The sequence below is a fragment of the Pseudomonas sp. LBUM1647 genome (genome assembly GCF_059716175.1).
Map to the genome: position 1 here is coordinate 6,758,203 of NZ_CP166809.1, position 57,671 is coordinate 6,815,873.

A 57,671-nucleotide genomic window follows, 5' to 3' on the forward strand; every position below is an offset into this window, starting at 1 on the left:
GTGAGCGTGTCTGGTTCGTCGCCGCCGATTACCGGGAAAGTCCGGCACTGGCGGTATTCAATGCCGAGTTCTGTCTGGTGTCGTTGAAAGTCATCTGCGACGACCTGCTCGGCCATCCACTGCCCGTGCTCGCTGCTCGCTTTGAACATAGCGCGCCAGACTATCAAGCGACCTACACCGAGCACTTCGACTGCCCTCTGCACTTCGAGGCGCGGGACAACGCCTTCGCCTTTGATAAACGCTGGCTCGATCAACCCTTGCCACTGGCCGACGTCATCACCCATCAGGCCATGGCCGAACGCTGCCGCAAGCAGAACACCGAGTTCACAGGTCGCCAGGCGTGGCTGGGACGGATTCGCCAGTTGCTCAGCGCACAGCTGAATGCGGCGCCGGGGCTCGAGGGGCTGGCCGAGCAGATGAAGTGTTCGGCGCGCACATTGCGTCGGCATTTAAAAGACTTGGGGTGCAGCTATCAGGAGTTACTTGATGAGCTGCGGTTTGAGCAGGCCAAGCAGATGCTCTGCGAGGATCAGCTGCCGATCTACCGGATTGCCGAGGCGCTGGGATTTAGCGAGACGGCGAGTTTCCGGCATGCGTTTGTGCGCTGGAGTGGAGTGGCGCCCAGCCAGTTCCGACCCTGAAGATCAAAAGATCGCAGCCTTCGGCAGCTCCTACGGGGTATGCGTTCTTTGTAGGAGCTGCCGAAGGCTGCGATCTTTTCGGTTATCCACGCCCAACGCTGGAGCACCGCCGCGCCAACAAGGGGCGAATTCCGGTCAATTCTTTTGGCCATATCGATCCCCTTTTGGCCTTTCCTGCCGTTCTCTCAAACGCCGCGCGCCGCAAGACTGTGTTCAACCGAATCAGCCTGCGGAGAACAAGAAATGCTGACGATTTACTCGGACGATCACCACCTGCACCACGGCCGTTGCGAATTGATGGACGGGCAACTGATGCCCTGCTTCGAAATGCCTTCGCGAGCCGACCATGTTCTGCAGCGCGTGCAGTACCGCGACCTCGGCCCGGTCGAAGCGCCCCAGGATTTCGGCCTCGACCCGATCGCGCGCGTCCACAGCCGCGACTACCTCGACTTCTTCAAAGGTGCCTGGGCGCGCTGGACCGAATTCGGTACCGACGGCGACTTGCTGCCCTACACCTGGCCGGCCCGCACCCTGCGTCGGATCATCCCCACCAGCCTGCACGGCCAACTCGGCTATTACAGCTTCGACGGCGGCGCACCGATTACCGCCGGCACCTGGCAAGCGGCGTACAGCGCGGCGCAAGTCGCGTTGACCGCTCAAGCCGTGATTCAACGCGGCGCCCGCAGTGCCTTCGCTTTGTGCCGTCCACCGGGACATCACGCCGCCAGCGATTTGATGGGCGGTTATTGCTACCTCAACAACGCCGCCATCGCCGCTCAGGCCTTCCTCGACCAGGGCCACAAGAAGGTCGCGATCCTCGACGTCGACTACCACCACGGCAACGGTACTCAATCGATTTTCTATGAGCGCAGCGACGTGCTGTTCACCTCGATCCACGGTCACCCGGAAGCCGAGTTCCCCTTCTTCCTCGGCTATGACGATGAGCTCGGCGAGGGGGCCGGCGAAGGTTTCAACTTCAACTACCCTTTGCCGGCTGGCAGCGGCTGGGGCAGTTGGAGCGCCGCGCTGGAACAAGCCTGCAAAGAGATCGAAAAGTACGGCGCCGATATCGTCGTCGTATCCCTGGGCGTCGATACGTTCAAGGACGATCCGATCTCCCAGTTCAAGCTCGACTGCCCGGATTACCTGACCATGGGCGCGCGCATCGCCGGCCTCGGCAAGCCGACGCTGTTCGTGATGGAAGGCGGCTACGCGGTAGAAGAAATCGGCATCAATGCCGTGAACGTTCTCGAAGGTTTTGAAAGCGCCCAATGAGGAAATTAGAACAATGAAAAGTCTCAAGCGTTTTATCGCTCCCGCACTCTTCACCACAGTGCTGTGCGCCACGGTGCTCAGTGGCGCCGTTCATGCTGAAGAGCGAACGTTGCGCGTCTACAACTGGTTCGACTACATCACCCCCAAAGCGCTGGAAGACTTCAAGGCCCAGAACACCCAGACCAAACTGGTCTACGACATCTTCGACACCAACGAAGCGCTGGAGGCCAAGTTGCTGACCGGCAACTCCGGTTATGACGTGGTCGTGCCGTCCAACGTGTTCCTCGCCAAGCAAATCGAAGCCGGCGTTTTCCAGCCTCTGGATCGCAGCAAACTGCCGAACTGGAACCACCTCGATCCCAAGCTGATGAAGCTGATCGAAGCCAACGATCCGGGCAACAAATTTGCCGTGCCGTACATGTACGGGACCATCCTGATCGGCTTCAACCCGGACAAGATCAAGGCTGCACTGGGTGACAACGCACCGGTGGACAGCTGGGACCTGATCTTCAAGGAAGAGAACATCAGCAAGCTCAAACAGTGCGGCGTCGCCCTGCTCGACTCGCCGTCGGAGATCCTGCCACTGGCCTTGCAACATTTGGGTCTGGACCCCAACAGCAAGAAACCGGCGGACTACGAAAAGGCTGAAGCGCTGTTGATGAAGATCCGTCCGTATGTCACCTACTTCCATTCTTCGAAGTACATGGCCGACATCGCCAACGGTGACATCTGCGTCGCGGTCGGTTACTCCGGCAGCTTCTCCCAGGCCGCCAACCGCGCCAAGGAAGCCAAGAACGGCGTGATCGTCGACATGCGCCTGCCGAAAGAAGGCGCGCCGATCTGGTTCGACATGCTCTCCATCCCGAAAGGCGCGAAGAACCCGGAAGACGCCTACACCTTCATCAACTACTTGTTGCAACCGCAGGTGATTGCACCGGTCAGCGACTTCGTCGGCTACCCGAACCCGAATAAGGACGCCACAGAAATGGTCGACCCGGCGATCCGCAACAACCCGAATCTGTACCCGACCGAAACGGCGATGAGCACGCTTTACACCCTGCAACCGCTGCCCCGTGACGCCGAACGGGCTCGGACCCGGGCCTGGACCAAGATCAAGTCCGGGACCTGAACAACCCATCGTTTACGCGCCATTGAAGACCCGCCCCGTGCGGGTCTTTTTTTACCTGACGATATTTAAGTACCGCCCGACCGATCCCGCACCCCGCTACTTTCCGAACCTGACCGGCGCGTTTGCGCGCACGTCCCAGTCCCTCAGAAAGGAATGCACATGTCCTCTACCGAAACGAATGCTGTCGGAGCTGATCCGGCATCCAGCAACCCAAGTGATCTGCTCACCCAACTGCTCACCCAACTGGTCACCGGCCCCTCGATCAGGGAAGTCGCCACCCGTATTCTTCAACACGACCTGAAAGGGCTTTATCCACAATTGGAAATCGATCCCGGGATGGCGATGGTCGTCACACCGAGCTGGAAAATCATCGCCGGGACGGTCCAGCCCGGGTCATTGAGATTCGAGTCATTGACGGACGCGCTATTACGACACTCCGGCTCAGGCGAGTCAGTGACCTACCTCGACGGTGAACACTTCCTGAGCCTTGATCCCAACGCGATCACACCCATCCACCTTCCGGTCAAGATCGATGCGATCGGGCGCCTGATCAATAAGCTGTCCCCCCTTCTGTTGGTGGCTTACCAGGAACAACAACTTGAATACTGGGACCAACCCACCATTGGCACAACCTTGCGTTGGCAGGTGTTGTCGCAGTCATTGCGGCAGATCTGGAATGTAGAAAAAGCTGAGGGCTGGGATGTGCACCAGCTGGCCATTGCGCGCAGTGTCTTCAATTATCCCGATGCGACGTTGCGAGGCCCCCACGACACCTACAAGACCCGGGTCTGCCTGATCGACTTCGACCGGCTCGATGGCACAGTGTCCAGCCACCTCAATCGTACGGATTTGACAGTCGTGATCGGCACCTTCGGGACACGCACGATCATTCTGACCCACTCCATCGCTACGGGCTTCCTGGCCTATGAATCGCTGGAGAAACTGGGCGAGATCCTGCCCAGTTACGTTGAAAAACTGCCCCCCGGGGCCACGCTTCAATGGCGCTTGTTCGAACCCTCCGGGAATTTTTTTGATCATCAGGCCACCGCACTGATTGCTCTCCAGGCTGATGCTATTGCCAGCCTGGAATTTGCAAAACGGGCCAGCAGGCCGGCAATCACTACCCACTCCCGTCCCGTAGCAGAGGTGACCGGTACGACTCAGGCCAAGCAGGATTCGCACTTCGAAAAGGTGCAGCGTCTGATCCCCGAATGGCTGAACAACGCTTCGCCATTCGATCTGAGTTGCTACAGCCGACACCTGTTTGATCTGGCGCTGCTACAACTGCGAAACAGCGGCAAATCCTTCGACGACGATATTGCTCCGATCAAGATGTTCGCGCTGGATGCGCTTCGAGCCCACATACTCAAAAGCCACAGTGACGTTGCCCTCATGAAGCTTGAGAACGTCGAGATCGTTATTGTCAGTCAAGTGGTGTGGGGAGCATTCACGGCCCCCGGCATGAGCGAGACCACACGCCTGGACCTTGCCGAACTGGCGCTCGAAAACCTCATCGCCCTCCCGCTGGGTAACCAGTCGGTTCAGTACAAAGACGGCACAGCGGTGCCGGACTGGATGACACCCGACTATCTAAAGACGGCCATCAGCGCCGTCGATATCGGTGCGACCTACCCAGCGTGGGTCAAGGGCAAGCTACTGGATGACCCGCTGGAATCACTCCGGCGTCAACGCCTCTACGCCAGTAACCTGCGTATCCAGCTGGCGCTGCAAGCGTTGCAAAGCAAAATCCGTGGCGAACACGGCCTCGACGAGCGGGGCTATCGCTACGTTGTGGCGGTGATGAATGAGCTGAACACCGATCGGTGGGTGGAGGGGCAAGAGATCGTCATTCGCCCTCTGGCGTTCATCCCCAGCCAGCGGGATAGCAAAACCCCTGACGAAGTCACCAACATGTATGTGATCGGGCCGCGGGACATGGACAAGGGGCCTTGCATCCTCTATCGCCCACTGCTTGAGCGACCGTTGACGCAGTACCCCACGGCAGCCAACCTGCTGTATGCGATCAAACACTCCAAAGGGCTGCGCGAATCAACCCTGGCATGGTTGCCGGACAATGTACGGTTCAACTATTCGCAGTATGTCTTCCCGGGGGAACTGCCTTCGGTCTGGACGGTGTCACAACTGCTGGTAAACCCAACCATTTCCTTGCAGATGAGCGGACCCGTGTTGCTCGGTCAGAGTGTGATCGAGCACAACCGTCTGGCGACACTGTTCAAGGCCAACGCCAACGCGCTGATCATGAAGGGTGAGCGAGACTCGGTGTCCAATGCCGAAAGCCGCTGGGCCAGTTTCAAACAACACGCCTGGATGATATTCAGCGCCGTGTTGCCGTTTCTCGGTCGCACCGCCGGCACGGCTGCGTGGATCTGGCAGATTCTGGACGACCTGCAAGAAGGCATCGACGCTCGGGAAAACCAGGATACGACGGCACAATGGTCCGCCCTGACCGACTTGTTCCTGACCCTGGGCATGGTGTTGGCTCACCACGCGGTCACCCGACGCCGACCCACGCGAGACCGCGTATCGCAGACCGAAGTGCCCATCGTTATCGATGCAGTCAAGGACAAGCCTGCACACACGACGACCAGCGTGCAGCTGCCTGATGTGCCCACCGATTACCTGCCAGACAAACACCAGACCTCACTTCATCCCACGACCGTACTCAATAGCAGCAGCCGGGGGCTGGGGCCAACCCTGGACCGGTACAAAATCCCCAAACCGCAAGGACTCGGGGCGGCCAGTACCGAAGGCTTGCACAAACACCTCTATGAACATCAGTCCAAATACTATGCCCCGGTTAGCGAACGATGGTTCGAGGTCTTCATGAACGACGATGGAGTCGTTCAGATCATTGATACCCGCCAGGAACCGTCCATCACCGGGCCGTTGTTGATCAACAATTCCAAAGGCGAATGGTTCATTGATATCAGGCTGCGACTGCGTGGCGGCGGCATGAGAAGCCGGCTCACGGCATTACAACGAGCGAACGCAACAAAAATCTCCAACGCCAAGTTCCATATCGCAGTATTCGATGCACAGATGGAGTCCAAAAAAAAAGCCATTACCGACGCCTACATGGCCATGAAACAAGCACCGGCAGAGACCGTTGACGCCGCCCGACAAACGCTCCTCGACAAACTGGATGCTCGAAACGACGAATATGACGCCACTATCGAACGCATCAAATCACTCAGCGTGGTCGAGGACGTGCGCAACTACCGCGAGATGATGATCGAAATGCTGGGCACCCAGCTGTTTTTCAACCAAACCTGGATCGACCAGAAATACCCGACATTCGTCGAGGCCCTGCGTCTGACCATGGAACATCTCGATGCCAAAGAAAACAGCGGCCCTCCTCCTCCCGCCGGCACGTTTGAAACCATGTCAGACCTGACCCAGGGCATTATTCAGAAGGTTGAGTTCGCTCAGTCCCGCTTCCAGGAATTGACGCGTCTGGGCAAAGACGCCGAGCAGTTGTCCCTTGAGTATCAAAAAAAACTACCAAAATTCGACCTCCAGGACCTCAGGTCCCTTCAGGTTACCCTCGCCCGCGAGCTGTGCCTCAAGCCTGGCGAAACGCCCGAACTGTCCGCAGCCAAGGCTTCCATCGAGCAGATTGTCGAAGATGCCGACCTGGCGGTGAATAGTGCGTTGGAGTTGATACGCGATGAACAGGTGCTGAATACGGGTGACCGGATCGAGGCCTTGAACAGCCTGGTCGACCAGTTCGCCGCTATCGAACAGCGCCTGCAGAGCTTCGCCGGGACGTACCCGGAGCAGATTGTCAAAGAACAACTTGAGCGACTGCAGGGCCGCGTTGACGAGTTCAATCAGCAGACCGTCGGGCATCTGGCGGACCTGCTGCGCGAGCAACGACTCCTGGAGCCTGCACCCGGCCCGTCACGCCCCTCATCGGCGTCAAACAAGAGAGTCATCAAGACGCGCTTCAAAGGCACCGTGATCGGCCATACCCGCAAAACCGCGCCCGGCCACCCGGCCCTCGTGGATGTCACCGCACCGATGACCGGCAAGGTGATCGCCACCTTCCACGAAAAGACCCCAGGGGTCTGGGTCGAGCGGGTGACAAGGAAACCGGCCCCCAGAGAGCGCCTGCCTGACCCGGGGACACGTATAACGGCAGGAAAAGCACTGCTGGATACTCTGCCCACCTTTACTCAACGTACCGAAGCTGACTCAAAACAGCCCTGGCAGCTCCCGGTGGAAATAGAGGAAGCGTTCCACCAGCAGGCCTCCCGACTTGAAGATGCCACCAAGGCGATCAACGCAGCGCTCATCCAAAGCAATGCCACGCAGGATCATACGAGCGACGCACGACCGGTATTGACACAACTGGCCACACAAACCACCCGGCTCTATGCCGAAGGCCATCGCCTGCGGCTTGAGATGACCAAACGACAACTGCCTACCGCCGCACGCGTCGAGTGGTTACACAGCAAAGGTGAAATCGACATCGTACGCGTGGGAGACCGACGTCGACTCAAAGGGTCACGCCGGGATTATCTTCAGGAATACGAAGTGCGTGAGGCCACCACCGCCCGCGTGCTGTGGTACGCCCACTTCCACTACGCCCAGCTCAAGGATGACCTCCAGTCCTTTACCGCCGCTCACCTGAAAACCCGCGAGCAACGGTTGCTTGGCCGTGTCGATATAGGGGCGAGCACCAGCAACCAGGAAGCGATCGAGATCTATCGCAGCGAGATCAGCCCTCAGCTGGCCCGATCACTGTTCTTCTCTCAGGCACCCGCCTCCACCTGACACTCGAGCCCCGGTGACCCGTAAAAGGGCTGTTCTGCCGACCGGCCTTTTTACCGATGCCAGGCACTGCGCAAACGCGCAAGCGCTGATTCGATGGCCGCCTCGGGCACCGCCGCAAAGCCCAGCACCAACCCGGCGCGTTGATCCACAGTGTTTCTCGAATCCGGTAGCCAGTAACTGCTCAAGCCGTTGATCTCGACATCGACGCTGGCGGCCGCTTCAATCAGTTCGCGTTCGCGGGCCTGAGTGTCGACCGCCACCGTCAAGTGCAGCCCTGCCGCCACACTCGGCAGGCTGCCAACCCCGGGAATATCCGAGGGCCAGTTGGCCAGAAGCGTATTGCGGCGACTCAACGCGGCGCGGCGCATGCGGCGGATGTGCCGCTGGAAATGCCCGGCCGCCATGAACTCGGCCATGACGGCCTGGGTGCTCACCTCGGAATGCCGAACATCGACCGCGCGACGCTGGGCGAAAGCGTCTACCAATGCCGGTGGCAGCACCAGATAGCCCAGGCGCAATGCCGGGAAAGCCACTTTGCCGAACGTGCCGACGTAGAGCACCCGCCCGTGACGATCAAGCGCAGCCAGCGGTGCCAGTGGCGCGCCGCTGTAACGATACTCACCATCGTAATCATCCTCGACGATCCAACCCTCGGTTCGTTCGGCCCAGGCCAACAACTCCAACCGCCGCGCCAGACTCATCACCACCCCGGTCGGGTACTGATGCGACGGCGTGACATAGGCCAGTCGACAATCGTTGAGCCCGTTCAATTCGGTGCAATCGATACCGTCGCTATCCACCGCCACCCCGTGCAATCGCGCACCGGCCACGGCGAACGCATGACCCGCCGCCCGATACCCCGGATTCTCGATCGCCACGCCATCGCCCGGCTCTACCAGCAGCTGTGCACAAAGGCTAATCCCCTGCTGTGCGCCACTGGTGATCACTATTTGCTCAGCCGTGCACTGCATCCCCCGGGAACTGCGCAAATACGCGGCAATCAGGCCGCGTAATCGCGCATCGCCCGCTGGATCGCCGTAACACAACTGCTGGAGATCCGGTTTACGCCAGAAAGCCGCATTCAGCTTGGCCCAGACCTCGAAAGGGAACAGGTCGAACGCCGGAACACCGACCCGAAACGCACGAGGCGGACCACTCGGCGGCAAGGCCAAATGGTTCTTTTCCACGCGTCCTAGCGCACCGCTGTGGATAACTTTTCTGGATGAAACCACAGGTAAAGCCAGCCAATTTGTGGATAAGGCTGTGGGTAACCCTGTTGACAACCCTGTGGATACTTTTGTGGATAGTTTTTTCACTGGCAGCACTGATTGAGGCAATTGTGCGACATACGTCCCGTCACCCACGCGCCCTTCAATAAAGCCCTCGGCGTAGAGCTGATCGTAGGCCCGGACCACGCTGTTTCGGGAAATCGACAACGCCGCCGCCAGATCGCGACTGGCCGGTAATCGCGTACCACTGGCCAGCCGACCGTCGAGCACTCGTATTCGTAGCGCTTGATAGAGCTGACGACTCAAACCCTGGCGGCGATCGAGTTCGATACCCGCCGGGTTGAATGACAAGGACAGTGGCTCGCTGGTCATGGCAATGGACCTATGAAATTGGTCGTTAATGGCTCTTACAACAGACCAATAGCCTGCCTAGGATGCAGGCATTCGCCAAGGAAAATCTCCATGTACACGCCAAGCAGCTTTGCCATAGATGATTTACATGAACTGCACCAGCAGATACTCGGCACCCGCCTTGCCATGGTGGTCACCCACGGAGAGCAAGGTTTGCAAGCCAGTCATCTGCCGCTGCTGTTCAACCCAGACCACGGCCCGAATGGCACCCTTTACGGCCACTTCGCCCGGGCCAATCCGCAATGGCGGGAATTGCAAAACGGCGCCGAAGCCCTGGTGATTTTTGCCGGTGCCGACGCTTACGTCAGCCCGGGGTTTTACCCAAGCAAAGCCGAGCACGGCAAAGTCGTGCCGACCTGGAACTACGTCGCCGTGCATGCGTACGGCACGGCCGAAGTGTTCACCGACGCCGATCGCCTGCGCACGCTGGTCAGCGCGCTGACTGATCGTCATGAAGCGGGTCGCGCCAGTCCATGGAAAGTCGCCGATGCCCCCGCGGACTACATTGATGGGATGCTCAAGGCCATCGTCGGTTTTGCCTTGCCGATCCAGCGCCTGGAAGGCAAACGCAAGCTCAGCCAGAACCGCAGCTCAGCAGACATCGCCGGTGTGCGCGAGGGGCTTGCCGCCAGCCCTGATGTGCATGACCAGGCCCTAGCCCACTTGATGCGTTAAGGAATGAACATGAGTCAGATCGACATCCGCCAGGTCACCGCCGACGACCACGCCGCCTGGTTGCCCTTGTGGCAAGCGTACCTGCGCTTCTACAACACCGAACTGCCTGAGGCCGTCACCCAAAGCACTTGGCAGCGTCTACTCGACCCGAGCGAACCGACCCATGCCGCGCTGGCCTGGGCCGACGGCAAAGCGGTGGGCATGGTGCACTTCATCTACCATCGTTCGAACTGGAGCATCGAAAACTCCTGCTACCTGCAAGACCTGTTAGTAACGCCTGAAACCCGCGGCACTGGCGTCGGCCGACAGTTGATCGAATTCGTTTACGCGACAGCCAAAGAGGACGGTTGCTGCAAGGTCCACTGGCTGACCCACGAAACCAACGCCACTGCGATTCAGCTTTATGAGCGCATCGCCGAACGACCCGGTTTCATCCAGTTTCGCAAAGCCATTTAAAGTTCAAGGAGAGCAACATGTCGACTTCACTTGCCGACTGGAAAGGCGTCCCGGCACCGTCGGTTCAAACCCTCGAAGGGCGTTTTATCCGCTTGGAAAAGCTCGACCCGGCGCGTCATGCCGACGGTTTGTGGGAGGCTCTGCAAGGACCGGGTGCCGACCCGAAACTCTGGGACTATTTGCCTTACGGTCCTTTCCCGGAGCGCAGCGCGTTCAACGATTGGCTGAACAATCATGCGGCCAATAGCGACCCATACTTCTTCAGCGTGATCGACCGTATCAGCGGCGATGTGCAAGGCATCCTCAGTTTGATGTCGATTGTTCCTTCACAAGGCCGGATCGAGATCGGCCATGTCACTTTCGGTGCGCCGATGCAGCGCTCGCCGAAAAGCACCGAGGCGGTTTATCTGCTCGCCAAAGAGTCGTTTGCCTTGGGTTACCGGCGCCTGGAGTGGAAGTGCAACAACGGCAACGCCCGCTCCAAATACGCAGCAGAACGACTGGGGTTCAGCTTTGAAGGTGTGTTTCGTCAGCACATGGTGGTCAAGGGTCAGAACCGGGACACGGCGTGGTATTCGATTCTGGACTCGGAATGGCCGGCGATCGGGGCGGGGTTTGAGCGCTGGCTGTCCGATGAGAACCAGACGGATTCGGGGCAGGTGAAAACGTTGGCGGAGTGCCGCGGGTAAAGTTTCAACAGCAAAAGATCGCAGCCTTCGGCAGCTCCTACATTGGAATGCGATCCCATGTAGGAGCTGCCGAAGGCTGCGATCTTTTGATCTTTCTATGCCAATTTTTGGACCAACACCGCAATATGCTCCGGCCCGATCCCGCAGCATCCACCCAAATGACTGGCGCCGCGTTCTTTCCAATCCGCCGCCCACTGCAAATAACCCGGCGGATCGAGGTCTTCGCGCAGTGGGTCCAGACCGTCGTTGGCTGTGGCCTCTTTCGGTTGCGGCGGGAAGGCATTGGCGTACGCGCCGATGTGAATCTTCACCCCTAAACGCTCGAAGGTTTCCCGCGCGGCATCAATCGCAGCACCGATCACTTCCGGCTGGCTGCAGTTGAACAGCAACGTCTCGACGCCCAGCTCAGCCGCCACGGCGGCGGCTTCAGCCACCGGCTCACCCGAACGCAGGCGCGGCACCTCATCCGTGTCCTCATCCTTCAGGGTAAACGACAGCCAGAACGGCTTGCCGTCCGTTGGCAGACCGGCGTGGATCGCTCGCGCTTCAACGATCGAGCTCTGGGTTTCCGCCAGCCACAGATCGACATGAGGTGCCAGACCCTTCACCAGCGGCGCCAACAATTCAGCCGCCCGAGCAGCATCGAAAAGGTCCGGACGATAGGACCCAAACAGCGGCGGCAATGAACCGGCCACGCGAACCGCTTTGCCCGAAGCCTCGACAGCGCGCCGAGCCAGCTCACCGGCCAACGCCGCGAGCGCCTGCCCTTCTGCTGCAAAACGCTCTTCGCCAATGTGAAACGGCACCACCGCGTAACTGTTGCTGGTAATCACGTTCGCACCGCTTTCGATATAAGCCGAGTGCACCGCCTCTACCGCTTGCGGCGCTTCGCTCAAGGCCAGCGCCGACCACTCGGGCTGCCTGAACGGCGCGCCTCGGCGCTGCAACTCACGACCCATGCCGCCATCCAGAATTACTGTGCTTGCTGCGCCCATATGCTTTTCACTCATAAGCTTATGAAAATAACTCACTACCAGAGTCGTTCTTATAACTATTTAATACGCACCATCCGGTTAATAACAACCTCTTTTTTATCAGGGATCGACTGTGAAATTCCAACCACTACTGGCCCTGGGCCTGACGATTCTGGCTGCCTCAACCCAAGCCTTTGGCGGCGCCACGCTGGATCGCGTCGAAAAAAAGAAAGAGCTCGTGGGCGTGTTGATGGAAAGCTATCCACCCTTCTCGTTCCTCAATGATCAGAACCAGCTCGATGGATTCGACGTCGACGTGGCCAAGGCCGTGGCAGACAAACTGGGCGTCAAACTGCGCCTCGAAACCCCGTCCTGGGACGTGATCGCTGCCGGCCGCTGGAGTGGGCGCTACGACATCTGCATCTGCTCCATGACCCCGAGCAAGGCCCGCGCCGAGGTCTTCGACTTCCCGGTCGAGTACTACGCCTCGCCAGCGGTGATCGTGGTCAACGCCAAGGACAACAGCATCCACAACGCCAAAGACCTGAGTGGCAAGAAGGTCGGCCTCACCAGTGCCTCCAGCTACGAAAGCTACCTGAACAAGAACCTGGTGATCGAAGGCGCCGAAGACACTCAATTGCAGTACCCGTTCGAGGACGTGCAGATCGCGCCGTATGACACTGACAACGTGGCATTCCAGGACCTTGGCCTGGGCGCTGGAGTTCGACTGGATGCGATCCTCACCAACCTTGTCACCGCCCAACCGCGCCTGACCGAAGACAAACGCTTCAAGCTCGCCGGCGAGCCGCTGTACTCGGAGCCAAACTCGGTGGCCATTGAAAAAGGCGACGCCCAGTGGGACGCCAAAGTGCGTGACGTCTTCGCTCTGCTGAAACAGGACGGTACGTTGAGCAAGCTGTCGCAAAAATGGATCGGCGCCGACATCAGTAAATGACTTCTTTCCCAAAACCTCCCCAGCCGCCGCAACCGGTGGCTGAGTCGCGGCTGCAACGGATCTTCGGTTTCCGCACGCGGCTGTACCTGACCTGGGCAGCGATGCTCGGGTTGTTCGCCAGCTTCTTCCTGAGTTTCGACCTGAAGTTCTCAATCATCCTCGACAAACTGCCGAACCTGATCGGCCTGCACCTGGCGCCCAACGGCTTCCTGCAGGGCGCGGCGCTGACGCTGTTTCTGTGCCTGTGCTCGATCGTAACCTCCTCGCTGCTGGGCTTCATCACCGCCCTGGCGCGGCTGTCGAAAAGCGCCGTGGCCTTCGGGATTGCGAGCTTCTATGCTTCGTTTTTTCGTGGCACACCGCTGCTTATCCAGATCCTGCTGATCTACCTCGGCCTGCCACAACTTGGCATCGTGCCCGGTGCCATCGCCGCCGGCATCATTGCCCTGTCGCTCAACTACGGCGCCTACCTGAGCGAAATCTTCCGCGCCGGCATCCTCGGCGTCCCCCACGGCCAACGCGAAGCATCCCTGGCCCTGGGCATGCGCGAAACCGTGATCTTTTGGCGAGTCACCCTGCCCCAGGCCATGCGCACCATCATCCCGCCAACCACCAACCAATTCATCTCAATGCTCAAAGACTCGTCGCTGATCTCGGTGATGGGAGTTTGGGAGGTTATGTTTCTGGCGCAATCGTATGGACGGTCGAGCTATCGCTACATCGAAATGCTGACGACGGCGGCGGTGATTTATTGGGTGATGTCGATCGGGCTGGAGCTGATTCAGGCGCGGATGGAGCGGCATTATGGGAAGGCGTATTTGAGCCGTAGTTAGCGAAAGGAAGATGAGTTTCCGAGTTGCGATAGCCGACCATGTCTCGATTTGTTGTAAGAAAAAGCGTCAGTCCGAACGGGTAAAAACAGCCTTCCTCAGGAGGCTGGCAATTTTCTACACAACCTTCTGATAACCCCCGCAAGCCTGCGGGAAGCAGCTGACATCGGTACCTATAGCCTGCCTCTTAGAGTTTGGCCTCCTATCAACAGAGGCCGAATTCGATGTCCGTTCAACATAAATACCGACCAAAACACCTGGCGCTGGCCGTTGCGCTTGCGCTGGGTGGCGCTGAAATTTCGCTTGCCCAGCAAGTATCCATCGATGACACCATTCGTTCGGGTGCAACGCCGGAGCAGCTCATAGCGGCGCTGGACGCATTTATAAATGACCCCACCACCAACAAGATTCCCATCAACAAAGCGGCGGATGGTGTTGATCGGACATTCGGCGATGGAGATGATCTGGTCATTGTGTCTGGCCGCGGAGTCCTTTCCGGATTGATTGACGGTGGTGACGGTGTCAACTTCCTGCAACTCGATACCGCGAGCGGTGGCACGTTAGGCGAGAGTCGTCGTTTTGAAGGCCTGGAGCTCAAACGAAGCACTTGGACCATGAATGGTTCCGGTGATTTCAATACCGGTGTCTTGATACGTTCAAAAGCAACGCTAATAAATAATGGGCATATCCAGGGTGGGGCGTTGACCCAAGGAACGCTTGTCAACAACGGAAAGATTGGCGGCGACGCGACCGTGCAATCAGGAGGTTTCCTGCATAACCCAGGAACTATCGAAGGCGACGTCGTTATCAATGAAAAAGGTGCTTTTGCGGGCAACGGTTTAACGGGTTCTCTGAAGGTAAACGGAAATCTTTCTGTCGACGGTTTGCACGGAGCACCGAATATCGAAGGTGACTTGAATCTCTCCAAAACTGCCGAGCTAACCTACGAGGTCAATGCCGACCGCAAAAGTGAAATGATATTAGTCGGTGGCACGGCCAGCCTTGGCGGCGCCACACTGAACATCGTTGCAGCACCGGGTGACTACCCGCTAATCAGCGAAAAAAACATTCTTGCTGCCAGTAAAGTCGAAGGGGAATTTGGGAAAGTCATCAATAACCTTGCCTTTTTATCGCCCAAGCTCGACTACGAAGAAAAGAGAGTCAACCTGATCCTCGTCCGTAACGATGTGGCGATCGAGAGTGTCGCAACCACGGATAACGGGAAGGAAGTAGCCCAAAGCATTGAAGAGCCAACGGACATACCTCAAGGACCCTCCGTCGCTGAAGCCCCGAATCCACCTGCAGACTCCGACACATCCGTTCCGGTCTCCACACCGACAACTACCCCTGAAGTTCCATCGACAGCCGCAACGCCACCCACCACCGACAAGCCCGTCACAGCCTCAACTCCACCCCCAGCTACCAATCCCGTCGCCACAGCGCCAAAGGCATCCAGCCCCACAAACGCTGCAGTCGCAGCCCTGCTCAGCGCTGACAAACAAACGGCATCTGTTGCCATCGAACAGCTGGCCGGCGGCAACAACGCCAACCTTGCGAAGGCGACCCTGAACAGTGACAGCCCAATCAGCGCGACCATGCTCTCGGCCATGCGTCAGCTGGACAGCGCCAGTAGCTACAGCAATTCCACCAAGCGCAATGGGCCACGCCTGGCCGCCGGCAGCGAAGACAATGGCCGAGTCTGGCTTCAAGCATTGGGGCACGGCGGGACGCTGGATCGCGACTACGACGCTCTGAAACACACAACCCACGGCCTGGTGCTGGGAGCGGATTGGGGCATCGATGAGGAATGGCGTATCGGGGTGATGGGCGGCAAATCCGAAACGCGTCTGGACAGCCGCGAACTCGATGGCGACCTCGACAGCTGGCACTTGGGGGCCTATGCCCTGCGCCAGAACGGACCAATGTCCCTGCGCCTGGGCGCGACCTATAGCAGTCACGACGGCAGCACTAAACGCCGGGTTGCCTTCAAAGGTTTCAGCGACCGCCCCGAAGGCCGTTACGATGCCAACACCCAGCAGGCCTTTGCGGAATTGGGTTACAACCTGGGCCAGGCCAACGTCAGCATCGAACCGTTTGCCAGCCTGGGCTACCAACGCTATCAGCGCGACACCTATACGGAAAAAGGTGGCGCAGCGGCACTGAAGGTACACGGTCAAACGCAGAACAATTTGAACAGCACATTCGGCCTGCGGCTGGCGAAGCTCAACACGCTGGATAACGGCATGCAACTGACGCCGCGATTCAGTGCCGGCTGGAAACACACTTACGGGGACGTCTACAGCGATACCCGCCAACGATTGGTGACGGGCGGAAAAAACTTCACCGTTTCCGGTGCGTCGCTGGATCGTGACAGTCTGCTGGTCGATGCAGGGCTGGACCTTGGATTGTCAGCAAAACACACCCTGGGCGTCGGCCTCACTGGCGAGATCGGCACCGACAGCCGAAACCACGGCGTGACGGGTCAGTGGCGAATGAGTTTCTAAAAGCCACAAACCCGGGGCGAAAAAAAAGGGGAGCACATGCCCCCCCGAGGTTTAAAGCGGTATATCGAGGCTGTTAACTCAGCCTTCGATCTCGATCAGGATTTCGCCCGGGTTCACCCGGTCGCCCTTGGCCACGTGGATGGCGGTGACTTTGCCGGCGATGGCCGCCTGGACTTCGGTTTCCATCTTCATCGCTTCGGTGATCAGCACGGCCTGGCCGGCTTTCACGGTGTCGCCTTCCTTGACCAGCACGTCGACGATGTTGCCCGGCATGGTGGTGCTGACGTGGCCCGGTGCAGTGGCTTGCTTGCGCTTGCTGCTGCCGCCGCTGACGAATTCGTTGAGCGGTTCGAACACCACTTCTTCCGGCATGCCGTCGATAGACAGGTAGAAGTGACGCTTGCCTTCGGCCTTGACGCCAACACCGGTGATGTCGACGCGGTAGGTTTCGCCGTGGACGTCGATGACGAACTCGGTCGGCACGCCTTCGCCACCGGCCGAGGTCACACCGCCTGCTTCAGGAATCGGCAGCAGCACTTCAGGCGTCAGGGTGCCGGCGGCGCGTTCTTCGAGGAACTTGCGACCGATGTCCGGGAACATGGCGTAGGTCAGCACGTCTTCTTCAGACTTGGCCACCGTGCCGATTTCGCCACGCAGCTTGGTCATTTCCGGCTTGAGCAGGTCAGCTGGACGCACGTCGATCACTTCTTCGCTGCCGATGGCCTGGCGACGCAGTTTTTCGTTCACGGTGCCCGGCGCTTTGCCATAGCCGCCTTGCAGGTAAAGCTTCACTTCGTTGGTGATGGTCTTGTAGCGCTCGCCGGCCAGCACGTTGAAGAACGCCTGGGTGCCAACGATCTGCGAGGTCGGGGTCACCAGCGGCGGGAAGCCGAGGTCTTCACGAACGCGCGGGATTTCGGCCAGCACTTCGCTCATGCGGTTCAGGGCGCCCTGCTCTTTCAACTGGTTGGCCAGGTTGGAAATCATCCCGCCCGGTACCTGGTTGACTTGAACGCGGGTGTCGACGGCGGTGAACTCGCTTTCGAACTGGTGGTACTTTTTGCGCACGGCGTAGAAGTACAAGCCAATCTCTTGCAGCAGTTCCAGGTTCAGGCCGGTGTCGAACTCGCTGCCTTTAAGGGCGGCAACCATCGACTCAGTACCTGGGTGGCTGGTGCCCGAGGCGAAGCTGGAGATCGCGGTGTCGATGTGATCGGCGCCGTTCTCGATGGCCTTCAGTTGGCACATCGTTGCCATGCCAGCGGTATCGTGCGAGTGAATGAACACGGGCAGCGATTGCTCGGATTTCAACGCTTTGACCAGTTCGCCGGTGGCGTACGGCGTCAGCAGGCCGGCCATGTCCTTGATCGCCACCGAGTCGCAACCCATGGCTTCCATTTGCCTGGCTTGCGCCACGAACGCCTCAATGGTGTGCACAGGGCTGGTGGTGTAAGCGATGGTGCCCTGGGCGTGTTTGCCAGCCGCTTTCACCGCTTCGATGGCCACTCGCAGGTTACGTACGTCGTTCATGGCGTCGAAGATGCGGAACACATCGATACCGTTGACTGCAGCTTTGGCAACGAAAGCTCTGACCACGTCATCGCTGTAGTGGCGATAGCCCAGCAGGTTCTGGCCGCGCAGGAGCATTTGCAGACGCGTGTTAGGCAATGCCGCGCGCAGTTGGCGCAGGCGCTCCCACGGGTCTTCTTTCAGGAAGCGTACGCAGGCGTCGAAGGTCGCGCCGCCCCAGACTTCCAGCGACCAGTAGCCGACTTTGTCGAGCTTGTCGCAGATCGGCAGCATGTCTTCGGTGCGCATGCGGGTGGCGAGCAGCGATTGGTGGGCGTCGCGCAGGATTGTGTCGGTAACGTAGATTTGTTTGCTCATTGTTCTATTCCTCACAGGCCTGCGTGGGCGGCGATGGCGGCGGCGATGGCCAGGGCCAGCTCTTCGGGTTTGCGCTTGATCGAGTAGTTGGTCAGTTCAGGGTGGCTTTCAACGAAGCTGGTGTTGAACTGGCCGCTACGGAATTCCGGGTTACGCAGGATTTCCTGGTAGTACGCGGCGGTGGTCTTGACCCCTTGCAGACGCATGTCGTCGAGGGCGCGCAAGCCACGGTCCATCGCCTCTTCCCAGGTCAGTGCCCAGACCACCAGTTTCAGGCACATGGAGTCGTAGAACGGTGGAATGGTGTAACCGGTGTAGATCGCCGTGTCAGTGCGCACGCCGGGGCCGCCGGGTGCGTAGTAACGGGTGATCTTGCCAAAGCTCGGCAGGAAGTTGTTTTTCGGGTCTTCGGCGTTGATCCGGAATTGCAGCGCGAAACCGCGGTGCTGGATGTCTTCCTGTTTCACCGAAAGCGGCAGACCGGAGGCGATGCGAATCTGCTCGCGAACGATGTCGATGCCGGTGATTTCTTCGGTGATGGTGTGTTCCACCTGCACCCGGGTGTTCATCTCCATGAAGTACACCTCGCCCTCGGCGAGCAGGAACTCCACGGTGCCGGCGTTCTCGTAACCCACGGCCTTGGCTGCGCGCACCGACAGGTCGCCGATGTAGGCGCGCTGTTCCGGGGTCAGTTGCGGGCTCGGGGCGATCTCGATGAGCTTCTGGTTGCGACGCTGGATCGAGCAATCACGCTCGAACAGGTGCACCACATTGCCGAAGCTGTCGCCGAGGATCTGCGCTTCGATGTGTTTTGGATTGACGATGCATTTTTCGAGGAACACTTCCGCCGAACCAAATGCCTTGGTGGCTTCGGAAATGACACGAGGGAATGCTTGTTCAAGTTCTTCCCGGCTGTCGCAGCGACGGATACCACGGCCACCACCACCGGAAGTCGCCTTGAGCATCACCGGATAACCGATGCGGTCGCCTTCGATCAACGCTTCCGCGATATCCGCGACGTTGCCTTCGGTCCCCGGGGTGACGGGTACGCCAGCCTTGATCATGCTGCGACGGGCTTCGGTCTTGTCGCCCATGCGGCGAATCACTTCAGCCGATGGACCAATGAACTTGATGCCGCGCTCGGCACAGATATCTGCCAGTTCAGCGTTTTCCGAAAGGAAACCGTAGCCGGGGTGCAACGCATCGCAACCGGTTTCTACCGCCAGATTCACCAGCTTGCGCGCATTCAGGTAGCCGGCCAGTGGCTCGGCACCGATGCTGTGGGCCTCATCCGCGCGTTTCACATGCAAGGCATGACGATCGGCGTCGGAATAGATCGCGACCGAGCGAATGCCCATCTCGGCGCAGGCACGTACGATTCGTACGGCAATCTCACCACGGTTGGCGATCAGGATCTTTTTTATCACTTGGAGGTTCCCTTGAGCCGGTGGTACCCACGACCTGCCAGACAGGTCGACGCGTGACCAAATGTTTCAATTCAGTCGCAGCTCCACACTAGCCCCCACAAGGGATTAACAAAAATGAATAATTATTGGGTCAGGCATAAGTAAAGACTTATAGTTGATTCATCAGCCTTCGGTGAGAGCGCCTATAAAATGCGTAAGTCCTTGATGCGTATGACATTGCGTCAATTGCAGATTTTTAATGAAGTCTGTGATTTACGGTCCTACAGCCGTGCAGCCGATGAAATGTCTCTCACACAACCTGCCGTGAGCCTACAGATTCGTCAACTTGAGGAGCTGATTGGCCAACCTTTGTTCGATTACGTCGGCAAAAAGCTCTACATGACCGAGGCCGCCGAAGCCCTTCAACGCGCCAGCCGGGACATTTTCGGGCGCCTGGAAAACCTCGACATGCAGCTTTCAGACATGCAGGGATCGCTGCAAGGACAGCTGAAACTGGCGGTGGAATCCAGCGCCAAGTATTTCGTGCCGCATCTGTTTGCCGCGTTCAAACGCCAGCATCCGGAAGTGAACCTGCAACTGACGGTGGTCAACCGCGGGCAGGTAATTCGACGACTGTCGGACAACCGCGACGACCTGGTGATCATGTCCATGGTGCCGCAGGACATGGGGCTGGAGTTCTTGCCATTCCTCAACAACCCGATCGTGGCCGTGGCGCCACCGGATCATCCGCTGTGCCACATGGGCCCGCTGCGTTTGCAGGATCTTGAACCCTACACACTGCTGATGCGCGAATCCGGCTCCGGGACGCGACTGGCTTGCGAAGAATATTTCAAAGAGAAGCGCGTGCACTTCAACCAGACCCAGGAAGTCTCTTCAGCCGAAGCACAGCGTGAATGTGTGCTGGCGGGTCTGGGCGTGGCGCTGTTGACGCGTCACGCCCTGAACCTTGAGTTGGCGACCGGCGGATTGATCGAGTTGCCGGTCGAAGAGCTGCCGCTGTACCGCAGCTGGTGCCTGGTGCAAGCCAAGGCGAAACGGCTGTCACCGGTGGCGCACGCGTTCCTTGCGTTTATTCGCAGTGAGCGGGTGCAGATCAGCGCGCTGGTTGAGCGTTTCGACGGGAAGTTGCCGGTGCTGCCTGCCAGTAGTTGAGCTCCAGCTCAGGGAAATCACCGATCTCGGCCAGAAGCTGGCGACGTTCGCAGCGATCTTCGATAGCGCGGCGAAATTCCATGCGGCGCTGGTCTTCCTGCTGACGACGGGTTCTGGCGGCGCTGTTGCGTTCTTCGTAGGGCTGGGCCATTTCGAGTCTCCCAAGGCGATTACGGGAGTTTCAAGATAGGCGCGAGGGATGACGGTTTGGCGGCGGGTGGGTTACAGGGATGTGAATTTTCGGCGCTTTCCAGGACGCCATCGCGAGCAAGCTCGCTCCCACAGGAGAACGCGGTCAAATGTGGGAGCGAGCTTGCTCGCGATTAAGGTCGGAACGACCTTACGACGACGTCAGTCGTCCAGCGCTTTTACCGATTTAGGCGACAGCCGCAAGCTGCGCAGGCTGCGCTTGACGCTCTTGAGGTGATTGACCAGGCTCGGCCCGCGCGCCATGGCCACGCCCATGGCCAACACGTCGATCACCACCAGGTGGGCGATGCGCGAGGTCAGCGGCGTATAGATCTCGGTGTCTTCGTGCACATCGATCGCCAGGTTGACGGTCGACAGTTCGGCCAGCGGTGTCTGGCTCGGGCACAAGGTAATCAGCGAAGCGCCGCTTTCGCGCACCAGATTGGCGGTGATCAACAGGTCCTTGGAACGCCCGGACTGGGAAATACAGATCGCCACGTCGGTCGGTTTCAACGTTACCGCCGACATCGCCTGCATGTGCGGGTCGGAATACGCCGCCGCCGTCAGCAACAAACGGAAGAACTTGTGCTGGGCATCGGCCGCCACTGCACCCGACGCGCCAAAGCCATAGAACTCGACTCGCTGGGCCTGCGACATGAGCGACACAGCACGCTGCAACTCCACCGGATCAAGCTTCTCGCGAACCTCCATCAGCGTGTGCAGGGTGGTGTCGAAGATTTTCAAGCTGTAGTCAGCGACCGAGTCGTCTTCATGAATCGCGAATTGCCCGAAGCTCGCGCCGGCGGCAAGACTCTGTGCCAGTTTCAGCTTCAAGTCCTGGAAACCGGAGCAACCGATGGCGCGACAGAACCGCACGATGGTCGGTTCGCTGATGCCCACGTTGTGGGCCAGGTCGGCCATGGAGCTGTGCATCACCGCCGCAGGATCAAGCAGCACGTGGTCGGCGACCTTGAGCTCCGACTTGCGTAAGAGGTGGCGTGACTGGGCGATGTGTTGCAGCAGATTCAAAGGGCTGGACTCTTTGTTATTGGCAGGTGCCGGGGATGTAGCACGCTTGTAGTTATACTACATGAATCGGCTTTTTGCCTGCTCAATGCGTAACTCGATGTCCCCATTTCACGCCACATGCGCTCCATGTAGCCCCTACAAGGGTTTCGCGTCCGCACGCAACAGCGCCGCCAGGCCATCGGCCTCGACAGGGCGGCTAATCAAATAACCCTGCACTTCATCGCAGTGCTCGGCTTTCAAAAACTCCAACTGCTCTGCCCGCTCCACACCCTCAGCCACCACTTTCAGCGACAAGCCGTGCGCCATGGCAATGATTGCCCGGGTGATCGCCGCATCCTCGCTACCCTCCCCCAGACCGCGGATAAATGCCTGATCGATCTTCACGTAATCCACAGGGATGCGCTTGAGGTAGCTCAGGGACGAATACCCGGTGCCGAAGTCATCAATCGCCAACTTAACCCCCAAATCACGCAATTGCTGGAAGGTCGCGATGATGTGCTCGACGCTGTCCAGCAACTGACTTTCGGTGAGTTCCAGCTCGAGGTAGTGCGGCGCCAGACCGGTTTCTTCCAGCACCTGACGCACCAGGCTGACCAGTTTGCCCTGACGCAATTGATGCACCGACAGATTGACCGACACCCGTATCGGTTCAAGCCCCTGGCGCTGCCACTCACAGGCTTGCCAGCAGGCCTGACGCAACACGAACTCGCCGATCGGGCCGATCAACCCGGTTTCCTCGGCCAGGCCGATGAAGTCCCCTGGAGGCACACGGCCCATGGTCGGGTGATCCCAGCGCACCAGCGCCTCAGCGGCATTTAACCGACCCGTGGCGAGGCACAGCTTCGGTTGGTAAAACACCTTTAGCTGCTTCTCTTCGATGGCCTTACGCAGCTGATTTTCCAGCTGCAAGCGCTCCAGCGTGCTGGCTTGCAGGCTGTCGGTGTAGAACTGAAAGTTATTTCCGCCCAAGTGCTTGGCGTGCTGCATGGCCATATTTGACTGATGGACCAGCGCGGAAATTTCTCGCGCGTTGTCCGGCAACATGCTGATGCCCATGGACGCGCTAACCACCAGTTCATGGCCATCGACAGTGATCGGCAAGCGCAGCTTGGTTGACAGTCGGGTCGCCACCCGCGCCAGGCTCGACAGGTTGCCGTAGGCATTGAACAACACGGCAAACTCATCGCCGGATAAGCGAGCGATGGTGTCTGCTTCAGGCAACGCATTGACCAGCCGCCGGGCCATCTTCTGCAAGAGCTGATCGGCGATTTCATGGCCAAGGCTGTCATTGAGCAGCTTGAAACGATCCAGATTGATGTGCAGCAACGCCAGACTGCGGTGACCGCCCTGGCGCACCCGCTGATGGGCCTCGCTTAGCCGTTCGCGGAACAGAGAACGGTTCGCCAGACCCGTTAATTCGTCGTAATGCGTCAGGTAACGCATGCGCTCTTCAGATTCGCGCCGCGCCGATAGATCGGCGAAGAAGCCCACGATATGGCTCACATTTCCCCGAGCATCGCGCACCGCGTTCAGTTGCAACCATTGCGGATACAACTCGCCATTCTTGCGGGTTTCTACCAGTTCGCCCTGCCAACTGCCGTGCTGCTCCAGCGCCTGACGAATCGCAGCGTAGTGCCGGCGGGCATCGCGGCTGCACGGCAACTCGACCACGTTACGTCCGATCATGTCTTCAATGTCATAGCCGGTGACTCGGCTGAAGGCCTGATTGACCGCGATCAGCGCGTAATTCGGATCGAAAATCACGATGCCTTCGCTGGCAGCTTCGAACACCGTCGCGGCCAGTTGCCGTTGCTCTTCCAGACTTTTGCTGACGCTGATGTCGCGACGGGTGCCGACCATGCGGATCACTCGGCCATTTTCGCCGCGCTCAACCGCTCGACCACGGTCCTCGATCCAGACCCAATGGCCATCGCCGTGGCGCACGCGGTACTCAATCTGGTAGTCCTCGCTGCGGCCCTTCAAATGCTCGACCAGCGCGCGCTTTAGCGACGGCAAGTCATCGGGGTGCAGGCGCGGTTTGAGGTGGCGTAGCATCGCCGTCACGAATTCCGGCTCCAGGCCGAACAGCTCCTGAAGCTGGGTGTGATGGACTTCGTCGGTTTGCAGGTTCCAGTCCCACAACCCGAGCTCACTGGCCTTCAACGCCAGCGCCAGACGCGCTTCACTCTTGCTCAGGGCCTGATTGGCGGCGTCCAGCTCCAGGCTGCGCTGGGCAACACGGCTTTCCAGCTCGATCTGAATTTGCCGCAGCTCGTCTTCGGCACGACGGCGCTGGTCGATTTCCTTGGCCAGCTTTTGATTGAGCTGGTCGCTGCAATTTTGGGCCTGCTGCAAGTGCTCAATCAGTGCCTGATTCTGAAAGCGCCGCAATAGCCCACTATCGATGAGCCGATTGACCTGCCAGGCGACCACACTCAACGCGCCCAGCAATATGAGGCCGAACCAGCCCCAGCCCTGATCTTGTTCATCGCCGCCCCAGAACAGATAGCCGATGGCCGGCAACAGACAGGGCAAGGTAAAGGACAGGAACGCCGGCAGGCTGACCGCGTAGGCAACACTGGCCGAAAGCGCTGCGGCGCCGATCAGGCCGAACACCCAGGCTTGTTGCATGAAGTTATCGGCGGGTACCAGCGCAATGCCGGCGCCGGCCAGGGTCAGGCCGGTCATGGCCGAACCCAGCAAAAACATGCGGCGCCAGATCGGATGGGCCTGACGGTTGGGTATCGCCGAATCGAAGGCCGCGACTTGAATCACCCGCAACGCCACCAGCGACAACAGCCACACCAGCCAGACGCTGACCAGGAAGTAACGCTGCGGACTCCAAAGCAAGCCAGCGCAGACCAGACCGTTGATCAACATGAATAATGTGGGCAGTAACGAACCCTGATAAAGCAGACGCGTGCGTTCGACCGCCATTTCCATGGCGTACTGTTTGCGGATAACCCGGGGCTCCACAACGGGGCCCGACAGGTCGGTGCTGAGGGTCATAGGCAATGTTCTTGTTCTTATAATGGTGAGCATGAGCCCGAAACGTCGACGGAGCATACACAAGCAAATGCCCGGACCAAACTGCTCCAGATCATAAAATCGACAAAAACTGCAGACCCCCATACCCGCTGAAAAGCCTCGGAGCGAGCCCCGCCAACGCCTGCAGCCAGTGACCGACCGGTCGTCATCCGTGCTTCTTTCATCGGCTAATGCAAAGCTCGGTTTGCCCGGTGTGACGGCGCACCCTAGAATGCCCCGATGCGCGATGATCTCTCCCTTCTGCTGAACTCCCTCAACGATGCCCAACGCCAGGCCGTAGCTGCCCGCGTGGGTCGTCAGTTGGTCCTGGCCGGTGCTGGTTCCGGTAAAACCCGAGTGCTGGTGCACCGTATCGCCTGGTTGATCCAGGTCGAAAACGCCTCGCCCCACTCCATCCTGTCGGTGACCTTCACCAATAAGGCCGCTGCCGAGATGCGCCATCGCATCGAACAGCTGATGGGTATTAACCCGGCCGGCATGTGGGTCGGCACCTTCCACGGCCTGGCGCACCGCTTGTTGCGGGCGCACTGGCAGGAAGCCGGCCTGAGCCAGACTTTCCAGATTCTCGACAGCGACGACCAGCAACGACTGGTCAAGCGGGTGATCCGCGAGCTGGGTCTGGACGAGCAACGCTGGCCGGCCCGTCAGGCCCAATGGTTCATCAACGGGCAGAAAGACGAAGGTCTGCGTCCGCAACACATTCAAGCCAGCGGCGATCTGTTCCTGGCGACCATGCGCAGCATTTATGAAGCCTATGAGGCTGCGTGCCTGCGCGCTGGCGTGATCGACTTCTCCGAATTGCTGCTGCGCGCCCTCGATCTGTGGCGCGATCACCCGGGCTTGCTGGCTCATTATCAGAAACGCTTCCGCCACATCCTGGTAGACGAATTCCAGGACACCAACGCCGTGCAGTACGCCTGGTTGCGACTGCTGGCCAAGGGCGGCGACAGCCTGATGGTGGTCGGCGACGACGATCAGTCGATCTACGGCTGGCGCGGCGCGAAAATCGAAAACATTTATCAGTATTCCGACGATTTTCCGGATGCTGAAACCATTCGTCTGGAGCAGAACTACCGCTCCACCGCCGGCATCCTCAAAGCGGCCAACGCCCTGATCGCCAACAACACGGGACGCATGGGCAAAGAGCTGTGGACCGACGGCGGCGAAGGCGAAGCGATCAACCTGTATGCCGCGTTCAACGAACACGATGAAGCACGCTACGTGGTGGAAACCATCGAAAGCGCGCTGAAAACCGGCTTGGTTCGCAGTGATATCGCGATTTTGTACCGCTCCAACGCCCAATCACGCGTTCTGGAAGAAGCCTTGCTGCGTGAGCGTATTCCGTACCGCATCTATGGCGGTCAGCGCTTTTTCGAACGGGCAGAAATCAAAAACGCCATGGCCTACCTGCGTTTGCTGGAAGGTCGCGGCAACGATGCAGCGCTGGAGCGGGTGATCAACGTCCCGGCCCGTGGTATCGGTGAGAAAACCGTTGAAGCGATCCGCGACCATGCCCGTCACAGCGATGTATCGATGTGGGAAGCCATGCGTCTGCTGGTGGCTAATAAAGGCCTGACCGGTCGTGCAGCCGGCGCACTGGGCGCCTTTATTGAGCTGATCGAAAACCTCGCCGCCAAGTGCATGGAAATGCCGCTGCACCTGATGACCCAGACCGTCATCGAGCAGTCCGGGCTGATCGCCTATCACGAAGCGGAAAAAGGCGAGAAAGGCCAGGCACGGGTAGAAAACCTTGAGGAACTGGTCAGCGCTGCGCGTAACTTCGAAAACGCTGAAGAAGACGAAGACCTGACACCATTGGCGGCGTTCCTCGGTCACGCGTCGCTGGAGGCCGGGGATACTCAGGCCGACGAGCACGAAGACAGCATTCAGCTCATGACCTTGCACAGCGCCAAGGGTCTGGAATTCCCTTACGTGTTCCTGGTGGGCATGGAAGAAGGTCTGTTCCCGCACAAGATGAGCCTGGAAGAACCGGGTCGTCTTGAAGAGGAGCGCCGTTTGGCCTACGTCGGCATCACCCGGGCCATGCAGAACCTGGTGATGACCTATGCAGAGACCCGACGCCTGTACGGCAGCGAAACCTACAACAAGGTGTCGCGTTTTGTACGTGAAGTGCCGAAAGGCCTGATCCAGGAAGTGCGGCTGTCCAACAGCGTCAGCCGTCCGTTCGGCGGTGGCCAGCAGCAGAGCTCCAGCAGCCTGTTTGGCGGTAGCGAGATCCCGGATACCGGGTTCAGCCTCGGCCAGGCCGTACGGCATTCGGTGTTTGGCGACGGTGTGATCCTGAACTTCGAAGGTGCCGGGGCTCAGGCTCGGGTGCAGGTGAACTTCAGCGAAGGCAGCAAGTGGCTGATGCTGGGTTACGCAAAACTGGAAGCTATCTAAAGCCCAACAGAGGGCCAATGTGGGAGCGAGCCTGCTCGCGAAGAACGATAACGCGGTGCTTCTGACAAACCGCGGTGCGGCCTTCGTCGGAACGCCGCCCGGAGCCGGCTCGCTCCCACAGGGTTCATCCGACCGGACACCCTTCCTACAGAACTAATCCGCTCGTCCTACGGACCAAAGTTAACAGGCCTTATTGCGCTGACTGAAGCTGAACACAACCTGTCAGGCAAAAGCCCGAAACACTCTGCCGCTAGCCAGTAACACTTCAGCTGTGCAACATGGCGCGCGTGCCATCCACAAATGGGAATTCCCTTTATGAAACGTTTTCTTAGCATCGCCATGGCGTTGTGCATCGGCCTGACGATGAGCCTCGACGCCAACGCCAAGCGCTTTGGTGGCGGCAAGAGCTCCGGCGCTGCGCCGACTCACCAGACCAGCCAAATGGCTCCTTCTTCTGCCGCAGGTGGTGCTGCCGCCACTGCGGGCGCGGCCGGTGCCGCTGGCGCTGCCGCCAAGGCCGGCGGTGCTTCGCGCTGGCTCGGCCCTCTTGCCGGCATCGCGGCCGGAGGCCTGTTGGCCTCCATGTTCATGGGCGGCGGCTTCCAGGGCATGCAGATCTTCGACATCCTGATCATGGCCGTCATCGCCTTCCTGATCTTCCGCTTTATCGCCGCTCGTCGTCGCAAGCAGCAGGAGCATCTGGCTCCAGCTGGCGCACCGATGCAGCGTGAAGTGTTCGAGCAGAAGCCAACGGCCATGGGTTCGATCTTTGGCGGCTCGGCAGCACCGGTTGCCGCTCGTCCGGTAATCAATGCTCCGGCCTGGTTCAATGAGAAGAACTTCATTGAAGCGGCCCGCAACCACTTCCAGTCCCTGCAGCAACACTGGGACGCCAACGAAATGGACAAAATCGCCGAGTTCGTGACCCCGCAACTGCTGGAGTTCCTCAAGCGCGAACGTGCCGACCTGGGCGACGGTTTCCAGTCCACCTACATTGATAACCTCAATGTTCAACTGGACGGCGTGGATGATCGCGCCGACAAGACCATCGCCACCCTGACCTTCACCGGTGTATCGAAGACCTCGCGTTTCGACCAGGGCGAAGTGTTCAGCGAAAGCTGGAACATGGAACGTCCGCAGGGCGAGAACCAGCCTTGGCTGGTCGCCGGTATCCGCCAGAACGGCTGATCCCTCCTGCGTTAAGCATGCTGTAATGAAAACCCCGGCCTTGCCGGGGTTTTCTATTTCGCGGTTGCATCTATAGCGAGCTACTGTATAAACCGCCCCAACTAAACCGCGCCATCAAGCAAGAGGATCCCGGACGTGGAAGAAATCATCGAACAACTGCGTGAAGCCAACGAACCGGTACCGGTCCCCTTGGAGTTGCCCGACGAAGATCAATTGGTGGAAATCGAAGAACAGCTGTTCATCGACATTCCGTTTGTCTTCAGAGAGTTTTTGCTGACCGTCAGCGACGTCGTCTACGGCAGCCTGGAGCCGGTAACCGTTACCGACCCGCAATCCCACACCTACCTGCCGGACGTTGCCGCCAACGCCTGGGATGCGGGTGTTGATCGCAGCATGATTCCGATCTGCCAGGACGGTGACAACTACTACCTGGTCGAAGAAGACGGCACCGTGGTGCTGTGGTTGGCCGAAGAAGAGCTGATCGCCGAAGAAACCTGGGAATCGGTGTGGCACTGGGCGCGGGACGTCTGGCTGGAAAGCTGAGACGCCTGACGCCCCCGCGTGGTCAATGCCCGGACGAATCCTTGTGGTTGTCCAGGGTTTCCAGCAAGGCCACCTGCATGCGCGTGTGAACGCGGATGAACCAGCGCCAGAGCAGCGCCGCTACAGCGGCCGCGACGACGACGATCAGCACCAGCAACTTGTTGGTCGGCAGAATACTGGCCGACAAGGCTGCAAGCAGCAGAAAAATCACCAGCAGCGAGAGGATCGGGATCACTTCGGCGATCACCCGACGCACTCGCTGCGTGTGGCGGCCCGCCATCTCCGGCTTCACGCCCATCTCCGCCAACAGCATCGAGAGCGCCTTGAGCTTGCGATAGGCGGCGATCAGGAACGGCAGCGACAACAGCAACGCCCCGCCCCAGATCAACGCTTTCTGCCAGCTCGGGTCGCTGATCCAGTCTTGCAGGTAAGCGGACATGCGCTCGGCGAAAAAAGCACCCGAGAAGAAGATCGCAATCACCAGCGCCAGATTGACGCCCACCTGCAACAGAATCCGCCGAATCATCGACGCCAGTAGCGCGCCCTCGCCCTGAGGCTGGATGCTACGCAGCCATTCGCCGTACATCCCCAATACCCTGCCCAGTCGCTTCGGCACCACCGCGGCAAGCTTGATAGACAGCGGATCAGCCGCGCGGATCAGGTAAGGCGTCAGCAACGTGGTGATCACCGAGACGGCTACGGCGACCGGGTAGAGGAAGTTGCTGGTGACCTGCAACGTCATGCCAAGCGCCGCGATGATGAAGGAAAATTCGCCAATTTGCGAAAGCCCCATCCCGACGCGAAGGGAGGTGCGTCCATCATTGCCAGCGATAAAGGCGCCAAGGCCGCAAGACAACATTTTGCCCAGCACCACGGCCACGGTGATCACCGCAATCGGCCACGCGTATTGCAGCAGGATCATCGGATCGAGCATCAACCCGATGGCGACAAAGAAGATCGCACTGAACAGGTCGCGAACCGGTTCGATCAAGCGCTCGATTTTCAGCAATTGCCGGGATTCAGCCATGATCGCGCCAATCAGGAAGGCGCCGAGCACCATGCTGTACTCAAGTTTGACCACCAGCAAACAGAAGCCGAAACACAGGCCTAACACCGTGATCAGCAGCATTTCATTGCTTTCGAACTTCGCCACGTAGGCCAGCAATCGCGGCACCAGCAGGATGCCGATGACCAGTGCGACAATCATGAACAGCGAGAGCTTGCCGACCGTGGAAAACACTTCGCCGGAACTGACCGTGCCGCTGACTGCGATGCTCGACAGCAAGGCGATGATGCCGATGCCAAGGATGTCTTCAACGATCAGCACGCCGAAAATCAGCTGCGCGAAGCGCTCGTTCTTCATCTTCAGATCGTTGAGCGCCTTGACGATGATGGTGGTTGAGGAAATCGCCAGGATCGCGCCAAGGAACAGCGAGTCCATGGTGTTCCAATCGAACCAGCGACCAATTTCGTAGCCGATCCAGATCATCAGCACGATTTCCAGGAATGCCGCAATGAACGCCGTGGCGCCAACCTTGAACAGCTTGCGCAGGCTGAACTCCAGGCCCAGGCAGAACATCAGGAAAATCACCCCGAGTTCGGCGAGGGTTTTGATGGTTTCTTCATCGTGGATCAGACTAAACGGCGGGGTGTGCGGGCCGATGATGAAGCCGGCGACGATGTAGCCGAGTACCACCGGTTGTTTGAAGCGATGAAACAGCACGGTCACCACACCCGCGATCAACATGATCACTGCCAGATCTTGAATGAAACTGATGGCGTGCATGGTGTGGGGCTCCTTGGGTGACATTGCTCAATCGACAGACGTGGGAAAGGTCTGTTCGAGCAAGGTAAAAAATCCACTTCCCGCGTGGGAGTTGCCTTTGAGAGGGGCTTTTGAAGGGTAACACCGCGACTTCTGGCAGAAAGGCGGTGCAATATATGGAAACAGATCGATCCGGGCGTGACGGCAGCCACCCGCCCGGCGTCCCGATAACTGTTGGTTTGAAAAAGCTGACGAGGCCCCCGCAGAGGTGCCGCCCTCCCGAAATTCTGCCTTGAACCGTGAGAACGCTATGGAACCCGGAAACGCACAACTGTCGATGACGGTATTGATGACCCCCGACATGGCCAACTTCTCTGGCAATGTCCACGGCGGTACCTTGCTCAAATACCTCGACGAAGTGGCCTACGCGTGCGCCAGCCGTTATGCCGGCCGCTACGTGGTGACCCTGTCGGTGGACCAGGTGATTTTTCGCGAGCCGATTCATGTCGGCGAACTGGTGACCTTTCTGGCCTCGGTGAACTACACCGGCAACACCTCCATGGAGGTGGGCATCAAGGTGGTGACCGAAAACATCCGTGAGCGCTCGGTGCGCCACACCAACAGCTGCTTCTTCACCATGGTCGCAGTGGATGACGACCGCAAACCGGCTGCTGTCCCGCCATTGCAACCGCAGAACAGCGAAGACAAACGTCGCTTCATGCAGGCCCAGCAACGTCGGCAGATTCGTCAGGAGCTGGAAAAGCGCTATCAGGACATCAAGGGCGACGCCTAAATCAAAAGATCGCAGCCTGCGGCAGCTCCTACGGGGTACGTGTTCCGTGTGGAGCTGCCGCAGGCTGCGATCTTTTCGCTGGGACCCGATTACAAACTGATCGCCGTCGCCTCGAACCGCACCCGTGGATGGGCAATCCGGTCCTGAGCCCGTACCAGTTCCAGCTCATAGCTGGAGCAAGCCTGGGTTTCCAGCAGCACTTCATGTACCGCCGACGCGGCGAATTCGAAAGCCGCCACCAGGCTATCGCCCAACAGCACGCGAGCCAGAAACAGTCCGGAGGTCAGGTCGCCGACGCCCACCGGCTGACGCGGGAACGCCAGCAGCGGACGGCGCAAATGCCAGCTGTCTTCGGCCGTCACCAGCAACATCTCGAAAACATCCCCCGGTTTACCGGGATAGTCCAGATGCTTGACCAGCACAGCCTTCGGACCACGCGCCAGCAACGCTCGCGCCATGGCCAGGCAATCGAACAACGATTGCGGCTTGCGCCCCGAAAAGCTGTCCAGCTCCAGCTGGTTTGGGCACATGAAGTCCGCCACGGCAGCCGCCTCCTCCAGGAGGAAATCGCTGACTTCCGCAGGCACGCTGCAACCCTTCTCCGGATGGCCCATCACCGGGTCACACAGATACAGTGCCTTGGGATTCATCGACTTGATCCGCGCCACACCCGTCAGGATCGCCCGCCCCTGGGCAGCACTGCCGAGATAGCCAGACAGCACAGCGTCGCAGTTGCCCAGTTCGCCAATCGCCGCGATGCCTTCGATCAGGTCGGGAATCTGATGCGGCGCCAGCACTTCACCGGCCCATTGGCCGTACTGGGTGTGGTTGGAGAACTGCACGGTATTGAGCGGCCAGACATTCACCCCGACCCGCTGCATCGGGAAAACCGCGGCGCTGTTGCCAGCGTGGCCGAACACCACGTGGGACTGGATGGCGAGCAGATGGGGCGTACGTTTCATGCGGTGGGTTTTCCGTCAAACGATTGAAATTCAAGCCGCGCAGTATGCGACTAAACGCAGCCTGTACGACAGACCGGCGACGCAGTTAAGCTGACACTATCTTGTTGGAGCAACGTGTTGATGCTGACCCTTGGAAATATCTTCGTCCTGATGCTGCTTGCCACCGGTGGCGCGTGGTTATGGCACAACCATGGCTTGCGCGAGCGCGCGCTGGAACGGGTCAAGCTGCATTGCGCCAAGCTCGGAATCGAGTTGCTGGACGGCAACGTGGCTTTGAAGAAGATCGCGTTTATTAAAGACGCCAATGGCCGGCGGCGCCTCGCCCGCGTGTATAACTTCGAATTCACCGTGACCGGTGAAAGCCGTCACAACGGCACCATCACCCAGTTCGGCGCCCACAGTGCGCAGATTGAGCTGGCGCCCTACCCGATGCCGTTCGACGACACGCCTGCGGTGGCCGATGTCGTGAAACCGCGCGCTGAGGTGATCGAGATGAGCCAGTGGCGGCAAGAACACACGAAATGGCGTCCTTAAGTCAAAAGATCGTCCGAACGCGGCCCGAACCTTCGGCAGCTCCTACATGAGAATCGCATTTCAAATGTAGGAGCTGCCAAAGGCTGCGATCTTTTGATCTTTAACTCGACCGACAGTCGGCCAAAGCTCTTTGTAATGACTCAACATCCTGCGGCTCACTGAAAATCAGCTCGATGCGCGAATCACGCCGCCATTCGCTGGGCTGCCAATCCAGCACCGGGTTTTCCAGCGCATTCGCCGACACCCAACCGTCGACGCTGTGGATAACCAGTTTCGCCCGCCGCCAGGCAAGGCTTTCAAGCCAACGGCCAAGGAGCGTCGCATCGAAAGTCTGACTTGGATGCCAGCGCCACCCAACACTCCAGCCGCCCTCCTGCTCCTGGCTCAAGCAAATTGGCAGCGAGGGATCGGTCCAGATGGCCGGCAGCTGTGCCAATCCTTTGGGCGCAACGAAGTTATCCACACCCTCTACAGCTTGAGCCTCAAGCCCTGGTAACTCACTCAATGGCAACGCGGCTTGCTGCGTCCAGTACAACGGACGCGCCGGCAATTGTGCGGCGATTCGCTGGCGATCAGCGTCGTCGATATTTTCGGCTTTATTCATCAGCAACAACCCGGCGCTGTTCAGCGCTTCCTGTTGCGCCTTGGGCAGTGGCTTGCCAGCGGCGAGTGCCTGGGCATCCAGCACCAGCACGCAGGGTTGAACAGCCAACACGCCTTGCCACGGTGCCTCACTCAACTGCCTGAGCAATTGCGCCGGATGCCCCAGCCCGGAGGGCTCAATGAACAGCCGATCCGGCCGCGCCTTGCGCAGCAAACGCCCGAGACCGATCTGAAACGGCGCACCATTCACGCAACACAAACAGCCCCCGGCCACTTCACCCAGTGCGATACCATCGGCGTCCTGGGTCAGCAACGCAGCGTCGAGGCCAATCTGACCGAACTCGTTGATCAGCACCGCCCAACGCTCATTCGCCGGCCGCTGCGTCAGCAGGTGCTTGATCAGGCTGGTCTTGCCGGCACCCAAGGGGCCAGCAATGACGTGTGTGGGAATATTCTGCAACATGGTCGAAGTTTTCTGAGGAGGTAAGGATGCGGTTGTTGGGATTGTCGTTGCTCCTGGCGCTCACTTCAGGTGAGGCGCTGGCTCAAGCCTGCGTAGTACATAGCACGGCTGCGCGACTCGACGTGAAAGTCTGCCAGCAGAACCGCAACATCCCGGAAAAACTGTTCGCCGATGGTTTCTGCCAACCTAACCTTCCTGGCCAAAAAGTCGAGGTTCAGTACGTCGATCAATGCCCTACCGGCGCGTTCGGCGTATGCAGCAACGCCCAAGTCGCCAATATGCCTTACCGGCAGGATATTCACTATTACGGCGTGGCCACGGATGCGGCGTATTTGAAGCCGTTTTGTGAAGCCCAGAGCCAGGGAACCTGGCTCAAGCCGTGAGCCGCTAGCTCAGCCAGTCGAGCGTCAGGATCAGCCGCCGCTCACCGCACGCAAGCTGTGGCGACCGGTGAATAAGGCCGAAGCCTTCGTTGCCATACCATTTCTCACCTTTGAGCAGCGCCACTTCGCCGCTGGCGATCTGCTCGATCAGCGAATCGTCCTGGGGTTCGGCTTCAGCTTTACCCAGTTGTCGGCGATCCATCGCACCTTCCTTCAGCCACTGGCTGCCGACGCCGGCGTACGTGGTGATCAGCCGTACCGGCACGTGATCGACGTGGAAACGCGGGCACATGGCCTTGTCCAGGACCCGCAGGCGCAGGCCGACATGCTTGGCGCCCAGCAAACAGGCGAAAGCACTGACCAGCCAGGAGACGTCGGCGATGAAACCTTCGTAACCTTCGAGATCGCTGAAACCTGAGGCCAATCCGTGAAGATTGAGTTCGGTGTCATCGCTGGGCAGTTCCAGAACCAGCGACTCGGCCAACGGCTCGTTCAGGGACAGCAGCAAACGCCCGAAATCAGCGATGTGCGCCGGCAGTTGGCGCTGCCAAACGGCAAGGTTTACGCCTTCATCCAGTATTCGGGTGAGCGCTTGCGGCGTCTCACCTTGAACCTGATAAATGATCGGCCGCAGTTTCAGACTGGGAGCCAACATCAGGCTGCCGCCTCTTCGTGCCACGGGCCAAATGGATCTGGCAGTAGTCGCCAGCCCTCGACGCCTAACGCCATTTCATCGTCGGTCAGCAGGCAATTGTCGAGTTCGGCGGTGAGTTGTGCGAAGTCCATGTTCTGGCCGATGAACACCAGTTCCTGGCGGCAATCGCCAGTGGTTGCGGTCCAGTTTTCCATGATCCCGGCGGTGCTTTCTTCGTCCTGCGGCCACTGGGTTTTCGGCACGAAACGCCACCAGCGCCCGGCGAAACCATGGCGCATCAATCCGCCGGCCTGGGACCAGCTACCGGCGTCCATGTGCTTGCTGGCCAGCCAGAAAAAGCCTTTGGAGCGCAGCAGTTTGCCGTTCACCCACGGGCGGTCGATGAAGCTGAAAAAACGCTGCGGATGAAACGGTCGGCGTGCTCGGTAGGCTGTCGAGGCGATGCCGTATTTCTCGGTTTCTGGCACGTGTTCGCCACGCAGTTCCTGTAACCAGCCCGGCGCCTGGGCGGCCTTCTCGAAGTCGAAACGACCGGTATTCAGGATCTTCGCCAAGGGAATTTCGCCCATGACCATCGGGATGATTTCCGCCTGGGCGTTAAGCCGCTCAAGGATCGCGATCAGCTCCTGACGTTCGCTGCTGCTGATCAAGTCGATCTTGCTGATCAAAATCACGTCGGCGAATTCGATTTGCTCGATCAACAGGTCGGTGATCGAGCGTTCGTCTTCCTCGCCCAAGGTTTCACCACGGGATGCGAGGCTTTCGGCGGCCTGATAGTCGATCAGGAAGTTCATGCCATCGACCACGGTGACCATGGTGTCGAGCCGGGCTATATCGGCCAGGCTCTGCCCTTCTTCATCGCGGAAGGTGAAGGTTTCCGCCACGGGCAGCGGTTCGGAAATGCCGGTGGATTCGATCAACAAATAATCAAAGCGACCCTCCTTGGCGAGTTTGCTCACCTCTTCCAACAAGTCTTCGCGCAAGGTGCAGCAAATGCAGCCATTGCTCATCTCGACGAGTTTTTCTTCCGCGCGGTTCAGGCTGACATCGCGCTGGACTTCGCCGCCATCGATGTTGATTTCGCTCATATCATTGACGATCACAGCGACGCGCAGGTTGTCGCGATTGCGCAGTACGTAGTTGAGCAGCGTACTTTTGCCAGCGCCGAGAAATCCCGACAGGACGGTTACGGGGAGACGATTGGGCATCAGGTATTCCTCACAGAGATGCCCGGTCGCAGTGTCGGGCTTAACTTAATGTTATAGTATAACAACGCAGTCAAGCCACTCTCCTCTTGCCCACGATGACAAAGGGCACGATGCTCAAGCCCGTTCGGTCCGTGAGAAATCCTATGCGTGTAGCCCTGAAAATAACGCTGATGAGTTTTTCGCTGCTGGTCGCTGTCGACGCCTGGGCGCAATCCCGAGCCTGGCCAAATGCACCCGAAGCGCCAATCTGCTGGCCTGCGTGGATGGCGACGGCAACGCCTACAGCGTCAACACCGTCGGAAGCACGATCTATCTGCGCGGCTTCGAAGCGTGGGCGCAGACCAACAGTCGCTACGGACAACTCACGTTTTTCACCGGGCTCGCTTCCGATGGCGAGGCCTGGGTCGGCTGGACCACGATCAATCGGTTTTCCAGTTCCGGTGGCAGCAGCGGAAAGTTCACCTGTAGCCGAATTGCGGGGTGTTAGGCAGCGACTTCAGCACCGCAAATCCCGTTTGTTCCACGCGCTTCTGATGCAGTGTGGTGATGCCCACCAGACTGCACCGCGCTGGCCAGGACGGGTTGAGCAAGTGACGTCTGTGCATGATGAAAGCCTGTTCATGAAAAAGGCATGGTCGATTCCAATGTAATAACATAACATATGAAATCGACTCCCACGATGGACCTGCTCATGAATGCGCTGACTCTGCCGGATATCGCCGCGCAGGCCTCACGCCAAGCCCTGCCACTCGACTGGGTGGGCATGTGCGGCATTGCTCTTCCTGTTTTATTCGATGGCCAACGACTGAGTGCGAAAGCCGACGCCGGCGTTAGCCTCGATGATGGAGAGGCGCGCGGGATTCATATGTCGCGGCTGTACTTGGCGCTGGAAATGCTTGAGCAAGAAAGCCTGACGCCCGCCTTGTTGCGGAAAGTTTTGCAACGCTTCCTCAAGACTCATGAAGGATTGTCCAACAGCGCGTACTTAAAAATTCACACCGATTTACTGCTCAAAAGACCGGCGCTGGTCAGTCCATTGGCCGGCTGGAAAACTTATCCAGTGAGCATCGAAGCACGTTTGAAAAACGCGATGTTCCACGTGGAACTAAAAATCGACGTGCCTTATTCCTCAACCTGTCCGTGTTCAGCAGCACTTTCCCGGCAGTTGATTCAACAGCAATTCATCGATGACTTCGCCAATAAGCCGCTGCAACATGCCGACGTGTTGACTTGGCTCGGCTCCACAAAAGGCATCGTCGCAACGCCTCACAGCCAACGCAGCACTGCGAAATTGCGGCTTCAAGTGGACGACTATCTGGATGACTTGCCGCTGATCGCGATCATCAACGACGCTGAAGCAGCCCTCGGCACTGCCGTACAAACCGCCGTAAAACGCGCCGACGAACAAGCCTTCGCGTTGGCCAACGGTCAGAACCTGATGTTCTGCGAAGATGCCGCACGACGTTTGAACCTGGCCCTGAAGCGCTCCCCCGGCATCAACGCCTTCCACATACGAGTCATCCACGCGGAAAGCCTCCATGCCCACGATGCCGTCGCCGAAAGCCGCTGGAATTGGGAGGCCGCATGATTCATTGCCAAGCCTTGCGTTGGGGTGCACCCGGCCAGCCACTGACTCCACCCGTGGATTTCGAATTGGCCAAAGGAAGTCTCACCGCCGTAATCGGTGCGAATGGTTCGGGTAAAAGCAGCCTGCTGAAAGTCATCGCAGGTTTGCAAAAACCGCTGACCGGCAAAGTCATCTCGGATGTTCCACGCAAGGGCAGCCTCTCGTTCCTTCCACAGCAACAACACCTGGATCGCCAATTCCCCATCAGCCTGCAAGAGTTAGTGGCCGCCGGTTTCTGGGGCAGCACGCAGTCTCCCGAGATACGCAGTCAACGCCTCAAAGCCGTCCTGGAAAACTGGTGTCTGAGCGGACTGGAACAGCGCCCGTTGATGGCCTTGTCCGGCGGCGAATTACAGCGTGCCCTGCTCGCCCGTTTGAGCCTCGCCGACGCACCATTGCTATTGCTCGACGAACCCCACGCCGCCCTCGACGAACTCGGCCAGGCGCTGCTCTGGAAACACATTCACGCCTGGCATGCCGAAGGCCGAACCCAAGTGATCGTGTGCCATGACCTGGCCGCCGTTCGCCAACACATTCCTCAAACGTTGCTGATCAAACGTACCGGCTGCGTCCTCGGATCGAGCGTTGATCTGATCCACCAACAATCACATACGCGGGTGGCCTGATGCTCGCGACCGCTCATCTTTGGCAACCGTTCCACGAGTTCGTGTTCATGCGTCGAGCGCTGCTGGGTGGATTGGTCCTGGCGTGCAGCACCGCACCGTTGGGCGTGTTTCTGATCCTGCGACGGATGAGCCTGATCGGCGACGCGGTGGCTCACGGCATTCTGCCGGGGGCCGCATTGGGCTTCTGGTTCGCCGGATTGAGTCTGCCGGCGCTGACCGTCGGCGGCCTCGGTGCGGGTCTCGGCATGGCCGGACTTGCCGCCTGGATCACCCGTCGCACCGGCCTGCGGGAAGACGCCAGCCTCGCCGCGATCTACCCGATCTCCCTTGCCTGCGGTGTGCTGATCCTCGGCATCGCCGGCAAACGTCTGGACCTGTTGCACCTGTTGTTTGGCTCGGCACTGGCGGTCGATGGCCCGACGCTGACCGGCATGCTCTGGGTCTCCGGCTTCAGCCTGATCGCCATGGCGTTCATCTACAAACCGCTGTTGCTGGACACCCTCGACCCACTCTTTCTGCAAACCGTCAGCCGACTCGGTCCCCTGGCTCACGGCGTATTTCTAACCCTGGTGGTGCTAAATCTGGTGATCGGTTTTCAAGCCATCGGCGCGCTGATGGTGGTCGGTTTGATGATGTTGCCCGCCGCTGCTTCTCGCTTCTGGAGTCGTCGCTTGCCGAGGTTAATGGCCATCGCCGCCCTGCTCGGCTGCCTCTCGGTGTGGCTCGGACTGTTGCTGTCGTTCTACTACTCGCTCCCCAGTGGCCCGGCGATCGTGCTGGTGGCTGGCGGTTTGTATCTGCTGTCCGTGGTGTTCGGACCGGTGCACGGCTTGCTGCGCCGCCCGCCTTTGCTCACATCCCAATGAGGTGTTACCCGATGCGCGTTTTACTCGTGCTGTTCAGTTTGCTGCTGTCGATGTCGCTGTCTGCTGCGGAAAAACTTCAGGTAGTCACCAGTTTCAGCATCCTCGCCGACATGACCCATCAAGTCGGCGGCGACCATATCCAGATCACCAACATGGTCGGCCCGGATGCCGATGCTCACACATACGAGCCGGCGCCGGACGACGCCAAGGCGTTGCTCAAAGCCAAACTCATCATCAAAAACGGTTTGGGTTTCGAGCCATGGCTGGACCGACTGGTGACCAGCACCGAGACCAAGGCGCCAGTGATCAGCGCGAGCCACGGCGTCATCCCGCGCTCCCTGGATGAAGATGGCGAGACGATTCCCGACCCGCATGCCTGGCACAATCTGGCGAACGCTGAGCTGTATGTCAGCAACATCACCAAGGCACTGATCGCCGCCGATCCGACGAACAAACCCGACTACGAACGCAACAGCCAGGCCTACCTGAAAAAGATCTACGCGCTGCTCGCCGAAGCCAAGGCCAAACTCGGCTCGCTGCCACCGGGCAATCGCAAAATCGTGACGTCCCATGACGCCTTCGGTTACCTCGGTCAGGCTTACGGCATCGACTTCATGGCCCCTCAAGGCCTGTCCACTGAGCGCGAACCGTCAGCCGCTGAAGTCGCTGCATTGATCACTCAGATTCGCCAGGCCAAGGTCAAAGCGGTGTTCATGGAAAACATCAAGGATGCACGTCTACTCAAGCAGATTGCCGATGAAAGCGGCGCGCACATCGGTGGCACGCTGTACTCCGATGCGCTCGCGGCGACCGGGCCGGCCAGCACCTTCGTCGGGTTGTTCGAGTACAACCTCAACACCCTGTACAACGCGTTGAGCAAGCCATGATCCGCAAGAATCCTTCCGGTGATTTGCCGGTGATAGCGGAATCTGCCTACGTGGATAAAACCGCCATCATCTGCGGCAAAGTGGTGATCAGCGAGAACGTCTTCGTCGGTCCTTACGCGGTGATTCGTGCCGACGAAGTGGATGCCTCAGGCGAGATGGAGCCGATCACCATCGGCGCCAACTCAAACATCCAGGATGGCGTAGTGATCCACTCCAAGTCCGGCGCGGCAGTGACCATCGGCGAGTTCAGTTCCATCGCCCACCGCTCGATCGTTCATGGTCCGTGCAAGGTTGGCGACCGGGTGTTTATCGGGTTCAACAGCGTGCTGTTCAACTGCGTAGTCGGCGACGGCTGCGTGGTGCGGCACAACTCGGTGGTCGATGGTCGCGACTTGCCTGAAGACTTCTATGTGCCCTCCACCACCCGCATCGGCCCGAAGACTGATCTGTCGCAGTTCCCACCGGTGAGCGTCAGCGCCTCGGAATTTTCCGAGGACGTGGCGCGCACCAACGTCGATCTTGTGCGCGGCTACAAAGCCCTGCAGAACGAGTTCTGACCATGAGCAGCGTGCTGATTCGCAATGCCCGGCTGGTGAATGAAGGCCGTGAGTTTGACGGTGATCTGTTGGTGAGCAACGGTCGAATCGTGAAGATCGCCAGCAGCATCTACGGTGAAAATGCCGACGTGGAAATCGATGCACAAGGGAAATGGCTGCTGCCCGGAATGATCGACGACCAAGTGCACTTCGTGATCCAGGCTCGCCGGACAAAGGCAGCTTCTACACCGAATCCCGGGCTGCGGTGGCCGGTGGCATCACCAGCTTCATGGACATGCCCAACACTAATCCGGCGACCCTGACCCTCAGCGCACTGGCCGACAAAAAGCGCCGAGCGGCGATTAACTCCGTCGCCAATTACGGTTTTCATTTCGGCGTGAGCAACGACAATCTCGACACCGTCGCCAGGCTTAATCCCTGTGAAGTTGCCGGCGTCAAAGTGTTCATGGGCGCCTCGACCGGCAACATGCTGGTCGATGACCCAAGGATTCTCGAGCGGCTATTCTCCGAGGTGCCGACCATTTTGTTGGCCCACTGCGAACACACGCCCAGCATCGACGCCAACGCCGCGAACCTGCGTGACTTGTTCGATGAACACATTCCTGCTGCGGCCCACCCGCTGATCCGCAACGCCGAGGCCTGCTTTCGCTCCTCCTCAACGGCCGTGGACCTCGCCAGACGTCACGGCACCCGACTGCACGTTCTGCACCTGACCACCGCCCGCGAACTGGCGTTGTTCGAAGACAAGCCACTCGCCCAGAAACGCATCACCGCCGAAGTCTGCCTGCACCACTTGCTGTTCGATGATCGGGATTACCCGAGCCTCGGCAACCTGATCAAGTGCAACCCGGCGATCAAAACCCAGGCCGACCGCGATGCCTTGCGCGAAGCATTGCTGAGCCATCGGCTCGACGTGATCGGCAGCGATCACGCGCCACACACTTGGGCCGAAAAACAGCGGCCGTACAGCCAGGCACCTTCTGGGCTGCCGTTGGTGCAACACGCCCTGCCCGCGTTGCTGGAACTGGTCGCGGATGAAGTGTTGCCGATCACTACGCTCGTCGCAAAAACCAGTCACCGGGTCGCCGATCTGTTCGCCATTCCAGACCGCGGTTATCTGCGCGAAGGCTATTGGGCCGACCTCGTTCTGATCAAACCGGAACCCGGCGGCGTCGCCGTTTCCCAACAGCCGATCCTGTCTCAATGCGGCTGGACACCTTTTGCCCGGCAGCGTTTCCGGCACAGCGTCAGCACCACGATCGTGTCGGGGCAAATTGCCTGGCACGACAAACGTCTTAATGACAACTGCCAGGGTTTACCACTACGGTTTATGCGCTAGCACTCGAGAGCACCGACATGATTCACATCACCCTGAGCGATGGTTCATTGCGTGAATACGACCAGCCACTGTCGGTGTACGAGCTCGCCGCAAGTATCGGACCCGGGCTGGCAAAAGCGGCGGTGGCTGGCCGAGTGGACGGCATCCTGGTGGACTGTGAGTTCATGATCGAAGCCGATGCCAGGGTCAGTATCGTCACACCTCAAGAGCCCGATGGGCTGGAGATCCTGCGACGCTCCTGTGCACTGATGCTGGCCATGGCCGTGAAACAACTCCATCCACAGGTGCAACTGCACGCAGGAACGGCGCTGGGCGACGGGTTCTTTCATGAGTTTTCTGTCGAGCGATTCTTAACGCAGGCAGACCTGCCACTGATCGAGGCTCGCATGCAGGCTCTGGCGGCGACCAATCACTCGATTCGCCGTCAAGGAAAGACGCCGCTGTACCGCCTGGGGAACTTCGAATCTACGACCGCTGGCCCACATGTCCCCGCGACCAGAGTGCTGCAAGCATTCACCCTCGACCACATCAGCGGTACGTTGCCGCAACGGATATACGGTACGTGCTGGTCCTGCCAACAGGAGCTTGATAACTGGCGGACGCCGCCACACGTCATGATCGTCAGCATGGACGAACGTCAGGCGGATTATGCGCAGTCGGTGACCGAGGCATTGCGTCGAAGTGGCGTGCGCGCCCGCGCGGATCTGCGTCACGAGAAAGTCCGCCAAAAAATTCGCGAGCACAGTCAGCACGTGCCGTATCTGGTGGTGATCGGGGAGAAAGAAAAGGAAGGTGAATTTGTCAGTGTGCGCAGCCGCACCGGGGAAGACTTCGGGAGGATGGCGATAGATGCGGTGTGCGAGTGGTTGAATCAAGCCCGCCCCCATACGGCCATGTAGGGAGCGGACCTGTTGGCGAAGCTTTTAAGCTCTCGGCTTAACGGTCCCGCAATCCTGCCCCAACCACACGGCGCGGCTATCGAGGCTGCCCTTCTGCTGAATGCCGGTGGCGTTGAACGTGCCATTAACCTTAGTGGTGAACTCACGATCACTGAGGAAAGTGGCGACACCAGTGCCCTGCGCTTTCGGACAGCTGAAGCGGAATTTCCACTGATTCCCGGTGCGGTCAGTGATTTCCTGCTTGCAGCCCGACTGTGGATCGGTCAGCGGAATGTCGTCGCTCTTCACCTGCTCCGGCGTCAGACAAGCCCGAATCCCCTTGCCGCCCATGGTGATGCCCTGCTTCTCCAGCTGCGCACGCTGTGCCGGGGTCATCTGGCCCTGCAACTGGCCAAGGATCAGCTGCAAATCCGGGAGATTCTGGTCATCGACTTTCATGTTGCTTGTAGTCAATTCCCACAAACCGGGCTGCAGCATCTGCGCCTGAGCGGCCACAGGAAGTGACAAACCAATAGCCATGGCCAAACCCAGCAGACGAACGTTCATCGAGTAACTCCTGATCAGTAGTGGCCGTTAGACGTCAGCCAGTGGCTTCGGTTCATGGGCCAATTAAATAGCGACATTCTGCACGGAACATGGTCTGTTAAGCATTGAATCTTCAGGAGCAAGGCTGCCCCATGGATTACTTTGGACCGCATATTTTCGGCTACATGATTGCACTGCTTCACACGCTGGGCCTGATCGCTGCCATCCACGCCGTGCTCACCGTCCGGACCGCCCAGGGATCGATCGCCTGGGCCCTGTCGTTGCTGTTTATTCCCTACCTCACGCTCATCCCCTATCTAGTCTTCGGCCGCAGTACCTTCGATGGCTACATCAAGGCTCGGCGCCAGGCCAACGAAGAAATGCGCAAGGCAATCTCCGAGCTCAACTGGCGCCCTTGGGTAGAAGAGGCGCTGACCGCTCGCGCCTCAAATGCTTACGCGTCCTTGAGGGCCATGCCGAAACTGGGGCGCATGCCGTGCCTGGCGAACAACGAAGTGCGCTTGCTGATTAACGGCCAGGCCACCTTCGACGCCATTTTTGAAGCCATCAGCAATGCGAAGGAAGCGGTGCTGATTCAGTTTTTCATCATCCACGACGATCGCGTCGGCCAACGCCTGCAAACCTTGCTACTGCAGAAGGCCGCCGAAGGCGTGGCGGTTTATTTATTGTACGACCGCATCGGCAGCCATTCCCTGCCTCACAGTTACGTGCAGCCGCTGCGCGATGCCGGCGTCGAGGTCAAAGCCTTTGCGACCCGTAGCGGCTGGCTCAACCGCTTCCAGGTCAACTTCCGCAACCACCGCAAGATTGTGGTGGTCGATGGAGTTCTGGGTTTCGTCGGTGGGCACAACGTCGGCGACGAGTACATGGGCGAGAAACCACCCCTGGCGCCGTGGCGCGATACCCATGTGGAAGTCCGCGGGCCGGTGGTTGCCTGCATGCAGGAATCTTTCGCTGAAGACTGGTTTTGGGCCGCCCGCTCATTGCCGCCGCTGATCCTGCCGGACGTTTACCCGGACGACGGCGTGCTCTGCCAATTGCTCGCCAGCGGTCCGGCGGATTCCTACGAAACCTGTTCGTTATTCTTCGTCGAAGCCATCCATGCGGCAACCGAGCGGGTGTGGATCACCAGCCCTTATTTCATCCCCGACGAAGCCGTGTTCGCTGCGTTAAGGCTGGCGGTTCTGCGAGGCGTGGATGTGCGGCTGCTGCTGCCCTCACGACCGGACCACCGGATCGTCTACGCCGCCTCCAGCCTTTATGCCTTCGAAGCCGTGCGCGCCGGCGTGCGGGTGTTCCGCTACGAGCCGGGCTTCCTGCATCAGAAAGTGGTGTTGATCGACAGCGAAATCAGCGCCATTGGCAGTGCCAATCTGGACAACCGCTCGTTCCGGCTGAATTTTGAAGTGATGTTGTTGACGGTCGACAGCGCGTTTGCCGCCGAAGTAGAACAGATGCTCAATGATGACTTCGCCCAGGCTCACGAGATCGCCAAAGAAGAAAGCCGGGAGACCCGCCGCCTGCAACAGGTCGGCATGCGGGTCGCCCGGCTTATTTCACCGATACTTTAAGGGTTGTAGATATCGTCGCGAGTCCATGGCAGTTCATGGCTGCCATCGGGGTGAGCTTTCACCGCGAGAATCTGGTGCAGATTGATCCAGCCCTTGGCGAACGCGTAAGCGCATCCCGCCAGATACAGCCGCCAGATCCGTAAGGCCTGCTCTGGCACCAGCCTGGAAGCCGCTTCCAGATTGTCTTCCAGGCGTTCGCTCCAATGGTCCAGCGTACGCGCGTAGTGCAGGCGCAGACTCTCGACGTCGACAATCTCCAGCCCAGCTTCGCTGATCTCGGCAGATATCATCGACAGGTGCGGCAACTCGCCATTTGGGAACACAAACTTCCCGATGAATTCACCGGCACCGCGCCCCACTGGACGGCCATCGATGCGCTTGGCGGTGATGCCGTGGTTCATCACCAGGCCACCCTCTTTCACCGCCCCGAACAAGGTCTTGCAGTACTCGGCCAGATTGGCGTGGCCAACGTGTTCGAACATGCCGACACTGACCACTTTGTCGAAACGACCGTCCTGAGGCAGGTCGCGGTAGTCGAGCAGTTGCAGTTCGACCAGATCGTCCAGGCCTTCGGCAGACACCCGTTCACGGGCAAGTTCCAATTGCTCTTTACTGAGTGTGATCCCGAACACCTTCGCACCAAACTCCCGGGCGGCATACCGTGCCAGACCGCCCCAACCGCAACCGACATCCAGCAGATATTCCCCTGGTTGCAGCCGCAGTTTGCGGCACAGGTGGCGGAATTTGGCTTGCTGGGCTTGCTCCAGCGTTTCGCTGCCGGTCTCGAAATAGGCGCAGGAATACGCCATGTCACTGTCGAGCCACAGCTGATAAAACGCATTGGAAAGGTCGTAGTGGTAGGAAATCGCCTTGGCGTCGGCTTCTTTGTCGTGAGGGGTCCGCACTGGCTGGCTGTCTTGATCACCGAGCAACGCCTGGCTCCACTCATCGCAGACGCGGATCACGTCGCTAATGGAGCCTTCCAGCTCAAGTTTACCTTCGACAAACGCCGCTCCGAGCGCGTCCAGGCTTGGGTGAGTGAACTGGGTAACCATTTGTGGGTCCTTGACCACAATTGTGACGCTGGGCGTCGGCCCCAGATTGAATTCATGGCCGTCCCAGAGTCGCAGGCGTAGCGGTAACTGCAGATTCTGTAAGGCCGGAGGAAGGTGCGCGAGCATGGATAGTCCCTCTTTGTTTCAGACGCCTGATGTGAGGGTAGACCATCCTTGAAAAATAGCTGGCTATCGAATTAATAGCCCTTTTCTATGATTCGTAACGCTCGAACCAACCGTCGCGAATTCACAAAATTGATTGCCCTCACCTAGATGACTACGAATTCGTCGTACAGTTCTGAAAACTTCAAGTCGCCCGGGATCGCGCTGTTTAGAGCATTCACCCGGCGTGCTCAATCCTCATCCTTAAGCTTGAGCAAGGGTTCCTGAAAACGCAGTAAACGCCCGGCGTTCCCCAACACCAGCAACGTGCTGAAATTGTGCAACAGCGCAGCAATCATCGCTCCCGCAGCACCAAGCCAGCCGAAGGCGGCGAAGGCTACAATCGCCAGCGTCCAGCCCAGACCAATGATCACGTTAACCTGCAACGTGTGCCGGCATTGGCGACTCAAGCGCACACATGTGCCGAGTCGACGCAGGTCGCTGCCGATCAGGACAATGTCGGCCGAAGCCAGCGCGATGTCCGCCCCGCCCGCGCCCATGGCCACGCCGACCACACCGGCCTTGAGCGCCAGCGAATCGTTGATCCCATCTCCCACGACCATTGGCCGGAAGCCGCTGCCGATTTCTTTCAACACACGATTGAGTTTGTCCTCCGGCAACGCTTGAGCTTCAACGTCGCTGATCCCGACATCTCGCGCCAATGTGTGTGCGACGCTTTGCCGATCACCTGTCAGCAGCAACTGCCGACCCAACCCCAACTCACGTAGCTCGCTCAAAGCAAATCGAGCCTCGGGTTTGACGCTGTCGGCCAGCAACAGCCAAGCGAGGAATTCACCGTTGAGCGCCAGCCCGGCAATCGGGCCATCGTGGTCGGGGACACTTGGAGTGGCGATCCCCAATTGGTTGAACAACTCCGGACGACCGAGCGCCGCCTCGCCCTGCTCCGTCATCGCCACCACACCCAGCCCCTGACGCTCGTGAATGTCGGAGAGCAGCAGAAAATGTTCCTGGGTGACCAACCCGGCGAGCGCGCGGCTGACCGGATGACTGCTGGCAGATCCGAGGCTGGCGGCGAGTTTTAGAACGTGAGCACGATCCTCCAGAGGACTGTCGATGGATTGCAAACGCAAGGTGCCAAAGGTCAGGGTTCCGGTTTTGTCGACCACCAAGGAAGTCAGGTCTGCCAGCTCTTCGAGGAACGCGGAGCTGCGAATCAGAATCCCGTGCCGAGCTGCCACCGCCACCCCGGCAATCGCCGTGGCCGGTGCCGACAACACCAGCGCGCAAGGACAGGCCGCCACCAACACCGCGAGCATGGCTTGAGCATCGTTAGTGACGAACCAGGTCACGGCGGCCAGCAGCAAAACCAGCACCATGTAGCTACCGGCGTAGCGTTCCAGCAAACGCGTGATCGGTGGTTTGGAACGCTCGGCACTTTGCATCAGCGCGATGACTTTGCCGAGGGTCGACTCATTGCCGGTGCGGGTCACTTCGATGCGCAGCAGACCGTCGAGGTTGATCGCGCCGCCGAAGACTTGCACGCCGACGCCCGCCTCCATCGGCACCGATTCGCCAGTAATTGAAGCGGTGTCCAGGCTCGCCTGACCGGACAACACCCGACCATCCGCCGGCACCCGATCACCCGCGCGCACCTCGACGAGGTCGCCGGCCTTGAGTGTGCCGTTATCGACTTCGACGATGGAGCCATCGGCCTGAACTTTGCGCGCATGGCTGCGAGTCAGTTTGCCGAGGGCACGAATCGCCTCCTGCGAGCCGATCACGCTGCGCTCTTCCAGCACGTGACCGAAGATCATGATGATCGGCAGCAGCGCCGCGGTCAGCAGATCACCCGTAGCCCACGCCCCCAGCATAGCCAGGGCGATCAATTGATCAGTGATCCCGTGCAGGCTTGGATAACGCAGGCTGTACCAGGCTGAACGCATCACCGGCACGGCCACCAATAACGAAGCAAAGCCCAGCAGCAATTGACTGACGCCCGTCTGCTCCGGCGACAACCAGCGCCAGGTCAAGCCGAGCGCGAGCAGGCCCAATGCGAGCATGGCCAAGGTCAATTGACGCGCGGCGCTGCGTTGTTCAGCCGAGGACAACATGCTCGGTGCGGCGGCGGTTTGGGTGGTCATTGTGCAGCTCCCTGAATGATCAGGCGGGAATCATCTTTTGGATTGACCGTGGTCACCGAACCGGCCTGACCGAGAATCTTCGGCATCCGCTCGCGGTAGATGCGCAGCAGCATTTGCGGGTCGGTCCCTTGTTGTTGCGCCTTGGCCAGGCTCAACACCGTCGCCGTGTCAGCCGAGGCTTTGGCCAGACGCTCGCTCGCTTGGGCGTGAGCGACTTGCAGTGTGCGATCGGCTTGTTCGTTGGCGGTCTGAGTCAGTTTCTCGGCTTCAGTCCGAGCATTGGCCACGGCTTTGTCGGCTTGTTGACTGGCGGTCAGAACCCCGTTGAAGGCGTTGACCGCCGGGCCGGGCAGACTCGATTGCACGTCGACTCGCGTCACTTCAATGCCTAACCCCTGCCCGGTCGCGGTCAGGTCAGCCAGGCGCTGATTGATGGCTTGCACCAGATCACCGCGTAGACGTTCGCGTCTTTCGGCAGCCTGTTTATCCGCGCCGATGAGTTCCGGTCGCGCCACTAGAATGGTGTCCAGATCTCGCGCCGCCGTGAGCGCCACGGCGCTGCGGGTTACGAGTCGATCCAGTGCCGGCAACACATGTTCGCCTTGAAGGACGAAGGCATACGGCTCGGTCACTTTGTAGAAAACCCGCACATCCAGTTGCACCACGCCCGCGTCACCGGTGAGCAAATAACCGGAGCCGGCGAGTGCGTCGCTGATCGGTGTAGCGAAACTCGCCACTCGGTCTGCCTGCAATGCAGCATCAGTGCGCAGCAAATTTTCCACTCGCCGCTCAATTACCCGATCCGCCGCGGGCAACAAAATCACCTGCTCAAACGGACGGGGCCAGGCCAATAGCAGACCAGCATTCTGGATGCGATCCAGCGCGCCGAAGTGCAAAACCACCGCGCGATTTTGTGGATCGATCTGCCGCACATTGGAAAATGCCCACACCAAAGCGGCCAGTACCGTCACGGCGTACAGCGCCAAGAAAGCCAATCGCCCAGCCTGAATCCAGGGACTGCTTAACTCATTTGTTCCACGTGGAACTAATTTCATGGCTGCGACCCGGCCTTGTAATCGAGGGTCGGCGGACCGTCAACCAACACCCGGAAAGGCGCGGCGTCGGTGCGCAGAATCAGCTTTGTGCCGGGCGTGACGATCGTGCCTAGTGTGTCGAGGGAGCGCAGCAGGTTGTAGAGCTGTGGCGATCCCGCGTAGGCGCGACCGTAAATTAGCGCGGCTTCGACGCGCGATTGTGCTTCGATGTCCGCTGCTTTTACCGTGGCATCGGCCTGCACGATGCGCGCGTCACGCTCGGCAGCGGAACGGATTTGCGCCGCTTCGCGCTTACCGATAGCCGTGCGTTCGGTCGCGATTGTTTCACGCTCGGCACGCATGCGATCAACCGTAGCGGTGAGGGTTACCGACGGCAGGGTCAGACGCTCGATGCCGACTTGCAGCACCCGCACTCCATAAGTCGTGAGCAACTGCTGATCGATTTGCTGACGCAACTGCGCTTCAAAATCAGCGATGTGTACTTTGTTGGCGTCGGTGTTCACCAGGTTAGCCAGATCAAAACTGCTGGCCGTGGTTTCCAGAGCCGAACCCACAAACGTGCGAATCTGCCGCGCTGCTTCGTCCGGCTGATTCTGTACGGCACGCATGAAGCGTTGCACGTTGTCCGGATCGCCCTGAACCTGCCAGGCCACGTAAGCCTGAACGATGATGCGCAAACCGTCCCGCGTACCCACGTCCTGTAAACCACTCGAGGTCGTGCGCAGTCGCAGATCGACAGGAATCGCCGCTTCAAAAGGAGCAGGCCAACGCCAACCAAGACCTGGTTCCAGCAATACCCGCGACGGATTACCAAAACGCGTTATCACCGTGGCCTCCCCCGAACGCACCTGCACCAGGCTCGCTGCCGCGATGGCGAACGCCACCAGCAACGCTGCCCAGCCCATTCGCCGCCACGGGAACGGGCCAGCTTCTTGGGGATCACCGTGGTGGTGGTGTCCGTGGTGATGCCCGCCATGGCCGTGATCGTGGCCAGTGTGGTCATCGTGATCGTGAGTGTGCGACTGGCTCAATTGGCAGCTCCTGGCTGAGCGGTTTTACGCGCCGGCGCAGGCTCAGCCGGCAGCGTGAATGTACGGAGGTCGATGGTCGGCGCGTTACTGCTGCCGCCCAGACGATGATCGAGCACCAGCAACCTGGCATTGGCCAGGCCTTGGGAAAGTTGACTGAAGTACTGCTCCAGCACGAAGGCCTGGCCGGCGCTGGCGTAGGCCTTTTGCTCGGCACCGAATCTCAAGTCTACCGTTTGGGCGGTGGCGTTGATTTCACGAGCGCTGGCCGTCGCTTGATCGCGAGCGATGCTGGCCTGCAATTGCGCCTGGTTGGTGGCCTCCGCCGCCGCACCGCGCTCGCGGGAAATCAATGCCTGGGCGCCAATCTGCGCAGCCTGGACACCGTGATAGGCATTGGCGGCACCGGCCGGCGGATGAATCGCCTCGACCACGGTGGCGAGAATTTCCACGCCGCTGTCGAGTTTGTGCAGGTCAGCCTGCACCGCCCGACCAATCTCTTCGGCGAGCCCTACCCTGTCTTCACCGAGCAAACCGTCGAGAGTTCGCGAGGCGAAATCGTGGACCAGAATCCGGGCGGCGGTGCTGCGGATCAGCGTCGGGACATCAGCGCTGTTGTAGGTCGCGGCCAACGCCGCTTGATCGCTCAGGCCGATGCGATAGACGAAACGCACGTCCATGTTGACGATCTGGAAGCTCTGCTTGTCGGCTCGGCTGCTGGCAATGACTTGGGATTTGTCGTTCACATGGCTCGCATCCCACAAGCGATTGGCAATCGCGGGCGCCGGACCTTCGGCGGGTTCGGCCACAACCGGTGCCGGTGTGTCGCCAACACTGGTGGCCAACTCGTGGACCACACCGTTTTCGACGCTCAACACTCGGCCCAGAGGCCAGGGCAAACCTGCGTGCAAACCAGGGCCGAATACCTCCACCGGTTTGCCGAATCGCTCGTAGATGCCTCGCCCTTGCATGGGGATTTCGTGAATGCCGGTGAGTAACCAACCTACAATTGCCACCACCATCAGCACCGGAAAAAACGCCCGACGCATGTAGGTGAAGGCCCAGATTTGCCGCAGGTCGATGCCGAAGCGGTTGTGCAATTCGTGCTGCAACGCCAGCAAAGGTTGCGGCGGCCAGCGCAGCATGTCGGCGACGAAGCTGCGCGCCAACAAGGCCGGTTCGAGTTGTTCGCGCTGCGGACTGAACAACGACAGCATCGCGCGCAACAGCAGCTCGGCGGCGACCAATCCTGGCAGCAAGCCAATCAGCACCGCCAGACGCACCGGCCATACCGAAGTTTCGCCTCCCAACAACAGGCACAAAGCGCTGAGTACCAGGCAGATGATCGCCACCCGAGTCATCTGCGCCAACGACGCTGCTTCGGGCCATTGCGCGACGTTTTCCTGCGCCAGTTGTCGCTCCAGCACCAACAAACCGAAGGCCAGCAACAAAGACAGCGCCGCACCGACACTGGCCGACAATCCCAGTGCGGCCGGCGGCAGTGCAAGGTTCCAGACTTGTTCGATGCTCAATAACGTCACCAGCGACCAACCCGCGAGCCACAGCGTCGGGGCGCCGATCTGCACCAGCATTCGCAGCCATCGCTGGCTGAGTCGATCCAGCAGCCGTTCGTACCAGCCCACCGGGGCAACGACTTCGTCAGCAACGACGACCCGCACGACCGGGTTCAACGCCCGCGTGCGCCACTGCGTCACCCACCAGGCCGATTGCAAACCGGCGACCAGCACCAGCAAACCGGCGCTCTGATTGACCAGCAACGCAGGCCAGAGCGACTGCGGCGCAAACAGCCCGACAAAAAACGCCAGCAACCAACCTGCCGCCGCCAGAGCGCCCAGACCGATTGCGAACTGACGCAATCGTCGCCCTTGAAAAACCGCCTGCTGGAAACGCGGCAGCCCGGCTACTTGCGTCCAATCGACATCGAGATCGACTTGCATACCACCCCAGTGTTTATCGTTGCTCATATCGCAATTCGTTACGATATAACGAAAGCCGTGAAATTTCCGTTCTTAAAGGCTGTATCTAAAGGCGCTCAACCTGTCGCTTGGCTGAAGCCTTGACCGAAATGCTGCGGAACGGACATATTACGCTCGTAATTTTACCCAGGAACTACGTTTACCCATTCCGATCCGATTCACTCCAGGAGTACACCATGAGCATCTATGACGTCGTGATTCTGGGCGGAGGCCCCGGTGGTTATAACGCGGCGATCCGCGCCGGTCAGTTGGGCCTGAGAGCGGCTTGCGTAGAAGGACGCGCCACGCTCGGCGGCACCTGCCTGAACGTCGGTTGCATGCCATCAAAAGCGCTGCTGCACGCCTCCGAACTCTACGACGCCGCCATGGGCACGGAATTCGCCAACCTGGGGATTGAAGTCAAACCCACGCTCAACCTCGCGCAGATGATGAAGCAAAAGGATGAAAGCGTTGCCGGTTTGACCAAGGGCATCGAGTTTCTGTTTCGCAAAAACAAAGTCCACTGGATCAAGGGCTGGGGCCGCATCGACGGGCCCGGCAAAGTCACGGTGACTGACAGCCAGGGCGGCAAGACCGAACTGAACGCCAAGAACATCATCATCGCCACCGGCTCTGAGCCCACTCCCCTGCCCGGTGTGGACATCGACAACAAACGCATCCTTGATTCGACGGGCGCGCTGTCGCTGACTGAAGTGCCCAAGCATCTGGTGGTGATCGGCGCCGGAGTGATCGGTCTGGAGTTGGGCTCGGTGTGGCGGCGTTTGGGCGCTCAGGTGACCGTGGTCGAGTTTCTCGACCGGATCTGCCCCGGTGTGGACAGTGAAGCAGGCAAAACCCTGCAACGTTCATTGAGTAAACAGGGCATCAACTTCAAATTGAGTTCCAAAGTCACCAGCGCCACAACCTCGGCGACCGGCGTTCAACTCAGCGTCGAACCCGCGGCGGGTGGCACCGCCGAACTGCTTGAAGTGGATTACGTGCTGGTATCCATCGGCCGCCGGCCTTACACCCAGGGCCTTGGTCTGGAAAACGTCGGCCTAGCCACGGATAAACGCGGCATGCTCGCCAACAAGGGCCATCGCACCGAAGCCGCTGGCATCTGGGTGATCGGCGACGTCACGTCGGGGCCGATGCTCGCCCACAAGGCCGAAGACGAGGCCATGGTCTGCATCGAGCAGATTGTCGGCAAGGCTGCCGAGGTCAACTACGACCTGATCCCCAACGTGATCTACACCAAACCCGAACTGGCCAGCGTCGGCAAGACCGAAGAACAACTGAAGGCCGAAGGCCGCGCCTACAAGGTCGGCAAGTTTCCCTTCACCGCCAACAGCCGGGCAAAGATCAATCACGAAACCGAAGGCTTCGCCAAAGTGCTGGCCGATGAGCGCACCGACGAGATTCTCGGCGTGCACCTTGTGGGCCCAAGTGTCAGTGAGATGATTGGCGAATATTGCGTGGCCATGGAGTTCAGCGCCTCTGCCGAAGACATTGCCCTGACCTGCCATCCACACCCAACCCGCTCCGAGGCCTTGCGCCAGGCGGCGATGAATGTGGAGGGGATGGCGACGCAAATGTAAATCAAGATCAAAAGATCGCAGCCTTCGGCAGCTCCTACAGGGTTTTGTGTACACCCGTAGGAGCTGCCGAAGGCTGCGATCTTTTGCTTTTAATCAGGCAAATGCTCCAACGGCAACGCCCCCGGCGTCTTCACCGTATGAATCGCAAAGTTGCTGCGGATGTCGCTCACGCCCGGCAATTTCAGCAACCGCCCCGTGAGAAAACGGTCATAGGCGCGCAGGTCCGGCACCACCACTTGCAGCAGGAAATCCGATTCCCCTGACACCAGGAAGGCCGAAATCACCTCGGGCAATGCCGTCACGGCCAGGCGAAAGGATTCGGCCTGCTCATCGTTGTGCCGTTCGACCTTGACCCCGACAAACACCGTCAGCCCAAGCCCCACTTCGTCGCGATCCAGATTGGCCTGGTAACCGCGTATGACCCCGGCTTCTTCGAGCATCCGTACCCGGCGCAAACAAGGCGAGGCGGACAGGCCGATCTCGTCAGCCAGTTGCACATTGCTCAGGCGGCCGTCCCGCTGCAGGGCTGCGAGAATCTTGCGGTCGTAGGCGTCCAGTTTCATGGTTTGGCAGATCCTGATGGTTTACCTGCAATTGAGTGGCAGGTTATGCCAACCAGAAGCATTTTAGAAGCGAACTACGCAACCACCTGCCCTGCCCTCCAGCCCTAGACTGGCCGTACCGAATCGACAACGAATGGGGTGAAACGTGGCAGGACTCTGGGTGTTTTTCATGGCGCTGGCGGTGGTCTATCTGTTGCCGGGCCCGGACATGATCCTGTTGTTGCAGACGGGTGCCCGTCAGGGCAAAGGCGCGGCGCTGGCCACAGCGGTGGGTTTGGGTGTGGCCCGGGGATGCCATGTGGCGTTGGCAGCGTTGGGGTTGGCGGCACTGTTCAAGGCTGCGCCCTGGACGTTCGACGTGGTACGCCTGGCCGGGGCCGCGTATCTGCTATGGATCGGCATTCAATGCCTGAGAACCACAATGCTGCCGAGTTTGGACGGAGCAGACGCCACCACCGAAAAACCTCGCTGGCGCGCAGCGATCCAGCGCGGTTTGCTGACCAACCTGCTCAACCCCAAGGCGCTACTGTTCTGCTCGGTTCTGCTGCCGCAGTTCATCGATCCGCAGGCCGGGCCGGTACTTGCGCAATTTGCGACTCTCGGAATTGTGCTGGTCGGTGTCGGTTTGCTGTTCGACAGCGCTTACGCACTGACCGGCGCAGCGCTTGGCCGTTGGCTGCAACGCAGTCCTTCGGCCCAGCGCCTGCAACAATGGCTGTTTGGCAGCCTGTTGATCGGCTTCGCCGTGCGGCTGACCTTTGTGCAACAGGCTTGAGCCTTACCGCGCCTTGCGGCGGCGATTGATCAGCAACAGCGCCGCTGCCGTGACCGCTATCACACCGCCAATCTGCAACGGTGTTTTGTATGGCCGCAGCTGCGAACGCGCGGCATCGGTGACCTGGGTCACATAGCGTTTGTCGGCGCTCTGAAAGTCCGGATCCTGGCATTGGTGACCAAAATCGCCGGCCCAAACCACATACGGACCTTCCTCGACATACCGACGGTAGAAAGCGCTTTGCTCTTGCAGGCTGGTGCCCCACGACGAAGCCTTGCACAGCACCGAAGCAAACGCCTGACTGCTGTGGGGCAGCTGATCAGCGGCCTTACTTGCCAAAGCCGTGGCGACAAAACGGTAGTGGAAACGCTCATCAGGCTTCGCCACCGTGGCTTGCTGACGCTGCACTTCACCCTCGGTCATCAGCGGTCCGACCTTGAGTTCAGCGCTTTCGAGACTGTAATTGCCGCCGAAGGTGGCGTAATCCGGGGACAGTTCGTAACCCAACAACTCCATTCCGTCGAAACGGGCCAGTGTCGCGGCGTAGTAGTAAGCGAATGCCCGTTTGGTCGGCCACCATTTTGATTCGGCGTCGTGGCGCAACTGCCCGTACCACTTGGCCCTGGCCTGCCAGTCGGCGTTATCGAAATAGGCTGGCGCTTCGTCGTACCGCTCTTCGCGCAGCAAACGCCGCCCGAGCAAATTGCGCAGTTTCGCCGCCACCGGCAACTGCACGTAGTTATCGCGATCCTGCTGAGTCAAAGGTGGCGGCGCCGGCACTTGAGTGTCGACGTATTGCTTGAGCTCATCGACGGTCAACACCCGCTCGGCGACCGTGGCTGCGTCGAACCAGTAAATATCTTTACTGCGATAAAGCTGATCGAACGCTTGCAGGTAATCCCCGCGTTGCAACGCCAGGATCGCGCTTTCCCCTTCAACCCGACACTTGGGCTGAAGCGTTTCGAAGTCCCAGTCTGGCGTACGACGCTCGCCCCACGACTCATTCTGCGGGAAGGCCTGGGCAGCCTTGGCATACGCCGCGGCAGCCGCGTTTTTATCACCATCGCGCACGGCCAGTTTGGCCCGCAGCCACCACGCCAGTCCGCCATCACCGGCGTGTTCGAGGAAGGCCTTGGCGCTCGCGTAGTCGCCCTGTTGATAATTCACGGCCGCCAGACGATCAGCATTATCGAGGCTGCCGCGGGTGCTGTTTTGCAGCAGTTTGATCAGTTTCAATTCGTTCGGCGGTTGATCGCCGAATGACCAGCCCAGTCGGCTGATCAACGACGCTGTCACCAGTTGCTGTACCGGTTTGCCGTTGAGCAACACGGCCAGTTGATCGTCAGGCATCGCCGCGAGGTCGGCTACCAACAGTTTCAGCGAGGTGTAACCCACCGCCGAACCCTGAAGGTTTTGCGTGGCGTAGAGTTCGATGGCGCGGTTCCAGTCGCCGGCCGTGCGGGCTACGCGGGCCTCTTCACCAAGACTGGCGACGCCCAGTTCCAGTGGATCACTGAAGCCATCGATGCTCAGCTGGCGGGTCTGCTCGAAAGCCTTTCGAGATTGAGCCAATAGGTCAGGGCCCGCGTCCGCTTCGGAGCTCATGGCAAACAGCGCCCGGCCTAACGAATAAGCCGCCCAG

Annotated in this window: 47 protein-coding genes and 2 pseudogenes (2 of these 49 only partly in view); 28 read left to right on the top strand and 21 right to left on the bottom strand. The window is 59.5% G+C overall.

Going from position 1 to position 57,671, the window contains the following annotated elements:
• The 4 genes from ACA059_RS31290 to ACA059_RS31305 all read left to right on the top strand — a co-directional run.
• Positions 1-641 carry the 3' portion of an AraC family transcriptional regulator gene (locus tag ACA059_RS31290; RefSeq protein WP_497632168.1) on the top strand. It extends 352 nt beyond the left edge of the window, so the window shows 641 of its 993 coding nt (coding positions 353-993); the start codon falls outside the window, past its left edge; its stop codon occupies positions 639-641.
• Between the two features lie 243 nt (positions 642-884).
• Positions 885-1,916 (top strand): histone deacetylase family protein, encoded by a 1,032-nt coding sequence (locus ACA059_RS31295; RefSeq protein ID WP_497632169.1) that lies wholly within the window; start codon positions 885-887, stop codon positions 1,914-1,916.
• 13 nt (positions 1,917-1,929) lie between these two features.
• The gene (locus ACA059_RS31300) at positions 1,930-3,045 is read left to right on the top strand and encodes a polyamine ABC transporter substrate-binding protein (protein WP_497632170.1); all 1,116 of its coding nucleotides are present in this window, start codon (positions 1,930-1,932) and stop codon (positions 3,043-3,045) included.
• A gap of 159 nt (positions 3,046-3,204) precedes the next feature.
• Positions 3,205-7,842, top strand: coding sequence for a dermonecrotic toxin domain-containing protein (locus ACA059_RS31305; protein ID WP_497632171.1), 4,638 nt, complete (start codon positions 3,205-3,207; stop codon positions 7,840-7,842).
• A 50-nt stretch (positions 7,843-7,892) separates the two neighbouring features.
• On the opposite strand, the gene pdxR is transcribed toward ACA059_RS31305, so the two are convergent.
• Positions 7,893-9,443 carry a MocR-like pyridoxine biosynthesis transcription factor PdxR gene (pdxR, locus tag ACA059_RS31310; RefSeq protein ID WP_497632172.1) on the bottom strand — a complete coding sequence of 517 codons (1,551 nt, stop codon included), beginning with the start codon at positions 9,441-9,443 and terminating at the stop codon, positions 7,893-7,895.
• A gap of 90 nt (positions 9,444-9,533) precedes the next feature.
• On the opposite strand from pdxR, the gene ACA059_RS31315 reads away from it, so the two are divergent.
• The 3 genes from ACA059_RS31315 to ACA059_RS31325 are packed head-to-tail and all read left to right on the top strand — an operon-like array spanning position 9,534 to position 11,302.
• Entirely contained in the window at positions 9,534-10,157 is a 624-nt protein-coding gene (locus ACA059_RS31315) for an FMN-binding negative transcriptional regulator (protein ID WP_497632173.1), read from the top strand.
• A gap of 9 nt (positions 10,158-10,166) precedes the next feature.
• Complete coding sequence (locus ACA059_RS31320; RefSeq protein ID WP_497632174.1) at positions 10,167-10,613, top strand: GNAT family N-acetyltransferase; 447 nt, start codon at positions 10,167-10,169, stop codon at positions 10,611-10,613.
• A gap of 17 nt (positions 10,614-10,630) precedes the next feature.
• Positions 10,631-11,302 (top strand): GNAT family N-acetyltransferase, encoded by a 672-nt coding sequence (locus ACA059_RS31325; RefSeq protein WP_497632175.1) that lies wholly within the window; start codon positions 10,631-10,633, stop codon positions 11,300-11,302.
• Positions 11,303-11,397: 95 nt separating this feature from the next.
• Here ACA059_RS31325 and ACA059_RS31330 read toward each other — a convergent pair whose 3' ends face one another.
• Positions 11,398-12,297: a homocysteine S-methyltransferase family protein gene (locus tag ACA059_RS31330; protein ID WP_497632176.1), complete on the bottom strand. Its 900-nt coding sequence runs from the start codon at positions 12,295-12,297 to the stop codon at positions 11,398-11,400.
• 112 nt (positions 12,298-12,409) lie between these two features.
• Between ACA059_RS31330 and ACA059_RS31335 the strand changes: the two genes are divergently transcribed.
• From ACA059_RS31335 to ACA059_RS31345, 3 genes are all read left to right on the top strand, one after another.
• A complete protein-coding gene (locus ACA059_RS31335; protein ID WP_497632177.1) occupies positions 12,410-13,231 on the top strand; it encodes an ABC transporter substrate-binding protein in 822 nt (273 codons plus the stop codon).
• The gene (locus ACA059_RS31340) at positions 13,228-14,064 is read left to right on the top strand and encodes an amino acid ABC transporter permease (protein ID WP_123367500.1); all 837 of its coding nucleotides are present in this window, start codon (positions 13,228-13,230) and stop codon (positions 14,062-14,064) included. Before ACA059_RS31335 ends, ACA059_RS31340 begins: the two co-directional genes overlap by 4 nt.
• Before the next feature lie 221 nt (positions 14,065-14,285).
• Positions 14,286-16,565 (top strand): autotransporter outer membrane beta-barrel domain-containing protein, encoded by a 2,280-nt coding sequence (locus tag ACA059_RS31345; protein ID WP_497632178.1) that lies wholly within the window; start codon positions 14,286-14,288, stop codon positions 16,563-16,565.
• Positions 16,566-16,643: 78 nt separating this feature from the next.
• On the opposite strand, the gene oadA is transcribed toward ACA059_RS31345, so the two are convergent.
• Both oadA and ACA059_RS31355 read right to left on the bottom strand, forming a co-directional pair.
• Positions 16,644-18,452 (bottom strand): sodium-extruding oxaloacetate decarboxylase subunit alpha, encoded by a 1,809-nt coding sequence (oadA, locus tag ACA059_RS31350; RefSeq protein ID WP_497632179.1) that lies wholly within the window; start codon positions 18,450-18,452, stop codon positions 16,644-16,646.
• 11 nt (positions 18,453-18,463) lie between these two features.
• Positions 18,464-19,879 carry an acetyl-CoA carboxylase biotin carboxylase subunit gene (locus ACA059_RS31355; protein ID WP_008156643.1) on the bottom strand — a complete coding sequence of 472 codons (1,416 nt, stop codon included), beginning with the start codon at positions 19,877-19,879 and terminating at the stop codon, positions 18,464-18,466.
• A gap of 189 nt (positions 19,880-20,068) precedes the next feature.
• Between ACA059_RS31355 and ACA059_RS31360 the strand changes: the two genes are divergently transcribed.
• Complete coding sequence (locus ACA059_RS31360; RefSeq protein WP_497632180.1) at positions 20,069-21,031, top strand: LysR family transcriptional regulator; 963 nt, start codon at positions 20,069-20,071, stop codon at positions 21,029-21,031.
• Here the strand turns inward: ACA059_RS31360 and ACA059_RS31365 are convergent.
• The 3 genes from ACA059_RS31365 to ACA059_RS31375 form a co-directional block, all read right to left on the bottom strand.
• Positions 20,973-21,182, bottom strand: coding sequence for a PA3496 family putative envelope integrity protein (locus ACA059_RS31365; protein ID WP_046044971.1), 210 nt, complete (start codon positions 21,180-21,182; stop codon positions 20,973-20,975). The genes ACA059_RS31360 and ACA059_RS31365 overlap by 59 nt on opposite strands.
• Before the next feature lie 200 nt (positions 21,183-21,382).
• On the bottom strand, positions 21,383-22,249 hold the full coding sequence (gene hexR / locus ACA059_RS31370) for a transcriptional regulator HexR (RefSeq protein ID WP_008156648.1): 867 nt from the start codon (positions 22,247-22,249) through the stop codon (positions 21,383-21,385).
• 135 nt (positions 22,250-22,384) lie between these two features.
• Positions 22,385-25,258 carry an EAL domain-containing protein gene (locus ACA059_RS31375; protein ID WP_497632181.1) on the bottom strand — a complete coding sequence of 958 codons (2,874 nt, stop codon included), beginning with the start codon at positions 25,256-25,258 and terminating at the stop codon, positions 22,385-22,387.
• A 258-nt stretch (positions 25,259-25,516) separates the two neighbouring features.
• On the opposite strand from ACA059_RS31375, the gene uvrD reads away from it, so the two are divergent.
• The 3 genes from uvrD (at position 25,517) to ACA059_RS31390 (ending at position 29,431) form a co-directional block, all read left to right on the top strand.
• A complete protein-coding gene (gene uvrD, locus ACA059_RS31380) occupies positions 25,517-27,700 on the top strand; it encodes a DNA helicase II (protein ID WP_497632182.1) in 2,184 nt (727 codons plus the stop codon).
• Positions 27,701-28,015: 315 nt separating this feature from the next.
• The gene (locus tag ACA059_RS31385) at positions 28,016-28,888 is read left to right on the top strand and encodes a Tim44 domain-containing protein (protein WP_497632183.1); all 873 of its coding nucleotides are present in this window, start codon (positions 28,016-28,018) and stop codon (positions 28,886-28,888) included.
• Between the two features lie 135 nt (positions 28,889-29,023).
• A complete protein-coding gene (locus ACA059_RS31390) occupies positions 29,024-29,431 on the top strand; it encodes an SMI1/KNR4 family protein (RefSeq protein WP_008156656.1) in 408 nt (135 codons plus the stop codon).
• Positions 29,432-29,453: 22 nt separating this feature from the next.
• On the opposite strand, the gene ACA059_RS31395 is transcribed toward ACA059_RS31390, so the two are convergent.
• Positions 29,454-31,217, bottom strand: coding sequence for a cation:proton antiporter (locus ACA059_RS31395; RefSeq protein ID WP_497632184.1), 1,764 nt, complete (start codon positions 31,215-31,217; stop codon positions 29,454-29,456).
• Between the two features lie 289 nt (positions 31,218-31,506).
• On the opposite strand from ACA059_RS31395, the gene ACA059_RS31400 reads away from it, so the two are divergent.
• On the top strand, positions 31,507-31,989 hold the full coding sequence (locus ACA059_RS31400; protein WP_074872148.1) for an acyl-CoA thioesterase: 483 nt from the start codon (positions 31,507-31,509) through the stop codon (positions 31,987-31,989).
• A gap of 89 nt (positions 31,990-32,078) precedes the next feature.
• Here the strand turns inward: ACA059_RS31400 and pdxY are convergent, their stop codons facing one another.
• A complete protein-coding gene (gene pdxY / locus ACA059_RS31405; protein ID WP_497632185.1) occupies positions 32,079-32,951 on the bottom strand; it encodes a pyridoxal kinase PdxY in 873 nt (290 codons plus the stop codon).
• Between the two features lie 120 nt (positions 32,952-33,071).
• Here pdxY and ACA059_RS31410 point away from each other — a divergent pair, with 120 nt between their 5' ends.
• Positions 33,072-33,485 (top strand): DUF3301 domain-containing protein, encoded by a 414-nt coding sequence (locus ACA059_RS31410; protein ID WP_348125050.1) that lies wholly within the window; start codon positions 33,072-33,074, stop codon positions 33,483-33,485.
• A gap of 100 nt (positions 33,486-33,585) precedes the next feature.
• Here the strand turns inward: ACA059_RS31410 and ACA059_RS31415 are convergent, their stop codons facing one another.
• Positions 33,586-34,551 carry a CobW family GTP-binding protein gene (locus ACA059_RS31415; protein WP_497632186.1) on the bottom strand — a complete coding sequence of 322 codons (966 nt, stop codon included), beginning with the start codon at positions 34,549-34,551 and terminating at the stop codon, positions 33,586-33,588.
• Between the two features lie 26 nt (positions 34,552-34,577).
• On the opposite strand from ACA059_RS31415, the gene ACA059_RS31420 reads away from it, so the two are divergent.
• Positions 34,578-34,934 (top strand): NADH:ubiquinone oxidoreductase, encoded by a 357-nt coding sequence (locus ACA059_RS31420; RefSeq protein ID WP_497632187.1) that lies wholly within the window; start codon positions 34,578-34,580, stop codon positions 34,932-34,934.
• 4 nt (positions 34,935-34,938) lie between these two features.
• Here the strand turns inward: ACA059_RS31420 and ACA059_RS31425 are convergent, their stop codons facing one another.
• A complete protein-coding gene (locus ACA059_RS31425) occupies positions 34,939-35,589 on the bottom strand; it encodes a DUF1826 domain-containing protein (protein ID WP_497632188.1) in 651 nt (216 codons plus the stop codon).
• Positions 35,589-36,797, bottom strand: a complete 1,209-nt coding sequence (gene zigA, locus ACA059_RS31430; RefSeq protein ID WP_497632189.1) for a zinc metallochaperone GTPase ZigA — start codon at positions 36,795-36,797, stop codon at positions 35,589-35,591. The genes ACA059_RS31425 and zigA overlap by 1 nt, the downstream gene beginning before the upstream one ends.
• A 143-nt stretch (positions 36,798-36,940) precedes the next feature.
• Between zigA and ACA059_RS31435 the strand changes: the two are divergent.
• Positions 36,941-37,284 (top strand): annotated as a pseudogene (locus ACA059_RS31435) (glutamine synthetase).
• Here ACA059_RS31435 and ACA059_RS31440 read toward each other — a convergent pair.
• Positions 37,256-37,402 (bottom strand): hypothetical protein, encoded by a 147-nt coding sequence (locus tag ACA059_RS31440; protein WP_497634757.1) that lies wholly within the window; start codon positions 37,400-37,402, stop codon positions 37,256-37,258. The pseudogene ACA059_RS31435 and the gene ACA059_RS31440 overlap by 29 nt on opposite strands.
• Positions 37,403-37,488: 86 nt before the next feature.
• Between ACA059_RS31440 and folE2 the strand changes: the two genes are divergently transcribed.
• The 7 genes and pseudogenes from folE2 (at position 37,489) to ACA059_RS31475 (ending at position 43,598) form a co-directional block, all read left to right on the top strand.
• The gene (folE2, locus tag ACA059_RS31445) at positions 37,489-38,385 is read left to right on the top strand and encodes a GTP cyclohydrolase FolE2 (protein WP_497632190.1); all 897 of its coding nucleotides are present in this window, start codon (positions 37,489-37,491) and stop codon (positions 38,383-38,385) included.
• Positions 38,382-39,050, top strand: a complete 669-nt coding sequence (locus ACA059_RS31450; protein ID WP_497632191.1) for a metal ABC transporter ATP-binding protein — start codon at positions 38,382-38,384, stop codon at positions 39,048-39,050. The genes folE2 and ACA059_RS31450 overlap by 4 nt, the downstream gene beginning before the upstream one ends.
• A complete protein-coding gene (locus ACA059_RS31455) occupies positions 39,050-39,916 on the top strand; it encodes a metal ABC transporter permease (RefSeq protein ID WP_497632192.1) in 867 nt (288 codons plus the stop codon). Before ACA059_RS31450 ends, ACA059_RS31455 begins: the two co-directional genes overlap by 1 nt.
• An 11-nt stretch (positions 39,917-39,927) precedes the next feature.
• A complete protein-coding gene (locus ACA059_RS31460) occupies positions 39,928-40,803 on the top strand; it encodes a metal ABC transporter substrate-binding protein (protein ID WP_497632193.1) in 876 nt (291 codons plus the stop codon).
• The gene (locus ACA059_RS31465; protein ID WP_497632194.1) at positions 40,800-41,360 is read left to right on the top strand and encodes a gamma carbonic anhydrase family protein; all 561 of its coding nucleotides are present in this window, start codon (positions 40,800-40,802) and stop codon (positions 41,358-41,360) included. Before ACA059_RS31460 ends, ACA059_RS31465 begins: the two co-directional genes overlap by 4 nt.
• Before the next feature lie 2 nt (positions 41,361-41,362).
• A pseudogene (locus tag ACA059_RS31470) lies at positions 41,363-42,699 on the top strand (dihydroorotase).
• A 17-nt stretch (positions 42,700-42,716) separates the two neighbouring features.
• Positions 42,717-43,598 (top strand): His/Gly/Thr/Pro-type tRNA ligase C-terminal domain-containing protein, encoded by an 882-nt coding sequence (locus ACA059_RS31475; protein WP_497632195.1) that lies wholly within the window; start codon positions 42,717-42,719, stop codon positions 43,596-43,598.
• Between the two features lie 24 nt (positions 43,599-43,622).
• On the opposite strand, the gene ACA059_RS31480 is transcribed toward ACA059_RS31475, so the two are convergent.
• Positions 43,623-44,144: a DUF3617 domain-containing protein gene (locus tag ACA059_RS31480; protein WP_497632196.1), complete on the bottom strand. Its 522-nt coding sequence runs from the start codon at positions 44,142-44,144 to the stop codon at positions 43,623-43,625.
• A 131-nt stretch (positions 44,145-44,275) separates the two neighbouring features.
• On the opposite strand from ACA059_RS31480, the gene cls reads away from it, so the two are divergent.
• On the top strand, positions 44,276-45,715 hold the full coding sequence (gene cls, locus ACA059_RS31485; RefSeq protein ID WP_497632197.1) for a cardiolipin synthase: 1,440 nt from the start codon (positions 44,276-44,278) through the stop codon (positions 45,713-45,715).
• Here the strand turns inward: cls and cfaB are convergent.
• The 5 genes from cfaB to hflK (ACA059_RS31510) form a co-directional block, all read right to left on the bottom strand.
• Positions 45,712-46,896, bottom strand: coding sequence for a C17 cyclopropane fatty acid synthase CfaB (gene cfaB / locus ACA059_RS31490; RefSeq protein ID WP_497632198.1), 1,185 nt, complete (start codon positions 46,894-46,896; stop codon positions 45,712-45,714). The genes cls and cfaB overlap by 4 nt on opposite strands.
• Before the next feature lie 227 nt (positions 46,897-47,123).
• Positions 47,124-49,034, bottom strand: coding sequence for a heavy metal translocating P-type ATPase (locus ACA059_RS31495; protein ID WP_497632200.1), 1,911 nt, complete (start codon positions 49,032-49,034; stop codon positions 47,124-47,126).
• On the bottom strand, positions 49,031-50,089 hold the full coding sequence (hflK, locus tag ACA059_RS31500; protein ID WP_497632201.1) for a protease modulator HflK: 1,059 nt from the start codon (positions 50,087-50,089) through the stop codon (positions 49,031-49,033). The genes ACA059_RS31495 and hflK (ACA059_RS31500) overlap by 4 nt, the downstream gene beginning before the upstream one ends.
• The gene (gene hflC, locus ACA059_RS31505; protein WP_497632202.1) at positions 50,086-51,120 is read right to left on the bottom strand and encodes a protease modulator HflC; all 1,035 of its coding nucleotides are present in this window, start codon (positions 51,118-51,120) and stop codon (positions 50,086-50,088) included. The genes hflK (ACA059_RS31500) and hflC overlap by 4 nt, the downstream gene beginning before the upstream one ends.
• A complete protein-coding gene (gene hflK, locus ACA059_RS31510; protein WP_497634753.1) occupies positions 51,117-53,075 on the bottom strand; it encodes a protease modulator HflK in 1,959 nt (652 codons plus the stop codon). Before hflK (ACA059_RS31510) ends, hflC begins: the two co-directional genes overlap by 4 nt.
• Positions 53,076-53,290: 215 nt before the next feature.
• Between hflK (ACA059_RS31510) and lpdA the strand changes: the two genes are divergently transcribed.
• Positions 53,291-54,691 (top strand): dihydrolipoyl dehydrogenase, encoded by a 1,401-nt coding sequence (lpdA, locus tag ACA059_RS31515; protein WP_497632203.1) that lies wholly within the window; start codon positions 53,291-53,293, stop codon positions 54,689-54,691.
• A gap of 89 nt (positions 54,692-54,780) precedes the next feature.
• Here lpdA and ACA059_RS31520 read toward each other — a convergent pair whose 3' ends face one another.
• Entirely contained in the window at positions 54,781-55,254 is a 474-nt protein-coding gene (locus ACA059_RS31520; protein ID WP_497632204.1) for an Lrp/AsnC family transcriptional regulator, read from the bottom strand.
• A 145-nt stretch (positions 55,255-55,399) separates the two neighbouring features.
• On the opposite strand from ACA059_RS31520, the gene ACA059_RS31525 reads away from it, so the two are divergent.
• Positions 55,400-56,029 (top strand): LysE family translocator, encoded by a 630-nt coding sequence (locus ACA059_RS31525; RefSeq protein WP_497632205.1) that lies wholly within the window; start codon positions 55,400-55,402, stop codon positions 56,027-56,029.
• 3 nt (positions 56,030-56,032) lie between these two features.
• Here the strand turns inward: ACA059_RS31525 and ACA059_RS31530 are convergent, their stop codons facing one another.
• A protein-coding gene (locus ACA059_RS31530; protein WP_497632207.1) for a hypothetical protein crosses the window boundary here: on the bottom strand, positions 56,033-57,671 show its 3' portion. 476 nt of this gene lie beyond the right edge of the window; the window shows 1,639 of its 2,115 coding nt (coding positions 477-2,115); the start codon falls outside the window, past its right edge — the gene reads right to left on this strand; the stop codon is at positions 56,033-56,035.

Bases quoted from the DNA above. Each gene is read 5' to 3' on its own strand.
- ACA059_RS31295 (WP_497632169.1), top strand. From the start codon at position 885: ATGCTGACGATTTACTCGGACGATCACCACCTGCACCACGGCCGTTGC.
- ACA059_RS31300 (WP_497632170.1), top strand. From the start codon at position 1,930: ATGAAAAGTCTCAAGCGTTTTATCGCTCCCGCACTCTTCACCACAGTG.
- ACA059_RS31305 (WP_497632171.1), top strand. From the start codon at position 3,205: ATGTCCTCTACCGAAACGAATGCTGTCGGAGCTGATCCGGCATCCAGC.
- pdxR (WP_497632172.1), bottom strand. From the start codon at position 9,443: ATGACCAGCGAGCCACTGTCCTTGTCATTCAACCCGGCGGGTATCGAA.
- ACA059_RS31315 (WP_497632173.1), top strand. From the start codon at position 9,534: ATGTACACGCCAAGCAGCTTTGCCATAGATGATTTACATGAACTGCAC.
- ACA059_RS31320 (WP_497632174.1), top strand. From the start codon at position 10,167: ATGAGTCAGATCGACATCCGCCAGGTCACCGCCGACGACCACGCCGCC.
- ACA059_RS31325 (WP_497632175.1), top strand. From the start codon at position 10,631: ATGTCGACTTCACTTGCCGACTGGAAAGGCGTCCCGGCACCGTCGGTT.
- ACA059_RS31330 (WP_497632176.1), bottom strand. From the start codon at position 12,297: ATGGGCGCAGCAAGCACAGTAATTCTGGATGGCGGCATGGGTCGTGAG.
- ACA059_RS31340 (WP_123367500.1), top strand. From the start codon at position 13,228: ATGACTTCTTTCCCAAAACCTCCCCAGCCGCCGCAACCGGTGGCTGAG.
- ACA059_RS31345 (WP_497632178.1), top strand. From the start codon at position 14,286: ATGTCCGTTCAACATAAATACCGACCAAAACACCTGGCGCTGGCCGTT.
- oadA (WP_497632179.1), bottom strand. From the start codon at position 18,452: ATGAGCAAACAAATCTACGTTACCGACACAATCCTGCGCGACGCCCAC.
- ACA059_RS31360 (WP_497632180.1), top strand. From the start codon at position 20,069: ATGCGTAAGTCCTTGATGCGTATGACATTGCGTCAATTGCAGATTTTT.
- ACA059_RS31365 (WP_046044971.1), bottom strand. From the start codon at position 21,182: ATGGCCCAGCCCTACGAAGAACGCAACAGCGCCGCCAGAACCCGTCGT.
- ACA059_RS31375 (WP_497632181.1), bottom strand. From the start codon at position 25,258: ATGACCCTCAGCACCGACCTGTCGGGCCCCGTTGTGGAGCCCCGGGTT.
- uvrD (WP_497632182.1), top strand. From the start codon at position 25,517: ATGCGCGATGATCTCTCCCTTCTGCTGAACTCCCTCAACGATGCCCAA.
- ACA059_RS31385 (WP_497632183.1), top strand. From the start codon at position 28,016: ATGAAACGTTTTCTTAGCATCGCCATGGCGTTGTGCATCGGCCTGACG.
- ACA059_RS31395 (WP_497632184.1), bottom strand. From the start codon at position 31,217: ATGCACGCCATCAGTTTCATTCAAGATCTGGCAGTGATCATGTTGATC.
- ACA059_RS31400 (WP_074872148.1), top strand. From the start codon at position 31,507: ATGGAACCCGGAAACGCACAACTGTCGATGACGGTATTGATGACCCCC.
- pdxY (WP_497632185.1), bottom strand. From the start codon at position 32,951: ATGAAACGTACGCCCCATCTGCTCGCCATCCAGTCCCACGTGGTGTTC.
- ACA059_RS31410 (WP_348125050.1), top strand. From the start codon at position 33,072: ATGCTGACCCTTGGAAATATCTTCGTCCTGATGCTGCTTGCCACCGGT.
- ACA059_RS31415 (WP_497632186.1), bottom strand. From the start codon at position 34,551: ATGTTGCAGAATATTCCCACACACGTCATTGCTGGCCCCTTGGGTGCC.
- ACA059_RS31420 (WP_497632187.1), top strand. From the start codon at position 34,578: ATGCGGTTGTTGGGATTGTCGTTGCTCCTGGCGCTCACTTCAGGTGAG.
- ACA059_RS31425 (WP_497632188.1), bottom strand. From the start codon at position 35,589: ATGTTGGCTCCCAGTCTGAAACTGCGGCCGATCATTTATCAGGTTCAA.
- zigA (WP_497632189.1), bottom strand. From the start codon at position 36,797: ATGCCCAATCGTCTCCCCGTAACCGTCCTGTCGGGATTTCTCGGCGCT.
- ACA059_RS31440 (WP_497634757.1), bottom strand. From the start codon at position 37,402: ATGCACAGACGTCACTTGCTCAACCCGTCCTGGCCAGCGCGGTGCAGT.
- folE2 (WP_497632190.1), top strand. From the start codon at position 37,489: ATGAATGCGCTGACTCTGCCGGATATCGCCGCGCAGGCCTCACGCCAA.
- ACA059_RS31450 (WP_497632191.1), top strand. From the start codon at position 38,382: ATGATTCATTGCCAAGCCTTGCGTTGGGGTGCACCCGGCCAGCCACTG.
- ACA059_RS31455 (WP_497632192.1), top strand. From the start codon at position 39,050: ATGCTCGCGACCGCTCATCTTTGGCAACCGTTCCACGAGTTCGTGTTC.
- ACA059_RS31460 (WP_497632193.1), top strand. From the start codon at position 39,928: ATGCGCGTTTTACTCGTGCTGTTCAGTTTGCTGCTGTCGATGTCGCTG.
- ACA059_RS31465 (WP_497632194.1), top strand. From the start codon at position 40,800: ATGATCCGCAAGAATCCTTCCGGTGATTTGCCGGTGATAGCGGAATCT.
- ACA059_RS31475 (WP_497632195.1), top strand. From the start codon at position 42,717: ATGATTCACATCACCCTGAGCGATGGTTCATTGCGTGAATACGACCAG.
- ACA059_RS31480 (WP_497632196.1), bottom strand. From the start codon at position 44,144: ATGAACGTTCGTCTGCTGGGTTTGGCCATGGCTATTGGTTTGTCACTT.
- cls (WP_497632197.1), top strand. From the start codon at position 44,276: ATGGATTACTTTGGACCGCATATTTTCGGCTACATGATTGCACTGCTT.
- cfaB (WP_497632198.1), bottom strand. From the start codon at position 46,896: ATGCTCGCGCACCTTCCTCCGGCCTTACAGAATCTGCAGTTACCGCTA.
- ACA059_RS31495 (WP_497632200.1), bottom strand. From the start codon at position 49,034: ATGACCACCCAAACCGCCGCCGCACCGAGCATGTTGTCCTCGGCTGAA.
- hflK (WP_497632201.1), bottom strand. From the start codon at position 50,089: ATGAAATTAGTTCCACGTGGAACAAATGAGTTAAGCAGTCCCTGGATT.
- hflK (WP_497634753.1), bottom strand. From the start codon at position 53,075: ATGCAAGTCGATCTCGATGTCGATTGGACGCAAGTAGCCGGGCTGCCG.
- lpdA (WP_497632203.1), top strand. From the start codon at position 53,291: ATGAGCATCTATGACGTCGTGATTCTGGGCGGAGGCCCCGGTGGTTAT.
- ACA059_RS31520 (WP_497632204.1), bottom strand. From the start codon at position 55,254: ATGAAACTGGACGCCTACGACCGCAAGATTCTCGCAGCCCTGCAGCGG.